We start from the raw sequence: 57,671 nt of genomic DNA, 5'->3' as shown, positions 1-57,671 counted from the left end.
CAATTGGGTAGGACATGTCAACCCTGAACAACGGAACCATCTGTTTCTTGTAGACAGGGAGAAAAATATTCTTTGTACAGTAGAGAACCGGGAAGGAATACAAACCATGTCATCTGTATTCAGCCTCGATGAAAACGGGAAATCGTACCATTAAAATACATAAAAAAATAGGCAGTCATCACTTACTGATAACCGCCTGTTTTTTTATGTGATCGGGCTGGGATTCGAACCCAGGACCCACAGCTTAGAAGGCTGTTGCTCTATCCAGCTGAGCTACCTGACCATCCTTATTTGCGGTGCAAAGGTAGCATTAATATTTATATTTGCAAACAGGAAAGTCTTTTTTTTCATCAGAAAGGATATCCTACTGCAAAATGCCAGGCAAAATTATTCTTTAAATTAGGATTCAGAATAGCCCACCGGTCTTTTCCACGTACCTGTGGATTATAGGCTTTCATACCTGTATCAAAACGAATCAGGAAGAAATCGAAATCCAGACGCAATCCCAAACCGTAAGACACAGCTATCTCCTTATAGAAACGGGAAAAATCGAAGTTTCCATTTTTATGATCCTTATCCGGCTTCATCATCCAGACATTTCCTGCATCGACGTAAGCCGCCAGTTCAAATTTCCAGAACATCTTGGTCCGGTATTCCAGATTCAAGTCCAAACGGATATCCCCAACCTGGTCGGCAAACGATGTAACGGAGTCTGCCAACATTCCTCCTGGCCCCAATGACCGGACAGACCATCCGCGGACGCTGTTCGCCCCACCGGAGAAATAACGCCGTTCAAAAGGCAGCATCCTCGCATTTCCATAAGGATAACCGACACCTACTCCCACATGAAATGCGATCTTATTACGACTATCCAATACATAACTTTTGCTGAAATCAACATCCCCCTTTACAAACTGTGAATAGTTAATTCCAAACAGATTATACAATCCGTCCTTATCTTTCTTTGCATTCGTTATCTTGGAAAACGCATACAACAAGTTACCGGCCATCTCGAAAGACACACGCAAAGAGTGTGTATTCCTCAAACGGTTCTGAGGATTATAATTCGTAAATGAATAGGTATAACCGGAACCAACGACAAACTGGTCCGTAAAATTATATATCCGGGTAGAGTTAGGCAGACTCTCTTCAAAATCATGATCGATCTTCGGCAAATGCACATAATCGATATCCAGCAATTTAAATACATGCCGTGCTTGTGTATTCGAGCGTTCCTGCCAGATATAACTCCATCCGCCGGAAAGGATCGCACGTCTGTACTCCGGACGTGTCTGAATACCGTAGCTGACTTTCAACTCCGTAGAAGCACGCACTCTTCGTTTAAAACTTTCATTGACAAAGGGAAACAGAAAACGAGGAAACAGAACAGACGCCTCCGCTCCTAACTCCCAATAGCTGCCGCCCGCCGAACTCTTAGATAAGGCCTCATAGGCTCCACGCACTTTCGTTGATAAAATTTCCGAACCTCTGAACAGATTCCTGTGCTGATAATTCACACTGGAGGCAAAACCGAAATCTCCGGCCGAGTTCGTTCCTTCCAGATCAACACCAAAACCTTGTAGCTTTGCCGGAGAAGTCAGGATGGTACAATTCAACATCATCGTGTCGCGTTCTTCCACTTCCGTAAAACGTATATTTACATTCCTCAATGCGCGGAGAGCAGCAAACGAAGAGTAAGTTTGTTCAACAGCCCGTTCATTGAATAACCTGCCGGGAGTTATATAAGTACTTCTACGTAAAACATTTGGGCGGATAGTTCTACCATTCTCTCCGTAGAGAATCTGTAAATCTCCTGCTTTCACCGTATCGGCAGAAGCAAACGATAAATCACTCTGCGTCTGATTCAGCGGATCATAATCTGTCACAATCGTTACATCTTTGATATAATATTGACGATGCAGGGTATCGACAACAGAACCGTCCGGCTTTAATTTACGGTAAGGTTTAAGAACCATATCCAAATCCACAATATTTCTATTGTAGGAACTATCAGCCAGATAAGCCAGGTAATCACGATTAAATGCATAATATCCTCTTCTACGGAGCAATGTCGTGATGCGTTGCCGCTCCTTATCCAGTATATCCCTGTCAAACAGGGAACTGTCTTTCACCAAAGAGGTATAGTCTTCCGGATATACCCGAAAAGCCGAAGAGGCAGCCGAGCGCTTGGGTGCTTTCAGATGGGCAATACTGTCAATCTTCGAATCATCCAGTTCCATCGTATAATTATGTATCCGGTAAGGCTCATTCGAATCAATCTTATAAATGACAACCGCCTTCTTCTGCCGCGAAGTATCTATCTCGGCCGAGACCTCCGCATTCACGTATCCTTTATTGATAAAGAACCGCCTCAACTCATCCGTCGATTGCTCCACCAATGTAGTATCCAGAATAACAGGCGGCTCCCCAATCCGACGGAGCTGCTTGCTAAGCCAACGTTTTTCATTCCGGCCCGACCAGTCATAAACAAAAAGCTGCCATTTCATCAACCCGAACACTTTAAAGTTCGGTTGCTGTCTGAGATATGGCTTCAACTCATTTGTTCTATAAGATTTATTATCGGAGACAATCTCTACTTTATCCAGCAGATATTCACCGTCACCGACATATTTCGTCGTACTACAGGCGGCCAGTATCCAAACAAGGCATATGAAATATAGTATATGGAGGATTCCCTTCATTATTCGAGCTTTTACGCAGGCAAATGTAGCTGAAATTATTCAGAAAGCCAACTAGTCAATACAAGATACAATAAAGGGGATGCCTTTTTCAATAAAAAAATGGCGGCCATTAATAATATGACCGCCATTCAGTTACAAATATCTATGAAGATTTATATTGTATCCACAATTACTTAACCTCCATTTTCTCCGAACATACCTGTGTTACACTTTCGGCTTTGACGATATAAATGCCGGGAACCAAGTCTTTGACATAGACCGTCTGCATATTCAGATTATCCAAATAACGCAAACGCTGTCCGGAGACGCTATAGACGGAGATCCGGGTAAGCGGATCAACCGATGAAACCACAATCTGACCGTTTCCATTGGCATAACATACAATCTCGTTGCGAGCAATCACCTCGTTCGACGTAGCGATCGAGCCATTCAGGAAGTAGCGTCCGGAAGTATTGCCGGAGACAGTCAGGGTCAAACCGTCAGTCACCGGATAGACCTTGCCACTCTGCTTGTCTACGAATGTAACATTCTGCATATCTCCCGACAGCTTGAAACTCAGCTCTACCGGAGAAGCATCTTTACCATAGATGCCGACCGGAATATCTTTGAGTTCCGGTGTCACGTTGATAGCTGTCATCTGATTACCGGCAAGTGTATAAACTTGCGGAGCGGCGACTTCCTCATTGATCAGCAAGGCTGCATCTTCACCTTCTATATAGCTGTCTGATGCTGTAACAAGACCTGCCACAAGCGCTGTGTTATGTACACCACCACGGCTGGCAGTGATACGCAATTGAGGCAATGTCTTTTCTGATGCCGCAGCAGTAGCAGAACGCAAGCCGACTTTCTTTCCTGAAGTGGGGGCTTTGGCTATCATATCAGTAGTAAATACAGCATTTTTCAAATCATTTTTAATAAATGATTGAAGAGGAGCTACATAGTTTGGATCGTCACTTTCTGTGGATAATTTATACTCGTCACCTGCAATATTGGTTATCGTAGTATTGCCACTCATAATATAATATGTATTATTTGTTGAATGGTTAGCATCGAAGAACTTTTTCATATCCAAATGCGACATAAACGGATTACCCAACATACCAGTTGTTGTAACATTCAAACTTGTTGTATCGGGACTAAAATAAAAACGTCCATTACCCTGTCGATTTTTACTAGTTATATTCTTTTCATCTTCGCTTGTCTTATTGTCGTTTTCATAATAATGATATAATACATCAGCTTTAGGCAAACGGAATAATACACTCTCCTTTTCAAGCTTCGATGACGCCTTTGTTCCGATAGAAAATCCGGAACCCGAAACAAACGGAACATCTACATCATTATACAAATTCGACCAATTGGCTAATTCTCCATAATTAACTTCATCTTTCGGATAAATAACTTTTACAGAAGTACTATTCCACCCACGCATATAAACAGCAGGTTCCCAACGAGTATAATCTGTTGTATTATATTTGATATCTTCAAATGCAGGAGTCTCTTGCCGTGCATATTTACCGATACCATTATTACCTGTCGGCAAATACATATCTCCCGAAACAACACCTTTCAAAGGTGAAGCAAGCATATACCAACGGTTCGGATCCGTTTCGTAGTCTACATGAGCTTTGTTGTAGGTCAGGTATTCCGTATGCAGGATTTCCGATTCGGGTTTGATATAAATTTCATCGCAGGTGTTACCGTAGAAACGGACACAAGAGTAGGAATGGCCTTGTTTTTTATCCGGATTCTCAAAATTAATACCTTCTCCGAACAACTCCTGTTCATAATCTGGATCGGCCAACAAGTCATATTCGATATTCTTGGTGGCAGAACCGATAGTTGCATCCATGTTTGTCGGAGCCATATCCAACAAGACAGTCGGATCTGTTCCCCGTTTACTCAATTTGTACAAATGGGGATAGGCAGCATAAGCATTGCCATCAATAGCATAATTGCCATCCTTGTCTTTTGCTTTACCATAAATTGTCACTTTCGTGAAACGCATTGGGGTGTAGGCTTCTGGATGTGTGCCATTGGCCTCGGCTCCTTCCTTATCGCCCGACATATAAAGTTCTGCATTTTTAGAACGTCTCCAATGTTTCAAATCGTCGTTGTTCCAGTTGTGCATGCCGTTTTCGCTTCCCACCCAAGTCACGTATTCGGGAACGATTTTAAGGGTGAGTTTCATAGAACCTCTATGAACTACAACTCCGTTTCCGTTTCCATCTTTTACAGCGTATGGTATTTCAACCATATACCAGAAACCTTCACGGAAACCTTCTTTCGGTTTAACAGCCAAGTCTTCAAATTTGATTTTGAAATAGTTTTTATCCCATTTCGGTTTAGCATCCGTAGCTACATATTCATCTCCAAAACCGTCCAATGTAGCAACTTCCTTATTAACTAAACCATCTCTCCTTTCTTGATCCGAAGTTTCGCAAACCATTATTTTACTATTCTCCGTATCTACAACAAACCTTTCATCTACTGCTGATTTACGGATATGAACAGGGATACGCAATGTTCCCTGATTTGCCTGCATATCCTGTATTTGGATTAAGCCAAGACGTACAGAACGGACAGGAGAACCGTCTTCCGGATCTTTATCAGGCTGAGGATCTTTAGGTTCTTCAGGTGTATCGGGATCATCCGGATCGTCAGGATCGGGTACATCGGGATCACCCGGATCGATAGTCGGAGGTGTACCACCTAAATCAAATTGAACTGGTTTTGAACAATACAATGTTTCTTTTATAGGTTGCCCATTAGCCATTTGATTTTCTTGTGCCCGAATAACAACAGATTGATATCCCAAATTCATTGTATATTCAAAACTAGACTCACCTAATATAAGCCTCCATTCTTTCTCCTTATTGTTATCATCCTTTATTCCATACTTTTCATCCAACAAACGCTTAATAGCTTCTTTATCTGCAACACTGTTTTCTTTCGTAAGTTCACTCAATGCATCTTGAATTGAATAAGAACCTCCATTAGGCAAAACTATCATACCCTTTGCTGTAAACTCATCAAGTGTCCCCAAGAACCAATTGAATTTAGCATCTTTCAACTCCAAAAAATCATTTGCTTCTATACTCTCTTTATACCAAAATTTTCCGGTTATAGTATAAGTTTCATTAACTACAGCATCCTCTGGTTTAATAACCTCCGTTTGTCCATGCGTTATCTCATAATTACTATTTGAAATAGTCAATTGGAAAGGATTACCAATCAGGGCACACTGATTATCTGTAATATCTAAATCACTTTCTGTCAAAGGATTTGTAGACAGTCGAGCAATATAATCTACTCCAGGTTCTAATTCTCTATCTTCTATATCAAGATAAACCGGAGCTGATGCTATCTTTGGATTAGGAAGATCCTTGTTTAACTCATAATCAAATGTTTGAGTCCACACCATATCTTCCAATTTAGTAGAAACATAGGAAGTACGATAGTTCTGTTTACCACTAGCTCTTAAATTAGTATAGTTTATTTGTATTGGTTTACTTTTATCACTTTCCTTATAAACCGAATAATAAATACTTGTAAAATAATCAATAGCATCATCAGGCTTATCTTTAAGATAATCTTGTAATAACTGTGGTAAATCCTCCTTTTTCACACGCTGATTTAACGGAACTTTTTCTCCTTTTTTTAATCCCAACACGTCTAATGCACGATTATAATCTGTCACAAATCGCAGCGTATTAATATCGGTTTCACACAGATCTCCTGCCTTAACAAGATCTACCTGCGGCTTCGTTTTGAAGATACGAATGTCATCGATAGCGTAGTCAGCACCGTCGGTGTGAGGTTCGTTGTTTTGGATTTCAAGGTGGAAATTTGTATATCCATCCAAACTTTTGTCAATAACAAAAGAATAACAAAGTTGTTGCCATTGCATAAGGTATGTATTAAAATCTCCACTTTTGCCATAATCCGTTAGTGCATCTCCAGAAGTAAACCTATGAAGAATAACCTCCTTTCCATCTCCATCTTTAGCTTTAAAAATCAAATTTAAATTTGGAGCTAAAGGCAACACATTTCCTGTAACATTATTTGATGAATATCCTGGACGTGTCATATCTGCTAACCAAGCCGTTACAGTAATTTCCGTATCTGAACAAATGTCACTTATAGGAACATCAACCAATGTTCCAGGATCATCTGACGCATCTATATAATAAAAATAACCATATTCGTTTTTACCAGATTCTTTTGCTATAGCATGAGTTCTATCATAAAACTCAAACTCCTTCTTTTGATAATAAGGATTCAATGCCGGAACCCAAACATAACATTTATTAAAATCCAATTTATCTGTATTCGCAAAAACAATAGGAGATTGCGTAAAGCCTGTTGAATAATTAGGGACATTGGCACTCCTATATAACCCATATACATTTTGAAGGGATAATTGAGAGAATTTGCCTTGTGTATAGGTACCCGCAGGTCGTTCCAAAGAAGATATATTTTTATTCATAAACCCATAGGAAGTCTGCGCTAAATCATAGGTTCCAAAAGGGTTTACAGACATATTATTTTCCCTTGTTAATTCTGTCTTGACATCATCTTGATCAAAATCAACATTTCCAATCTCTACATATTTAGATTTATTATATCTAGGCCATCGATCTATATTTGCTTCTTTATCTGCTATCTCTGTCTCTAACTTAAAACCTACATTTTTCTTTGGAGAAAAATTAAACTCAGCTACTTCCTTAGAATGAGTTCCTGTTTCATCTACAACTATTACACTTACATTAATTACTCCTCCATCATAATACCCTGTTTCTTTACCACCTTCTTCATAAGGAATTCTTTGAACTTGTTGGGAAGATATAGTAGCATTTCTTGTTACGAGTTTAAAATCATGATAATCTGTATCTTTTCCTTTTACTTGATATTGAAATTTTTTCCCTTGATATTGTTCACTTCCTTCCATCCAAAAATAATTTTCAGGAGCAGATGGCATCAAAAAGTTTATAGACTTACTCTCCGCTGGATAATCTATATCAAAAACATCCTTTTCTTTATTTATACAATCCTTTGCTGATTTTATTTCATAAATAAAACGTTTCAACAATGTTGGTTCATTATATGTACCTTTGATATCATTATCGCTTCCTGATAAATCCAAACTTCCATTATTATAAACACTAACATCACAATATACCCTATCTCCACCTTTATAATCAGCAGGTAAAATATATTCTATTGTGGACACATCCATGCCACATCCTCCCAAGTTTAAATCTTTTCTTAATCTATTAGACCAAATCAATCCCTTCTCATCTTTAACTTTACAAAAAACATTACTAGATGAATACGTTGCATTTGGATCTGAATTAATAAGTCCCCCTCCACGAGCAGCAGCTTCTTTGTTTGAAAAGATCCTTTGTTTATAAGAAATATCACCTTCCCCTTCAATATACCAATGGACAAACCAATTATATCGTGGATCATTATCAGATCCTTGATTAATTGTCAATTCTGGAATACTTAGTTCTCGCTTATCTGATACATAAATAGTTTTAATAGAAGAAAAAACCTCATCATGATTATCCGAATGAATCAATTCGATCGTCGGTCTGTCAACATCCGTCTGCCCCCAAGCCATCCAGCCCCCGCCGGTTAGCAGGGCTAACGACAAGAGTAGCATCCGGAGCCACCTGTCATATTTTATTTTATTTCGTTTCATTGTATTCTAATTTTGTTGTTATATCTGTTGTTTTTATATTTTGAACGGCTTAATAAGTAAGCCGAAATCTACTTACTAAGTAGACCCTACCTCTACTTAGTAAGCAGATGAGCGTCTACTTATCGAGTAGATGGACATCTATGGGTCGAGTAGACGAGCGTCTACGGGTCGAGTAAATTTTGCAGGCCTCGATAACCTGCAAAATCTCGCTTAAGGTTGCGATTGGGCCTGCTCGAATATCTCCGCAAAATTCAACGTAACGGGGAAAACGGATATCGTCCGAACGCCGCTGGTCGCTTTCAACTTAAAGGTAAGTGGGCCTGTTGCATTTATGGCATAACCGGCCATACGTCCTGTTATAGTTGTACCGGCTAATTGCAAGTCCTCTATCAACCATTCTGGATTTTCAATACTTCTATCAATAGACCATTGAATATTTTCCGGTACTGGTGTCCCTTCATTCAACGATTTCAATTCTATAATTTCTATCGTAAACGGACCGCCACCATACAGCGTACCATTCAAACCCTCCAGCTTGGATGTTAATACGGGATAACCACCGATCGGCGGATTTTCTCCTTTCAACGTCAAAGTCAAGCTGTAGCCACAAACCCACAAGTTCAGGTTCCAGATATGATTGCGTTTGACTTCCGTGTTTTCAGTAAACCTTATTCCGCTATGCATACCAGAACCATGATAAACATTGTCCTGGCTTGTTGTTTTAAAATCAAGTTTAAAGCCATTTTGCATACTGGATTCAAATACATACATCCAACCGGAGGTATATTCATCCAGCTTATCCCCCATCGGTTGCAGCGTTTTTGTCTCCGCAGGTAAAAAATCCACATCACCTTTTCCAGACCAATCCTTGATAGATCCTCCCAACAAAAGTGTTTTATTATTGAAAGAACCCAACGTAAGACCATCCAACTTCAACCCGTGGTTTGTCGCATTAGTGACCTTCACCTGCAAACGACTCACTAAACGGGTAAGTTCGATTCTTTTCTTTACCGAAGAAGAAACCTCCCACGTCTCAGCGTAACTCATCGGAAGATAAACTTTTTTTTGCTTCGGGTCAAAACCACCTTCAGGCCAGGAGACCTCTTCCGGCAGCTTCGGTATCTCATCACCTTCTTCTGCTGCGATAACAGCATTTAGCATCTCATTCTTCAGCGACTCCCAATTGGCAAAGGCATAAATCCGTTTCGTACCTTGGGGCAACCGGAACTCTTCGGAAGTCCAACTTGTCAGTTCACCCTCTTTAGCCTTCTCATCATTCGTTAAATCGGGCAAAAACTTCTTCTCAATCTTTTGGGTAGAATTATTGACAATCAGCACGGCCAGTGAATGAATCTGTTCACCCGACAAAGCATTATCGTCTTTCTTTTCTACCTCCTCACCTTCGTCAGCTTTCGTTTGCAGCGGGGACATAACATCCGCTATGCCCACTTGCAAATCCACCTCCACCATTTCGGGAAGGTCCAGGTCGCCGGAGCCACCCTTCTCGCCACTCACACAACCGAAGGCGAGAAAAGCAAGCAGGCAGACAACCGCTGACAGGTTCCTATATGGATTCAATCGACCTTTCATAATGTCATCTCCTCATTTCCAAGTGTCAAGTCTTCCAAACGAACAATCCAGTCGTCAACGATCACCTCAAGACAATGTGCCCGTCCGCCGACAATGTCGACGTATGCTGTGATGACATACTCGTCTTGCCGATCCAGATACTCCTGCCCCGGTAGTTTATGAGAAGCGATCTGTGTCAATTTCAGGAGTTCCGTGAGACTGACGTTGATAAACGGCGTCTCCTCGCTCGCATAACGGATACGAAGCGTGCCGGTGTTGTTGTCGATCAAACGAAGCGTATTCAATTCCGTGCAGACAGCCTCATACTTAACCGTTTCGCTGCCGGAGGCTTTCACTTCCTCTACTTGTTGCAGATAAGGCAACCAGGTGATCCGCGTAGGAGAAACCGGTTCATTGTGCGCATCAAGATCGCCGTTTGTAGTAGTAACAGCAAAGTCGAATGCATCCGACGTCAGTTTCGTTCCCCGGTTGGCATCGATCAGTATGAAACGGATCTTATTGGTATTCTTTACCAATGGGAACTCGGTATCGGTAGTACCTCCGATAGGTATCGTATATTCCAGTTCCCCTTGAAAAAGACCGGACAATTCGCGGTCGACACGATTTTCCACCATTTGTACCGACATACGGAAGTCATCGATAGAAGAACCGGGGGCCGGTTCCGTCCACGTATAATCCTGAGCGTTCAAACCGGCCCAAGCCAACAGGCGGTAATCGCCCGGGTCAAGTTCGCTCAGATCCACTTCGTTCTTTTTTAACTCTTCCCCCTCGATCAGGCGAGATGAAAGAAACTTGCCTTCAGCACTATAAATATACAAACGAACATTTTTTGCTGCCTCCTGATTCTCCATTTCATAGGCAAATGCATCGGCATGTTTGATATTATGCCGGTAAACAAAACGGAGTGTATGCCGGCAAAGAGGCAATTCATCATGGATATAATCGCATGAGGCCAACCCGGCCAGGCACAACAATACCAGTACCGGGAAAAAGATATATTTTGTTGTTATTGATTTCATCGTTCTCTTATTTTAACGGTTAGAAATAAAACGTTTCAGGGTCGATTATCAACCAAGGCTTCACAACCACCTCGATCTGGATAAGCGGATCGGTATCGGGATCATCTGGGTCATCAGGTCCAGGAGGTGTTGGATCGTCAGGATCGTCCGGGTCGTCAGGACCAGGAGGCGTCGGGTCGTCAGGATCGTCAGGATCATCCGGGCCAGGAGGAGTCGGATCGACAGGTTCCGGATCAAACGGTGGTTCGTAAGGAATATCCTTTCCCAAACCGTAAATATCACTGATGCGCAGCTTATAAACATTGTTGCGCACAATAGCATACTCCATAATCCCCTTTGAAGGGTCGTTGTTGTTAGAATGACGAATCCAATGAGTATAATAGCAAACTCCGTCAGCATACGTATGTAGTCCGTAACGCGCCAACAATCGGCGAGTGTCCTTACCATTCAGATTTATAGTCGGTATGCTGTTCGTACCCAGCGAGTACCCAAAAGTGACATACATATAATTATTCCAGGACAACAGGGAGGCTTCAGCTTCGGTCAAACGATCGGTTGCCGTTTTACCTTTTGCCTTCCGGGTAAGAAAACGACAGTAACCCACCGGATCGTTTTCCTTTAACACCTTTGTCAACTTCTCGACATCGCCCCAAGTCTTACCGGCAAAATCATAGCCGACCACATTTGTACCGTTGCCTGCAAAGGCAGCCATTGCAGCTTCCGCTGAACCATATATCACGCCATTGAATGCAAAGAAAGTAAAAGGCGCACCATCCAAGCCCGTCCGTTCGACCGCTTTACCGGAAACCGGATCATAAACAATGCATTTCTTAGGTCCATAGGAAGCTTTAAATACGACTCCCGTATTGATATAAGGCGATTGTTCCGCCTTGGCCACCGCATTTTCTTTCGTGTACCCCACCCGGTACCAGTCACCCACACGTTCACCCAAACCAGGAGCAAACTTCCAGTTGGATACTGATGTACCGTAGCTCGTTAAATAATTTTCGTAAAGCGAAGCAAGCGGTTGTCCGGAACCGGAAGGCTGTTCCGGATTAAAAACACGACGATCCACATTTGCCAGCGTCTTCTTGCGACTCCACGGATCCAGCACGTAGTTGGTCTGGTGATCGCCCCATTCAGGCAATTCCAAGCCGAGGTATTCAAGCGTACTTTCCGCACCGTACGAGCCATCCGATGCCGCACCTATCACTCGTTTGAGCATATAGGAACCGGCATCCAGCTTGTTTACAATCAAGGCTCCGGTAATGGAAACCTGGGCCTCGCCAGCTGTCTTGTCCGTCACATCATAATATTTGTGTACCAATTGATAATCGATACGTGCCGCATGACGTTCCACCTCGACTGTGGCCGAAGCCGGATTATCGATCGTATTCTCACCACAGATATACACTTGTGTGTCCAAGTGACCATCCGAAGCCATCACAAAACGAGAATATTTTCCTCCATTCTCCGTCCAGGCGCGCTTTTGCAAATAGTCACGCACACCGCCAAGCGTCATTCCCTGAAGCTGCGAACGTATGTTGTCGGTGTTAGTTATAACCAGCAGGTCATACCAACCACCCGGAAGCCCCACTAGTACCGGTTCGGTGCGATTGTCACCCTCCATGGCATTACGGTCCAGATACATAATTTTATCTATCGGGGTCGATGCAGGAGAATTCACCCCGTCTGTTCCTTGATAAAAGAGCAGCATCAAATCGTCGATGCGCGTCTCGTAGTCTTGTCCCGGCTCATAGCCGTCACCATTCTCGCCACCGGTGGGGTTTGAACGGGTAAGAAGTTTGGCTTCCGGACTGCTGATAGTCAGACGAAGGTAGTTTTCCACCACCACATCCTCCTCTCCGTCGTCACGGTTCAAATGAACTTCGTCAGTACAGCCAACCTGCATAAAACAGGTTGCCATACAGGCGTATAAAAGATATTTATAGGCTATGTTCATAATCAATCATTTTTTGAAGTTCTTTATTCTTCACGTTTTGCTTTGATCTGTTCGAGGTTTGCCTGGGCCGATTTACCTGTCACCGGGCTATTCTGCAACGTATTCAAGATCTTTTCCGCACCGTCCAAATCACCGCGAAGCATCAGAATAGATGCACGTGCCAACTGTTTCTCATCTCCTTCGGCTGCTTTCTGAAGGTAACGTTCGGCTTGTTCCAACTGGCCTCTTTGAATAGCTGTGTTAGCGGCATTCAGATTCGACACAGGATCATCAGGAAACATGCGGACAGCAATTTCGAACACTTCGTTATATTTCTCGCTTCCAGCCTCATAGCTTTGAGCCACCATAAACATTTCATTCAGACTCAACTGCTTCGGATCAGTATAAATAAGCGACCGGGCTTCTTCGGCTGTGAAATTGCGGATGTTATACTTCACCACATAGTCCGAATGGCGTAACGCCGGATAAACATCCCTGAGTAGAATTCTATAAGAGTTACCGCCGTTCAAGACTTTCAACTTCAGCTCCTTCTTATCGAGGTCGCGTGGTTCCGGATCACGAATAATAGCCAGCAACTCAGCTTTGTCCGGTAAATTCATTTCTTCCAGACGTTTTTCCAATCCTTCCCAGTCTTCCGGTTCGAAATCTACACTGAATGTGGCATGCTCGAAACGATAGAGGCTTTTCACGTAGTCGCGCAAGGCCTTGGCACGATTTTCCGCTAAATATGTATTATTGGCGTATGAGCCTTCGGGAGACGCAAAACCTTTGATCCATACTTCCGTGATGGTGGCATACGGATCGTCTTTTACAGACTCGATCGTCGCACGAATAGCAGCCAGCTCACGCGGATTGTTACGGTAGTCGGGATAAATCGTTATTTTGTTAACCGGGAAATCCAAAAACGCTTTTCCCTCGATCGAACGCGCCTTGACCGCCTCAGCTTCAGGTGTACGATAGGCGAGCAACGGTCTCAAAACAACCGGATCTGACAAATTGATCGGAAAGAGTGGAGAACGGTCGTTCTGCAACGCTTCCCAACCACAACCGCAGAGGTCGGTTACGAGAGCCACTTCCGACTTCTTCATCCAAGGCGCCATTGGTGTGCGAGTGGTGTATTCAAAGAATTGCTCCTCACCATTATTACGACGCAGTTCATATTCCCCGTGTGTTGAATAAGTACGTCCTGTGCGATCGTACAAAATATGGCGATCGCGACCATTGAGAATAACCGGTGTCAAAGGGCGGATACTATCACCCGAAACAACCACCGGTGTACATACCAGACTACGATCAGAAGGAACTTTCACTTCACCAAAATCGAACGTCATACCAATAATCAACGCACTGTCCGATTTCTCTACAATCTTATCCTTTACTTTAATCTCCTGTGCCTGCAAAGCAGTTGCCGCCAGCAGACTTGTTACTATAAGTATATGTTTGTTCATTTTCATAAGGCGGCGAAAATTAAAATTGATAAATCAGATTAATTGCTGCTTGTGTTGGACCGAAATAATGTTTCTTGACGTATTCCTGACGACGACCGCAGTTTGTACAGGGGTATTTCTCCGATTCGAGATAGAGATATCCCACACCGACCGTCGCTTCCAGATTCCAATGCTTGGAAAGCAACCATGAATAACCGTAGCTAACTCCTACTCCTGCTCCCCAACCTTGATGGCGCTCATTCTCGGTACCCAGTATTTTGATGTCCGATACATTATATAATATGTAAGGGACATGCAGACCAATGAAATGTTTGTAGGAAGTTTCACAAAACCAATAACGCAACTCCGGATGAAGTCGCCAATGCTTAAGAGATTTACCATAGCTACCATCTTCTTTCTTTCCGTCGAACGGGTTCAGACCGGTCTCTATATCCAATGACCAATGACGTGCCAGACGAAATTCAACTCCGGCATTGAAAGTCGCCATCGCTCCCCAATACGGGATATTCGTTTTCAGGCCGACGACTGATCCTTTCTGACCACTCAATCTATCCTGTGCATAAAACGACAATGGAATCACAAACAGGAAGATCATGATAATAAGTTTTCTCATCATACTTTTTGTTTTTTAGTTATTTTGTTTTATTCGTTTATTATCTTCTTCACATCGCTATCAATCTATTCATTTCATTCATATCCAAACCACAAGCATTAGGGTTACATGTAAATTAAGTAAATAAAATATATATAATTTTTTGCTGTGCATACAGCAAAAAACCCTCATGAGGGTTACTGGATTTATCCATCTATACTAGTTTTTCGAAAACTTCGCCTTAAAATTATAAATTATAAAAAGAGATTATTCCAAATGCCGCTCAAATCAAGACATATGGTATAATAATGGAGAAATTTGACCCTTCATACTCCACAAAAATAATAGGTACAATCCTCATAAAAGGAGAATTGTAATGTATTTACCTTATATCCACTTTTCAATGAAATGTAACTGAAATTAAATAAATTCCTGTACTTTTGCTTTGTAAAAAGAGTAAAGATGCTGAGTAAGTCTAAAGTAAAACAGATCCGTTCACTGGAATTAAAGAAGTTTCGTAACGAGTTAAATGCATTTGTTGCCGAAGGAAATAAGTTGGTGGCAGACATGTTACATGCATTCGAATGCGACCTGCTGATAGCCAAACCGTCATGGATGGCAACACAAGGCGACATTCCCGCTAAGGAATTATTGGAAGCTGACGACGATGATATACGGAAAGCCAGTTTCTTGAAAAACCCGCAGGACGTACTGGCCGTCTTCAAACGTCCGGCCTGGTCATTGGAAGATGCCGACCCGAAAACCCAGTTAATCCTTGCCCTCGACGGGATACAAGATCCCGGTAATCTCGGTACGATCATACGGCTGGCAGACTGGTTCGGCATCGAACATATTGTTTGTAGCCAGGACACCGCCGACGTATTCAGTCCCAAAACAGTACAAGCCACTATGGGAGCTCTCGTCCATGTAAAAGTACATTATACGGATTTGCATGGCTACCTGAAAAAACAGGCAGAACAACAAATCCCGTTATACGGAACGTTTCTTGACGGAGAGAACATGTACACGAAAGAATTATCGGAAACAGGTATCATCATCATGGGAAATGAAGGAAACGGTATCCGTCCCGAAATAGAAACACTTGTCAATGAAAAGTTGTATATACCTAATTACCCTCAGGACAGGGAAACATCAGAGTCGCTGAACGTAGCAATCGCCACTGCTGTAGTCTGCGCCGAGTTCAGGCGTCGTCGGGGAAATGCGGGGTAAATGGCAGACTTGTACCAGAGAGTCTACGGTTACTGAATCCGTAACAGCCAGCCATTCCGCTAAAGAAGAAACTCCAACCGGAGGAAAAGTAATGTCTGACGGTACCGGCAATAAAGTACCGTCATAAAATTCTGTATTCGCAATCTCCTGTTCCAAAGGATACACACCGGTCAAACGTCCCTCCGCATCCAATTCGAGATAATGCATACGGTACCATTTACGCCAGTATATATAATGCGAAGCAATCCTGCGCATATTTTGATCTAATTCTTTATGGAATCCTTACGTGCTACTTGTATGGAGTCGTTTTCCGGTAACCGACCGTAGTTATACCGCATCAGATTCAAACTATCCACATAAACTTTGAAATAAGAGGTGGAATCATCTTTTCCGTTCAGGCGGATAAAACCATACACGCTCTTTACCTGTTTGGTAGGCAAAGTCCTTAACGTTGTTTCATGATAACCGTCGCGAAGAATTTTGTCGTTTACGGTAATAATCGTATCGCCCTGATTTGCGCTCAGACGGATCTCCGGACGATTCTTCATCGCATCGTTCAATCCCCAGACACGCATTCCCAATACAAACGTACTGCCGGACGGATAGTTGGTTTCCGGTTTAATATCGACCGCTATCCCGTTAAACAGGGCATTCGGTTCTAAGGTAAGATAAGTAAGACGCGGCCAGATATCTACAGAGTCCTGCTTTGATACAGGAGCGGCATTTGCCTGCACATCTCCCAGCGCCTTTTGCCGTTCATTCAGTTCGGCCAGTACCAAGTCGTAAACCTGCATGTACACATCCAGGTTACGCCCATACCAGACCAGCGAACTGTCATAAACAGCCTGTTCTATTTTATGCTTGCGGAATACAGACTGGTAAAGCGCTTCTTTCTCAGCATCGTCGCTATACTTTTTATAATCCGTGCTGATCATAGCTTCAGCCAGTTGCATATCGATCAGGACAGCCTTCATTTCCTTTTCCGACAAAATACCATCAGGCACCTTACTACAGGAAACCAACAAAGCTGCCGTCAACAATGCGACACCATATCTGCGCAATTTATTCCGCATTTATTTATTACTTTCTTTTTCTTTAGAGAGACTGGCCGACAAGGTATGCCGGTAAAATATCAATAATAAGAAAACACCTACGCAGATTGCTGAATCCGCCAGGTTGAAGATAGGACGGAAAAAGACGAACTCCTCCCCACCCCAGATAGGAAGCCAGTCAGGCAATACCATCTGAATCAACGGGAAATAAAACATATCCACTACTTTCCCGTGCAGCCATCCCGCATACCCTCCGCCCGCAGGCATAAAAGATGCGATCTGACCGAAACTATGATCAAATACCACTCCATAAAATACGGAGTCGATAATATTACCGATTGCTCCTGCAAATATCAACGAGACACAAGCAATAAAACCGAAATTATATTTGTCCTTTACAAGCTTATACAGGTAATAACCGATAAAGCCGACCGCCACAATGCGGAATATCGACAAAAACAACTTACCTATTACTTCTATACCGAAAGCCATTCCCGGATTCTCGGTAAAATAGAGATAAAACCACGGGGTAATCTCTATACTCTCATGCAACTGCATGTGTGTCTTGATCCAAATTTTGAGAGCCTGGTCAAGAATAAGGAGCAGCATTATAATCAACACTGCTCCCCAACCTTTAGAAAATTTCATTTATCTCTTACCTCCTTGTTTTGCTTCGATACTCAAAGTAGCATGAGGAACGGCACGCAGTCTTTCCTTCGGGATCAGTTTACCCGTTTCACGACAAATGCCATACGTTTTATTTTCTATACGGATCAAAGCAGCCTGTAAGTTCTGTATGAACTTCATCTGGCGTTGTGCCAAACGTCCGGCCTCTTCCTTCGACAAAGTTGCGGCACCTTCTTCCAACACCTTAAATGTTGGTGATGTATCAGCCACATCGTTACCATCAGAATTGGTTACACCCGATCTCAACAACTCGTAATCCTTCTTGGCTACCTCCAACTTTTCTAAAATAATGGCGCGGAACTCCTCGAGTTCAGCATCCGAATATCTAGTCTTTTCTGCCATGGTTCATTTAATTTTAGGTTCCACAATTCATAATATATATCAGGCGACCAAGTCGCAGTCCAAATATACGATAATATTTATATGCAACAAGGGACGCCTTTCTTTTTTATAGAAAAAATCACTCTTTTTCGATTCGTACCGACAGATTGAAATCTTCGAAATCAAGGACGGTCGCATCGCTTATGGCATGTTCCGTTATTTCAACAGATACAGCCAGCACCTGGTTCGCAATGTACTCATTAAATTCCTTAATTGCGTCATCCATCTCATCGGTCGAAAGAACAGTCACGACAATCTTATCGGTGATATCGTAACCGTTGCTCTTACGCAAGTTCTGGATACGGTTCACCAATTCGCGTGCCAAACCTTCCTTACGCAGGCTTTCAGTGACTGTGATATCAAGAGCTACGGTCAGACGGCCTTCATTGGCAACCAACCAGCCCGGGATATCTTCCGAGATAATTTCAACATCCGTACGTTCGATAGTTGCATCCTGTCCTTCCACATTCAACGTGAATGTTCCGGCAGCTTCGAAAGCAAGGATATCCTCCTGGCTCATGCTTTGGATAGCGGCAGCCAGACTCTTCATGATCTTACCGTAACGCGGGCCTAACTTCTTAAAGTCCGGCTTGATACGTTTTACCAGGATTCCGGCAGCGTTATCGACAAACTTCAGTTCCTTCACATTCACTTCGTTCAGGATCAGATTCTTCACAGCTTCGATACTTTCCTGCTGATGGGCATCCATAACCGGCACCATAATGGTTTGAAGCGGCTGACGAACTTTGATATTCACTTTACGACGCAAAGCCAGCACCATGGACGAAACATCCTGCGCCATCTTCATACGTTCTTCCAGATCTTTATCGATCAATGCTTCATCATATTTCGGGAAATCGGATAAGTGGACAGACTCAACCGTCTCACGTCCGGTTACAGCAATCAGGTCGCAGAACAACTGATCGGCATAGAACGGAGCAATCGGAGCCATCAACTTGGCTATCGTTTCCAGGCAAGTATATAAAGTCTGGTAAGCCGACAACTTATCGGTTGTCATACCACCACCCCAGAAACGGCGACGGTTCAGACGTACATACCAGTTACTCAGGTTATCGTTTACAAATTCGGAGATAGCACGTCCCGCACGGGTCGGTTCGTAGGTATCATAGAAACCGTCCACATCTTTCACCAATGTATTCAGCAAAGAAAGAATCCAGCGGTCGATCTCCGGGCGTTCGTTCAGAGGAACATCCGGTTCCGAATAATCGAAGCCGTCCACATTTGCATACAGTGAGAAGAATGAATAGGTATTATATAATGTACCGAAGAACTTACGGCGCACTTCATCCATTCCGTCGATATCGAACTTGATGTTATCCCACGGAGATGCATTCGTAATCATATACCAACGCAACGGGTCGGAACCATATTGTTCGATTGTAGAGAACGGATCGACAGCATTTCCCAGACGTTTGGACATCTTATTACCATTCTTGTCCAATACCAGACCGTTGGAAACAACCGCTTTATAAGCCACGCTATCGAATACCATTGTTGCCAGCGCATGCAGGGTAAAGAACCAACCACGTGTCTGGTCGACACCTTCCGCGATAAAGTCGGCCGGATAAACCGTACGGTTATCCAGTATTTCCTTATTCTCGAACGGATAATGGATCTGTGCATAAGGCATCGCACCTGAGTCGAACCAAACGTCGATCAGGTCTGTCTCACGTTTCATCGGCTTACCGCTTTCAGAAACCAGGATCACCTCATCCACATACGGACGGTGCAAGTCGATCTTTTCGTAATTATCCTTATTATATTCACCCGGATTGAATCCTTTATCCTTATAAGGATTGCTTTCCATGAATCCGGCTTTAACAGCCTTTTCTATTTCGTTGTATAGTTCTTCCACCGAACCGATACATTTTTCTTCCGTTCCGTCTTCCGTACGCCAGATTGGTAACGGAGTACCCCAATAACGGCTACGGCTCAAGTTCCAGTCCTGCAGGTTTTCCAACCATTTACCGAAACGTCCCGTACCGGTGCTCTGCGGCTTCCAGTTGATCGTATTATTCAGTTCGATCATACGATCACGGCAGGCTGTTGTGCGGATAAACCAGCTATCCAACGGATAATACAACACCGGTTTGTCGGTACGCCAGCAGTGCGGGTAGTTGTGTACATGCTTTTCGATGCGGAACACGCGGTTCTGCACTTTCAGCATCATACATATTTCGATATCCAATGTTTCGTCTTTATCGGTTTTCTCCGGATCGTACGCATTTTTTACGAACTTACCCTGGAACGGATCATAGTCGGCCGCATTCATACAGGTCTGTACGAATTCAGGATCCAGGTCTTCCAGCAGATAGAACTTACCGGTCATATCCACCATCGGACGTCTGTAGCCATCCTTGTCGATCATCATCAACGGCGGCACACCGGCCACCTTAGCCACACGGTCGTCATCCGCACCGAAAGTCGGAGCGATATGTACGATACCCGTACCGTCTTCGGTTGTCACAAAGTCACCATTGATTACGCGGAAAGCACCTTCGCCCGGATTTACCCACGGAATCAGCTGCTCGTAATGCATACCGGCCAGTTCGGAACCTTTCCATTCGCCAACCACCTTAAACGGTATCAGCTTATCGCCTATCTTATAATCAGATAATTCCAGGTCGGCAGCTTTCGGATTGAAATGCGCACCCATCAAATCCTTCGCCAATACCACCGTCATCGGCATACCGGTATACGGGTTATAAGTCTGAACAGCCACATAAGAGATGTTCGGTCCCATACAAAGAGCCGTATTTGAAGGCAATGTCCACGGAGTAGTCGTCCATGCCAGGAAGAATGCATCACCGAACTGTGCCATTTCGGGCTTCGGATCGAGGATATGGAATTGTGCCGTACAAGTCGTATCTTTCACATCTTTATAGCATCCCGGCTGGTTCAACTCATGTGAGCTAAGACCTGTTCCGGCTGCCGGCGAATACGGTTGGATCGTATATCCTTTGTACAGCAAACCTTTTTTATATAATTCTTTCAGCAGATACCACAGCGTTTCGATGTAACGGTTATCGTAGGTGATATACGGATTTTCCATATCCACCCAATAGCCCATCTTGTTAGTGAGGTCTTCCCATTCTTTGGTAAACTTCATCACATCGCGGCGGCAAGCTGCATTATAGTCAGCGACAGAAATCTTCTTGCCGATATCTTCCTTGGTTATACCCATGGATTTCTCCACGCCCAACTCAACCGGCAGGCCGTGCGTATCCCATCCTGCCTTACGGTTGACCAGGAATCCTTTCATGGTCTTGTAACGGCAGAAAATGTCCTTAATCGAACGGGCAATAACGTGGTGAATACCCGGCATACCATTTGCAGAAGGCGGTCCTTCGTAAAATACAAATGAGGGGTATCCTTCGCGGATTTCAAGACTCTTGTGGAAGATGTCGCCATCCTGCCACTTCTTCAGCACCTCTTTATTGACATTCGATAAGTCAAACTTAGAATATTCGGCAAATTTCTTACTCATTTCGCGTTATATTTATCTTTCTTCTAAAAATGCCGCAAAGTTAGTGATTTAATTCTAATTAGGCAATAAAGAAATTCGTAGAACCTGATTGGATTTTACAAAGCTAAGTAATCTCCCTTTCAAAAAATTGTATGTTTAACAAAACATAGTCTTAATTCATTCGTATATTCTTGATCTTTCCTAAACTAAATAGGAGAAAGATCAAGAATAATATTTATCTTTGTATCGGATTTATAAACTATAAACAATTATTACGATGGCCAAACCGATAAAAGAGACTCCAATCATATTTGGAGAAGACGCAAAGCATTTTAATCAATCCATTAAGGATGTGAAACCAGCTTCTGACGATGAAAAAAGACGTATAAAGGAAGCTTACGAGAATATAAAGAAAATAGCAACCTTTATGATGTGAACATGAAATTAGCAAAGTTGGAAGAATTAGAAAAGATAAAACCGTTTGATTGCGGCGACGCGGATTTCTGACAAGTTTCACAAAACTTTCTCCGCATACTCCTTAATCTTCTGCGGATTGTACCGGGTATCCACATAAGCAGTCTTTAATAAAGTAACTATTGCCGTAACTCTTACTCAAAAGTTTTCCAATTTTTTCCTTCATTTATTCATCCGCAAAGCTATAACACTAAGAATAAACGCCTTGCAGATGAACAAAATGAAGAATATCATCCGATCTCCTCTACATGATACAAATTTCCACGCAAAGCGTGGCGAGAAGGATAGTTATTTCGGCGCAGCAAACGGCCAAAGCCATTGATCGTTGTGTTACTGAAACTAAGGCGGCTACGCTTACGGATATGTTGCATGATCTCAGCTACTGATAACCAATCGCCTCCATCTTCCCCAACAGGAACGGCACGAAAATACTGCAACAACAACTGCTCTTCCACCGGCACTTGCTCAAATGCCTCATTCTGCCGAGTAACAGCCAGTTCCTCTTCATGCGTAAACCAATAACGTTCGCCTGCCCGCAACAAATAAATGGCCTGAGCATATAGCTGGTCATGGTCAACCAAATAGCGGCGGTCGATCTCCCCTTTAATTTCAACACAAAGGAAACGACGGCTACCGGTCGGATCGGATAACAGGTCCATATTATTACAAGTCCCGACAAATCCGGCATACCGTTTCAACACCCGAACACTCGATTTATAAGGCTTGCGGGTATTCACCTCCGGCTTCTGAAGCAGATGTTTCAGGAAAGACTGGCGGGAAGCCCCCACCGAATCGAACTCATCGATATTGATCAGGGCAAATCGATGCAGCATCAGTTCGGCGTCACGGCGATTCCCAAAATCAATGCTATCCGTATAAAAGTCGCGCAGAACAGGCGGCAACAGATTACGGCACCAGGTAGACTTTCCACATCCCTGCTCACCCACCAGCAAAGGCAAGACACTGTTGGCATACACGCTACTCATCTGTTTCCATTGGGCAACCAGCCCCAAAAACCAGCGATAAAAATGATTGCGCCACAGTTTCGACGATGTCGGCACGGTATCCGCCAATGCACGGATATGATCTTTCCCATCCCATTCGGGCAAATGATCCAAATAATCATCCAGCGGATTGAACAGCGGTATCTTATTGGAATAGATATAGCGTTTCACATCGCGATCCCATAAATCAAGTCCTTCGGCTTGTGCATGCAAAGAGATCGTATTGAGCACCTCCTCTGTGACCGGGAAAAAATCATAATAATAGGAACGCCGCTCGCGATACTCCACCTCCCCTTTCAACTCATTCCGTCGCAATTCATACCGTCGTTTCATAAACTCTTCCATCCGGAGCACCAGATTCTGGCAAGCCGGCATCACCGGACCAACACCATAATATTTATCCAGCAGATAGGCATTATGCACAGCCGCCCGCAATTCCGTTTCACTACGCCGGAAGTGCATGTTCGCATACGACCATTTCAGCACATCTTCCTCCGGTATGCCTGCCCGCAGGCAATTCTCTGCCAAACGGACCAACAACGTGTCCTCTTCCGCATCCCCCAGTTCCTTTTTCACCTCCTCTATCGCCTTTTTCAGAGCTACCTGATAGAGCAGATAAACAGAACTACTACGTTCGTGCCCCGCCTCCATCCGCTGAAGCGGCAACGGTTCTTGCTGTTTCACGTCGCGAAAAGTCGGTTCGCCAGGCATTTGCAAAGGCTGTTCGAGTGTTGCCGGAACAGCCGCCGGATTATAATAAAGATCGGGATCATAGGAGATACGGCAAGACTGCTCTATAACCGGTTGCCGGAAAGCGATATCCCGCTGCAATTGCATCCGGTAATAATTGAGTGCCAATTGGTAAGCATGTGCATGAAACCACCCCGCCAGTTCACAGTTACGAGGCAAAGAACCGTCCGGCAATGTAAAAGGTACAACAATCTTCACACTTTTACGGCTTGAGCCGATAAAAGCAAGCAGTGTTTGCAGCGAACCGGCTGCCTTCCGTCGCACCTCCGTCGCCTCCGTATACCCGGACAGATTACCGACTTCGAGAAGGACAAGACCATTGTAGGCTGCCATTTTCATCTCTCCGTTCTTCTTCCGGTATTCGGCACCAAAAACAATCCGGGGCAGTTTACTTGCCGCCGGACAAGGACAACCCGGAGGAGTATCCTCCGGGTTGTCCCGGAATTCTTCTACTGCACGACCGGACGCACGGTCCTTCATCGTATCGACTAATTCACTAAGCGAAAAGGTTTTAACGGACTTACTTCCGTCTTTATACTGTGTTATATTCATTTGCTTGTAATTTAAGGTGTATTTTCTGTTTAAAGATAAGAAAAAAAGCTATGGACAACAAGGTTTCTATCGATTATTATTTATATCTTTAGTGCGTTATTCTTTCTTGTTTGTCAATTGTCAAACGCTTATTCAACAGTAGTCTTACAAGCGTTTGTCAGCTTTCAAACAAGCGTATGACAGTTGGCAGATAAATTAAAAGAAAGCACTCCGGCATTACCGGATGCCTGGTTACACCTTAAACAATAACTGATATGTGTGCAAGATATCGAATGGTTCGCACTCCGAACCCTACTGGAGAGAAGAAAAAACAAGCGTTGCATCCGCGTGTAGTACCTCTCGGGACACTCCATACCGACGATTTAATCGAAGAAGTCGAAAACCGTTCGGGAATTTCGGGAGCAGACATCAAAGGGGCTTTACGGGTCCTTGCAGATGTGGTAGCCGACAGATTGGAACAAGGCTACAATGTCGAAGTAGAGAATTTTGGCTTCCTCAGCGTTTCGCTTTCTTCACGCCCGGTCATGGATAAGAAGGAAATCCGTAGCGAATCGATTCATTTCAAGAATGTCAACTTCCGCTGCGGAAAATACCTGAAAAGTAAATTAAAAACAATGGATCTGGAACGCATGCCGGAAGGAAAAGGAGTGTTACCCCCTTTCGGGGAACGGGTCCGCAGGCTGATGGAATATCTGGAAAAACATCACTATATCACTTGCAGCGATTACCGGGAACTGACAGGTTGTTCCAAGTATCGTGCTTTAGAAGACCTGAAAAAGCTGATCGATGAAGGTAAATTGGAGAAAAACGGGTATCGAAGCACTAGGGTTTATTCATTGCCTTCATCTGAAAAACATTGATAATAAACAACAAGCTTTTACAGATGAAGGAATGAAGGATTATTTTCGAAAAACTTTTTTCAGAGAAAGAGAATCTTACGACCGGACGATCCACTCCGCAATATTCCGCGTTTCATTATCGAAACTCACACCGATTTTAAACAGAGTCCGCGGGTCGGATGCGAACGGCAAAGCGTATTGCCTGTCTTCGATCTGTTGCAATGCCTCTTCTGCCGTTCCATTCAACTTGAACTCCATGACATAAAAGTAACGGTCGGTCTGCAACACCAAATCTATACGACCACGTGATGTACGATATTCCACTTGGGCATAAAAACCGACCAGCTTGAAAACTATAAACAAGACATTCTGGTAATGTACCTCCAAATTGCGGATCAACTCGTAAGGCGTATCGGTAAAGAAACTTTGAAGGCGAACTAAGAACGCATCCACATCACCCTTACGGATATCTCTAACAAAATGTTGAACTTGGAATGCGGTGTCACCCGCTTTTACGGATGTATAAAAAGGCAACAGATAACGGGTAAAACCTTCGGCGACTTCCTCGTTTGGAAAACCAAGCGTGTACATCTTAAACTCCGGATCATAATCCTTGATCGTCAGATAACCACTTTGGTAAATGACCGGTATGGGATTGTATGAAACGGCATCAATGCTGTTCAACACGTCCACATCCGTTTCCGTATGCGCCATGCGATACAAGTCATAATCCGTGCGCTTCAACAATTCTACCAAATAAGTGGGGGTTCCCGTCTCAAACCAATAACTACCCAACTGCTTATATTTAAAGGCATTCAAAAGACTGAACGGATTATAAACGCCCGGACTGCCTGCCGTGAAATGATAACCGTCATACTGCTTCTTCAGCAAAGAACAAGTCCCTTCAAACGTGAGGTTCAACGAAGCTCCCAATGCATGGATATCGTCATCAAAATAGGCATGCAACTCTTCTTCCGATATGCCGCAAAGGGTTACATACGGATCACGCATGGACAAATCGTCCAAGTTATTCAAATCGCTGAACACGCTTACTTTGCCAAACTTCGTGACACCGGTCAGCAAGGCAAAGCGGATCGCACCGTCCATCGTCTTCAATACCCCATAGAAGGGTTTCAGCATATTACGGAACTCTTCCTGGAGTGCTTCATTGCCAATCGCCTGCAACAATGGCTTATCATATTCATCCACCAGGATGACCACACGCCGCCCCGTCTTCTCATATGCACGGCGAACAATTCCCTTAAAACGAAGTTCAGGTGTCTTCTCCGTTTCCGAACGCCCATACAGGAGTTCCCAATTATGTAACGTATCATCCAAGACATACATCAATTGTTCCACCGAGTCATACTTGCCGGTATTCAAATCCAAATGCAGAATCGGATACTCTATCCAATCCTTCTCCAACTGCTCCATCGCCAAACCTTTGAATAACTCTTTCTTTCCCTGGAAATAGGCTTCCAAAGTAGATATCAACAGGCTTTTACCGAAACGGCGGGGGCGGCTCAGGAAATAATAACGTCCCGTCTGAACCAATTGATAAATCAATGCGGTCTTATCAACATAAAGAAAACCGTCTTTACGAAGACTTTCAAAGTTCTGTATACCTATCGGATAAAGTGTTGCCATAATCTGCTTTTGTTTTCGTACCAAGACAAAAGTAATTAAAAAATAGAGATAATGGATTATTAAAAAACTTTTGTTTGAAAAAAGATACCTCTACCATCATCAGGGCAACCGCACCAAAATAGTTCTCGCCCGAAAGAAAACGGATGGGGAACTGTTCTTTTTCCGAATAAGTGCCGTTTTTGCCGACACAAAACACCGTTTTACATAATCGAAATGGTAGTTTAAGGTCATGAGAAAGTCCGCGACGGAAACAATTTTCGTAAGCATTCGAAGAAATGCACCTTTTAGACTTTGAGGTTTGGTTGTAGCTTTGCGGCAGCGAATACAATCAAATCTCAATTATTATGAACAGACAAGAATTTGAAGAATTAGAATTACAGGTGCAACAAAGCAACCTGCCGTTGAAGTCGTACCTTCAACAGATAGGTGTAAGTTATTCAACCTATCACTACCGGCGTAGAAAATGTTCCGCTGACAGTAACAGTGTCAGACAGGAGTTGGCTCCCATCAGTTTTAAACAGGCAGTTACGGAGTCTTTCCAGGAAGAACAATTGCTTTATGGTGTGGCCCTGCTGTTTCCCAATGGGCTTCGTGCCCACTTTGGAAGCGGTTCAAAAGATATACTGATGGAAGTTTTAAGCCAAAGTCTTCGAGGCGGCCATGTTTAACCTGAACGACACGATGCGCTACTTCCTGTGTCCGGGCAGGACAGATATGCGCAAGGGTATCAGTTCGCTATGCGGAGTGGTACATGAGAAGATGAACAGTGAAGTGAGGAACGGTGATGTCTTCATCTTCATCGGCTCCAGCCGCAGACTCATGAAACTGCTTCATGCCGAAGACGGAGGTATGGTAATGTATGTAAAACGCCTGGAGGCCGGTCGCTTCAAACTGCCGGAGTATGATTCCAAATCAAACAGCTACCCCATGGAGTGGCGCGACCTGGTGATGATGGTTGAAGGCATACAGGAAAACCCGGAACAGAGGCTCCGGCGGTTGAGGGCTGAACGTAAGGAATACCATGTATAACATGCTTCTCAGTGAGAGCAAAAGTACGGATATTGTTGTGTAATTCACTATAATTTAGTATATTTACATCAACAAAAAGGTACAGACAATGGAAGAAAAGGAAATATTACTCAAGACGACAGAAGGGCTGAATGCCTCTATAGTCTCATTGTCTACTACTAATAAGAATCAATCCGAACAGATAAAAAATCTGCAGGAACGTATCAAGGAGTTGACGGCTCAGGTCGCATGGCTGAACCGTCAGCTCTTTGGTCGTAAATCGGAGAAACTCCGCGTATATGATCCTAATATGCCCGATCTCTTTGCCGGCGAGTTTTCCGGACTCCGGCAACAGGTGGAAGAAAAGCGGGACGAGGCTGTGAAAAAGATTGAGAAGGAATCGGTGGAAGACGGAAAACGAAATCGTCAGAACCGCAAAATGACAGAGGACTTACCCGTATTGGAGACCGATACAATAGAACCGAAAGGCGTAGAAATAGCTCCCATGCCGCTGATGCCGGTCGACAAGTGCATCGCTGATACCAGTCTTCTTGCCGAAATATTGCTTCAGAAGTATGAATATCATGTCCCGTTCTACCGTCAGATACAACAATACCGCCATCTTGGAATGAAAGGTCTGACCGAAAGTACACTGACCGGCTGGTTCAAGAAAACAGTAGAACTGCTTAAGCCTCTGTATGAAGAACTCAAACGGGAAGTCTTCTTCTGCGACTATGTACAAGCGGACGAGACTACAGTTCCGGTCATTAACAGGGAAAAGCACAAGGCCGACAAGGAATATCTTTGGATGGTAAGATCAGTCATGGAGAAACTGGTCATCTTCCATTACGACGGAGGATCACGAGCCGGAGCGGTCATCGAATCCCTGGCAAATCAATATAACTTCAAGGGATATCTTCAATGTGACGGTTTTGCAGGCTATGAAACAGCCTTCAAAACCAACCCCAACGTGCGGCTGCTCAACTGTCTGGTTCATATCCGTCGTCATTTTGAGCAAACGTTGGATGAAAACAGGGAGATGGCCCAACATGCACTGACTCAGATACAGCATATCTATAAAATAGAACGTCAGTGTGACGAAGCCGGCCTGTCATATGATGAGCGCAGACAGACGCGTCAGGAACTGTCCAGGCCAATCATGGAGGCAATGAAGGTCTGGATGGAGACAGAAGGCATTAAATACAGTCCAAGTTCTTTGACAGGCAAGGTCATTACATATGCCTATACCAAATGGGATAATATTATGAGATGCCTGGACGATGGCCGCCTGTACTGGGATAATAATCTGGCGGAAAATGTCCAACGACCCATTACTTTGAGCAGAAAAAATCTTCTCTTCTGTGGTAATCACGAAGCAGCGGTTAATATGTCTGTCATATGTTCTTTGCTGGCCACATGTAAGGCACTTGATGTAAACCCAAGGGTATACCTGAACGATGTCATCGCACAAATGCCTTATCACAAAAAGGCAACTCAAGAAGAACTTTTGAATCTACTTCCACACAAATGGAAGTTGAAACATCCGGAATGTGTACTGACAAAACAATAGGAGGTATATGGGAACTGACCACGAATGCAACATACAGGTTTAACAAAACAATAGCGACTGCTACTATAAGGTTCATAGTGACAGCCGCTAAAAAAATGCCGTATTGTCAAAGAACGATTTAGATGCCATAAATTCGGTTTCGAAGATATGGTGATTCTTATTGCTTGTGGGTTACACAACTTTAGAATCAGTCATAAAATGAGCTATATAACAATTTAATCTATATAATGTCTATTGTAATATTGCAATGGCAAATGACAGGACGACTATAACCTTTTTAATGTACTTCAATCTTGTTAACCTTCAACAACTTTTCAAATCCTTACTCGGCGTATTTCCAAATCCTATTAACTTTATATTCTTATTTGGATATACTTCAACTATCGCATAAGCATTATTTTCTGGAAAATCCCCTTCTATCATACCATTCATTGTGAAATAATGAATATGATTTTGAAAAGAATAAGATCCTTCATGATGATGCCCTTGAAAAACAGCTAAGACACGTTGAGATTCAATTAATACTTGATTTACCTGTTCAGCATTCTTTACATACAAACCCTCGTATAAGCCTGAACCCTTATCTAATAGCTGATGTATAAATATAATAACAGGTTCTTTACCTTCATGCAATTCTTGTCGTAACCATTCTAACTCTTTATCTGGAACCAATGCGATCTCCCAATTAAAATTACCAGAATCATAATCACTTTGGTCTTCCCTAAAGTTTGCATCTAAAACTATAAATTTCAATCCACCATGCTTAAATGAATAATAGCTTTTACCATTTACTTCATCAGGATTCTTGATATTAGATAGGAAATCTAATTTCGAAATACTATCCATATCATGATTTCCTAAAACATGATAAACCCTTCCAGAAAAACTTTGCAATAACTTCTCTATATCCCTTAAATAAGAGATTGTCTCTTCTTTTTGAGGATTTAAACCTTGATCTTTTAGATCTCCTAATTCTATAATAAAGTCTAAATTATGCTTTTCAAACACATCTAATGCTTCTTGTGTTTTTGCGAAAGAATCTTTATAACACCTTGTATTATTTGACTCTCTAAATGCATAATGTAAGTCTGTTATTAAACCAAACCTCACATTAACCTCTTTTCCACAAGCATTTAAAAACGGAGCTATAGCGCATCCGCTCACAAAAGTAATAGTTGATTGTAAAAAACGTCTTCTATCCATAAATCCTTTAAAAAGTCAATAGTATTATCAAATTAAACTATTGCAAGTACAAAATCTGTAGAAATATATTTGAAGTCAGATAATTGCTCTAACAACACAATATAGAAAAATTATCTTTCGGAGCTGAATGATTTATCCAAAATCAATAGTAAGGAAATATTATTTCTCTAACCGTTTATCAACCAATATATCCACACAAACTGGATAATGATCCGATATATAATCTGTTTCCCTCCCATTAAACACATAACCATCAACTACAAAAGGAGCTATTTTAGGTGATGCTAATATAAAGTCAATTCTTTCCTTTCTTTTTTTCAAACGATAATCTTGCTTTGATGTCGTCATTAACAAATGACTCGGAAAAGACATCCTCTTTTCTACAGGAACAAAAGGTTGTATAACATCCAACAAAGGAGTACCTAACAATTTTGAAATAGCAAAATAATCAAAATTCCCTGCGGGGAAATTTTCACTGTTAATTCCTCCTCGCATCAATGGTAGTAATACTGAATTATTTTCTAAATAGTCTGCATCCATCGGTGAATGAGCATTCATATCTCCCATCAAAAACAAACTGTCTAGCTTATTGGTGTTTATATAATCAACCAATATATCTGCCTCTTTCAATCTCTTTTTCCAAGAACCTGGATGTAAATGTGTTACAATAAAATCTATTCCAAAAGTTTTCACATGTAAAAAACCATGGTGAAAACTCATATTCTTAGATATTACCTCGATTGGTTTTTTTGATGATATTCCTACAGATAATCCTTTTTCTTTTAAAATAATCACATAAGGATGTCCCCATAATTTAGCACAATCCGCAAACTGTTTCTGAGTCATACTCAATTCTTGAAAAGCAGACACCTCCGGATCTTGTTGCTTTAACCAATTCACCAATTGATCTTTTCTCTCCTCTTTATTAAATGCTGATAATATATTATAAGAAGTTACTCTTATTTTTTCCCATTGGGGTTCCCAATGTTCCTCTAATGCATGAAATTGCTCTTGAGATACTACTTTAAAGACTGAAAATAAAAATACAAATATAAACAACTTTCTTTTCATAATTTTCCAATGTAATAACATGGTTTGGATGAAAATCCAAACCATGTTATGTTATTATTATTCATTCTCCCAACCTGGACTCTGAGTAAGATTAGGATTTAAAGTCAATTCTTGTTTATTTATAGGTTCATAATATAGCTTCAAATCATTATCACTATATACAGGTTGTAACTCACCATTATATGGTAAAACATAACCTTTTGTCGCTCCTGGTATCACATTCCCTTCACGATCGCCCAAGATTGCTTTAAATTTAGGTGTTCCATCCTCATTATAGGCAGCTTGTGGCCTTTTTTCCAGATCCACATAACAACCCACAAAAGGTTTTGAGAAATAACTGGCTTTTTTCCAACGTAAAATATCAGAAAAACGAGAACCGTCAAATATCAATTCTACTTGTCTTTCTCTTCGAATCTCCCATAACAAAGGTGAAATTTCAGGCGCAAATTTACCTTTCTTTGGATCATTTATTTTATTAGCAAATTCAACCGTTAAATCAGACATACCAACTCTTCGCCTCAATAAATTTATGGATTTATCCAAAACATCATTTGTACATAAACCCAACTCTTCCATTGCCTCAGCATAATTTAGCAAGATTATACTTAATGTATAAATCGGAGCATCTGTTATACCGGTAGTTGCATCTGTATTGGGTGAGTCTGGATTCCAATATTTATAAATATGATAACCAGAAGGAGAATGAATATAACCCTCACCTGTAAAAGCCGGCATAAATGGAGGTAAATCTCCTGAATAATTATGATCCATGGCCGGAAGTTGAGTTGGATTAGAATCATTATACGGTAAAACAAACGACATCAACAAGCGTGGATCTCTATCCTTAAACTCTTCTTCTAAAAATTCAGGTTCTCCTGCTATCGCTTTTGGATGTAACGGACTTACACCATAAGGTAGTCCATCTTTACATAAGTAAGCTTCAACCGCATCCTTTGTTCCCCCAAATGTACCGGTAGAAGATTCTCCAGAAGATATAGCAGTTGTCATTTGATTTGATATAACACCAGCTTCATACTGCTTATAAAGAATAATTTCCGGATTACCTGCCAAATCCAAAGATGAATATAAGGATCTATAATCCTCACACAAGGTATAACCTCTTTCCATTAATGTTTCTGAAGCCTTTATACACTCTTTCAACCATTTTTCCCAATCTTGTAAATTCAACTCCTTATGATACTTACGATAAGTACCCTCAAACAAACAAATTTCAGATTTTAAGGCTAAAGCGACATCTCTATTCACTTGATTTTCCTCATCATCTATACGGATATGTTCAACAGCAAAGTTTATATCCGCCAAAACAGAGTCCATGACTAATGCTCTTGGATCTTTAGGGTTAAATAACTCTTCACTAGAAGTTGTTAACTCCTTTCCAATCCAAGGTACATCATTAAATGCTTTTACCTTTGAAAAATATTCTTTAGCTCGGAAAAAACGTGCAACTCCCTCCCAATGCAATTTAACATCTTCATCCAAATTACAATTTCTTGCGGCAGTTACCATTATATTTATATCCCTTAACTTTTTCCAGCTCCATGAACCACCTGTCTCCGGAATTACTCTTCGATCAAATATTCGGCTATTTTGGTTCATAGCTCCCCGACAAATTTCATCTGAATTATTTTGAATTACATTCTGATCATTCCCAACTCCAAATCCATGAAAGTCGTATAAGTTCAATGCATATCCTCTAAAATCAGCCTCTGATTGCCATAAAGTTTCTTCTGTCATCTTATCTCCCGGATATTTTTCCAGAAAACTATCATTACATGCAGAAAAAGCCGTACTCAAAAGTATTGTAACTAATAATGTTTTCTTCTTCATAACTTACAATTTTAAAATTTAATATCTACACCGAAAGAAATCTCTTTAGCAAATGGATAAGTATGACTACCTCCTATTTCTGGATCTATACCTTTAGGTAATGGTGTAAACGTTAATAAGTTTTCAGCACTTACAAACAAGCGTAATTTTGATAAATATAATTTAGACAATAACGATTTAGGTAATGAATAGCCTATTGTTAAATTCTTCAATCTAACATAAGCTGCATTTTGTAAATATTTTGTTTGAACTTGTCTGTTCCATGCCCAATCAGCAATAGGTCTAGGATAATAAGCATCTGTATTTTCAGGAGTCCAAAAATCCATAGTATGCTTAAACAAAGACTCATAACTCTCAGAGAAGGCAAATATTAAACTATTACTAATCCAAAGATCCCTTTTTCCAACACCTTGGAAGAACAGGGACATATCGAACCCTTTATACTGAGCTCCCATATTAACTCCAAATTGGTAACGAGGTGATGAGTTTCCTATTATACGCTTATCACCAGGATTTTCTAATGTATTATTACCATAATCTATTTTACCATCATTATTCAAATCCTTATACTTTACATCTCCGGGCATTGGCACTCTGTTACCTGTTATTATGTCTTGATTTGGAATTCCGTCTTTATATTTTCTATTACCTTCAGAATCTACGATAAAATCATCTTCTGTAAAAAAGCGATCAGTTTCGTATCCCCAAATCTCTCCTAAATATTCTCCTTCATAATTACTAGTATATAATCCAGTAGGATTAGCAAACTTCACAATCTTAGTTCTATAATCATAAAGATTAAAACCTACATTATAAGAAAAATCACCTATTTGATCATTCCAATTTACAGACAACTCCCAGCCATTAACACGTAAGTCAGCCGCATTTTCTTTTGGAACACTTGTTCCCAAAACACCAGGTAAAACTTCACCCGGCATCAACATTCCTTCCGTTTTTCTAGAATACCATTCAAATGTTGATGTCAATCGATTGGAAAATAATCCTAAATCAACACCTAAATTCAAATTTTTCACCTCTTCCCATGTGAAATTATCATTTACAATTCCTCTAGGTGTTATTGTTACAGCCTTTTTTCCTGCCACTATCCAATTAGATAATCCGGTTCCGTAGGTTGGTATAAATGCATAAGGAGAAATAGACTGATTTCCCTGTATCCCATAAGATGCTCTTAATTTTAAATTATCTAAAAAAGTATCTGACCAATCCATAAAACTTTCCTCCGATACTCGCCAACCTAAAGAGGCAGAAGGCAAATAAACAAATCGACTGTCTTTTCTAAATTTAGAAGAACCATCATATCGATTTACCACTTCCAATAAATACTTTTCCTTATAGTTATAATTAAATCGGAAGAATCCTGATCTGGTAGACCATTCACTCAAATCATCACCGACATAAGTATTACCCATTGACAAATCCAGTGAAGGAACATTATCAGAAACCAATTTCTCTCCTTTTGCAAAGAAACTGCGAGATGTATATAATTCTTGATTATATCCTAACATTAATCTGAATTTATGATTTCCAAAGGATTTTTCATATTGCCCCCACAAATCAAATACCTGATAATTGCTTGATTTATCATCTCGTTGTAAATAATTCACCTCATTTTTATAATATTCAACACCACCACTCATAGGATGTACAGTCTGATAACTGTTTTGATGAAAGAAATCTTCTCCATCATTTCTCCTATAAGTATATCTTACATTCAATTCTAAACCTTTTATAGGTTTAATTGTCGTCATAAATTGTAGATTATAATTATTGTTTAAATTATAATTCTGTGCACCATAATCTATAATCTGAGGTGAATAACCATAGGGTAAATTATGTATGTCGTTTATCCCTGTAAGCCAAAACGTAGGACGAAGATAAGATACACTATATAAATACCAATCACCTTGAGGAATATACGGAAATTCAGTTTTGTTCCTAATATAACTTGAAGATAATTGTAATGACAACCAATCGGTAACATTAGAATTTAGTTTAATACTTATATTTTTTCTACTATATTTATCCCTATCCCTGGTCAACACACCATTTTGATTCATCAATCCTGCACTAATATGATAAGCAACTTTCTTACTACCTCCATTGACAGAAACATTATGTCTTTGAAGGAAACCAGTTTCAGTCATTACCTTAATCATATCAGTATTACCTAATGGATAAAATACTCCATCAACAATTTTATACGTATTCCTTTCTGTCGTATTTTCATATAAATCCAACCAGGTACTTACACTATGCCCCCAATAACTATCATAAGATCCTGATTTATTACCCCATGCATATCCACCATATTTTATCTGAGTTTCAGGATCAACTTTTTCAGGTAAATCTGTCGGTTTACTCCAAGATATGTTATTGGAATAATTGACTTCAATTTTTTTATCAAAAGTACCTGATTTTGTAGTAATAAGAACAACACCAAATGCTGCACGTGCTCCATAAATAGCAGAAGAAGCGGCATCTTTTAATACCGAAATAGACTCAATATCTTCAGGTGGAATCGTATTGGCATTCATTTCAACACCATCAACGAGAACCAATGGTCCTCCACCATTTAATGAAGTTGTACCACGGACATTAAATGAATAACCTGATCCCGGCTTACCATTTGATTTGGAAACTTGTAAACCTGCAACTTTACCTTGTAAAGACTGTCCAAGTTGTGTTATAGGCCTGTCCTCAATAAAGTCTTCTGATTTTATTTCTGTAACAGCTCCCGTCAAATTCACTTTCTTCTGCGTTCCATATCCCACAACAACTAATTCATCCAAAACTTCTGTATCTTCGCGAAGAGAAACATTCATCACTTCGCTTTTTCCTACTTTTATCTCTTGTGTATTATACCCTATATAAGAAAAAGAAAGAGTACTTTCGGGAGAAACTGTCAACTCATATTTTCCATCAGCATCAGTGACTATCCCGTTTGTTGTTCCTTTCTCTATCACATTTACCCCTATAATAGGTTCACCACGTTCATCCTTAACAACTCCTTTTATTCTTTTTCCCTCTTTTTGCTGAAGTTCCTGTTTTTCCGTCGACAAAATAATCTTCTTATCCACCACCGAATAACGCACATCCGTACCAGCAAACACAGTTTCCAGCACTTTAAATATATCGCTTTTCTTAGCTACGACAGAGACTCTCCGATGCAGATCGACATGTTTGATATTAAAGAAGAAAGAGAAATCTGATTGTTCCTCGATCTCATCCAACACTTCCTTTACCGTTTGGTTCCGCATCTCCAGATTCACTGTAGCCTTCTGTGCATAGCTATCTGTTGCTTGCGCCAAACCTATGGAACATAATAGTAAGAAGACTGATAACTTCATAACTCTCGGTATTTTATTTAAGATAAACCGCAGAAACTCTGCTACCCAAAACTGTTGGGTATTAAAATGTTTTTGCATAACTTTGTACTGATCTAATTAATAAAAAATGATTTACTATGCTTGTCGCCAAACAAGCGTTTTAAATGATTTCTTTTCATCCGGTGAAATACGCCAATATTTCTCCGGATGTTTTTCTTTAGGGTGGTTTGCTTTTCATGATCTTTTCAATTAGATTAATAAATTTCTATTCTCGCTCTCTCATTTGTCGTATTCTGGGTATCCAGATAACGCCATTTTATATTCGATGATATTTTAAATATTTCCAATATACGTTCCAGACGCTGGTTTGTGAAAGTACCGTTGAAGGCTTCACTGCGAAGGCGGTCATTGGATAATACGAAGTTTACATTAAAACGTTTCTCCAACATCCGCAATGCTTCCGGTAACGGAGTTGCCAGGAAAACAATCTTTCCGTCTTTCCAGGCAGTCTCTGTTTCACCGCTTGTCCGGAACAGCTTAACCAGAGAAGAGGTTGTATCATACAGCAGTTTTTGTCCGGGTTTCATCTCTACCGTAGCAAGTTTCTGATTCTTCTGATAAGCAAAGCGGACTTTCCCTTCCACCAACGTTGTGGAGATAAACGAATCTCTCTCGAATGCTTCCACATTAAAAGACGTTCCCAGGACTTCAATCTGCGTTTGACAAGGACCGGATACGATAAAACGATGCTCAGGATCTTTCTGTACTTCAAAGAAGGCCTCTCCTTTTAGTTGAACATTTCTCTTTTCTCCACTGAAAGAAGAAGGATAGGTCAAAGAAGATTCCGAATTAAGATAGACTTTGGAACCGTCAGGAAGGTCGACAGTCGTCGTCATTCCCGGATTTGTTTTTATCTCGATCATCCGGGCAATCTCAGTCCGGGGAGTAAAGTGCTCGATGCCCCAGATAATAAGAAGGGGAACAAAGAGAATAGCTGCCACCCGCTGTACCCAGGTAAACCAGTTTACGAGCGAATGTTCCTTACTCATTTTACGGTTGACGGAAGCCAAAGCCCTCTCTGTATTCACCTGCAATTCCATCCGCACCGTTCCCATTGCCTGATCGATGGCATACATTTGTTTGACAATCCGGTAATTATCTTCCGACTGCCCAATCCATTCCTCTACCATCCGGCATTCTTCTATCGTTGCCTCACCGGAACAATACCGGGGAAGAATCTCTTCTATCTTATCTATATTGAATGTTTCCATCTACACTTTTATCCCTGTTTATATATTAGACAAGAGAACTCCGACAGATTACTAAACGGAAATCCACTTTTTTTTGATATTTTTTTTCTACGACAAAAAACCTACCTTTGCAACCAGGGAGAAAGTGATATGAAAAATACCTCACAAGCGATAGATGATTCATTTCTGTTATCAGCCATGCAACATGGGGATAAAAAGGCTTATGGTACCTTATTCAGAAGATACTATCCGATGTTATGTACGTATGCAAATCGATTTGTCAGTCTGGAAGATGCCGAAGAGATCGTGCAGGATGTCATGTTATGGTTATGGGAAAATCGGGAAATACAAACCTTCAACACCTCCTTCAGCCAATACCTGTACAAGGCAGTCTACCACAAATGCATCAATCAACTTACTCGCCAACAGTCACAATTGCGGGCTGAAACGCGTTTCTACGAATATATGCTGGAAATGCTACAGGACACCGATTTCTATCAAACGGAAGAGCTGAAAAAGCATATCTTTGAGGCAATACATGCTTTACCGCCCAGTTACCGGGAGGCATTTGTAATGCATCGCTTTGAAAATAAAAGTTATAAAGAGATTGCCGAAATCCTGCAAGTTTCCACCCAGACGGTAAATTACCGTATTCAGCAAGCCTTAAAACAGTTACGGGTCAGTTTAAAAGATTATCTACCGATCATCTTCTTATTACTCCCCAAAAACCTGCTTTCTTAAAGGCTTACTGAATTGTAAGGTTAGATTTCAGAATCATTCACCGGCTTCCCGTAACTGTTCCGCCAGTTTATCCATATCTTCCGGGCTGGCTGCTTTCTTGAATTGCAACTCTCCCTTCTTATTGATGATAGCGCAATGAGGTATGTATAAGGCACCGTTATTTCCGAATGTATTGTAAATATCCATCTTGAAAAACTCATTAATAATAACGTGGTCGCCCTTCAGATTATAATACCCGGCCATCTTCTTCCACAAAGCGGCATCAGTCGGACGGTCGATAGAAACATACAACAATACGATGTCATTCTCTTTCGCATATTGTTGCAAAGGTTTCACATGGGCAAAAGACTCACGGCAAGGACCACACCAGGTAGCCCAGATATCAATAAAAATGACTTTGCCGGCATATCGGTCGGTTATCTCTTTAAAGGAACGCACACTATCCGTGTTCAGTATATGAATGTCTTCGGGAAGCTCCTGGTTGTTGAATGCGATATTTTTCTGTACCGCTTTTTCCAATGCCGGAGTCAGCGTGCTACCCGGATGCAATTCTTTAAACTGTTCATATAAAGCCGGTATCCCCGTTGAATAACTCTCGTTCGAAGCATCTTCAAGGATGACGTTGGCCATGGCGACTTCCTGTACACGCCCTTTCAGGTTGTTTTTATACCAGTCGAAAAGTTTCTGTTTGCCTTCATTCCGGTCTTTGGGCTGCTGTTTTGTTTTCATGTAAAGTTCTATACCGGCAGCATTGGATATCACATCAGCAAATGCGTCGGAAAAGACATTCTCCGGCCGGCTGATATCAGCATATGCCAGCATTTCCGGATAAACGGCCTCCCACTCTTTCTTGGTTTCTTCCGTTCCCTGATAGTCAATACCGAAATATTGGTTCATAAAGGCCAGCAACATCTGCATACGAACGTCTTGCACCGCCCTCTTTTTGAATACATTATCCACCCCATTAATTTTTTGTTCTATTCCCGACGCATAGTCCGTCAGTTTCTGATAGACAGAAGAGGCTACCGTATCCTTTGCCACCTGGAAAGCATCCCCTCTTCGTGCTCTCAAATTAAAGACTTCTCCCTGTAACCGGGAAAGTTCTTTTACTATTTCATTTTCATTTGCCAACGTATTTTCAATACTCAGGCTATTTTCGAGGGATGCGTCGATATCGAGTACATTCTTTCCCGGTTCAGCATAAACCGTTCCCAGATATTTTTGCCCGTAAATGTAAAAGGATATCTTCTCATTTCCTTTAGACGGAAAAGTTATACGATACGTACTGTCGGCTTGCAGAAACAAGGTATCCTTTTGTGTTGCATTGTATATACCATCCATTGTCGGCCGATAAACGATCGTATTACCGGAAAGATTCGAAACTTTACCTTCAAGGGTTATCGATTCCGGCGAACAACCCGTTAATCCAAAGATAGCTATACCAGCCAATACACATCCCAGTCTTTGATTTTTCATCTTATTAGTTTTAGATATTTGCTACATAATTGATATACGCAAAAGTAGAGAATTATTTAGCAAATATCTACCGTTAGGTATTAATTTGTTTCAGTCATGATCAGATATGATCTATCTAATTATCGACCGGTTGTAACTGCCTCCCCTCTGGAGAGGGGGAAGGGGAGCCAGTTACAACCAGTCACTAAACCGATAGCTCAAATCTTTCTAAATTGGCATATTGCCACATTGGCTTATTTTCTATCTTTTCACCGGTGTAAATCCTTCTGTTGGCTTGTTACGCGATCATTTTTCTTGTGAGGAAGCATCCAGAGCCATTAAAAGAGCGACCACTTCCGAATAATTCTGACGGCCGGAAGGAATGTTGTTTCCTTTCAGGAACCAATTATAGACCGTGTCCTGTATATCGCCGATTGTCGGGCTATACAACGTTTGCCAGTAAGCCACTTTACGGTTGTAGGCATCCTTCACATCCGGAGAGATTGTTTCTTTCCAACGGTTGAAATCCTCTTCCGGCAACAACTGGTACGCATTGCCCAGCACATAAGGTAACAAACCGAAATAAGCGGAGAAACGTATTTCCGGCACTTCGGAACGTGAACATGCCAGAAAACCGTACAGATTTGCCTCCGCCTCATTGGAAATACCCAGTACATGCGCCATTTCATGAGCATAGGTGAAAGGATACTGGATCGGAAGCAGATCCGGATTCAGATTGTATTCGGTAAAGAACGGCCCCATATATCCCAGTACGCCGACACCGCTCATCAGGGCCGGAACCAGCATCGGTTTCGGATGCAGGTAAGCCGCCGGCCGGACCAGGCCGAAACGTCCCGCTATTTCCCGGTAGCTTTTCTCCACCTCCTTCGCCACGACCGCCTTATCGATCTTCCCGACAGGAACAAAGGAAGCATTCAATGCCTCCGTGTAATCAGCCAGAAACGAACGGAAGTTATCCTCCGAATAGGCTGCATAAGGCACTTCCGCCCGGGCATAGAAGTTCATCCTGAAATAATTCATCCCCCAGGCCATATAGAACCAGACATATACCCAAAGCAAAAATTCCGCCATCCGCCCGATGGTTCTCAGCCACGGACGCCGTTTCACAATCGCATAAACCAGATAGACTATCAACCCGGCAATACTGCCATAAATAAAGCAATCGCCGATCGAGAAAGGGAAAAGAGAAGAAAAACGAGATAACACCGCCGAAAATACCGGATAAACCGTACGGGCATACCACTCTCCCATCACAGGAGAAGACATAGTCGTCCAGATAAACACCAGCAAGACCGCCAGTACAACCCAGCGCAAACGAATATTTTTAATCACATCCACATTCAGGATATATTCTTATTCAACAATTTCTTTGCCTCCGCCTCCGACAGGTTGCGGCGACCGGCATATTCTTTCATTTGTTCTTCATCGATCGAGCCGATCATGAAATACTGCGAATCGGGGTGGGCGATGTAGATACCGCTGACTGTTGCGGTGGGATACATGGCACCGTTTTCCGTCAGTTTCACATGGATCTGCGACATATCGAGCAGGTTGTCCAACGTATAATTCAACAACTGGTCGGGCAATGAAGGATAACCGATTGCCGGACGGATACCCTGATATTTCACTTTGTACAGGTCAGGGATCGACAAAGCTTCGTCCGGAGCATACCCCCAGTATTCTTTGCGGACTTTTTCATGGAGATATTCCGCCAGGGCTTCCGCCAGACGGTCCGTCAATGTCTGAAGCAACATGGAATTGTAGGTGTCCCCTTCTTCTTCCAGCTTATTCTTCAAGTCTTCGGCACCGACACCGGCCGTTACGACAAACGCACCCGCATAATCGGTACGGCCTTCCGACACCGGCATGATATAATCGGCCAGCGATTTATAAACGCCCTCCTCCTTTTTCGACTGCTGACGCAATACCGGGATCGCGATCTCTCCTATCCGGATCGTATCGCCATCGCTGTTAGCCGGGAAGAAACCGTAGATGGCCTTACAATATTCAGCCTTCATCTCTACCAGCCGGTCCAGCAGTTTGACTGCGTCTTTATACAGTTGCATGGCTTCAGCCGCCTTGGCACGGTCCTCTTCCGGAAAATCGGCCAGCCAGGAAGCACGACAAGCGTCGCAACCATGTATCTGAGTGATACCGGCAAAGCGGCCGTTCAGTTTCCAGGCGGTAAAGAAGAATGTCCAATGTATATAAGGAATGATTTCCTCCAACGGGATATAAGGCAATACATGGATACCCATCTGATTCGGAACTACCGGCGTATATCCCTTCCAGTCTATCTGTTGAGGATTGGCACGGGCTTCGCTCAGTGAAACCAGCACTTCCTTTTTCTTTTCCATGGAAGCACGCAAGGCTTCATATTCATTATTCAGATTTTCGATATACGCATCACGGGTATCCGGATTCAGCAGCTTGGCTGCGATCAACGGGTTCTGCGATGCATCGAGCACATGGATCACCGGATAGTCGTAATGAGGAGCGATCTTGATAGCCGTATGCAATTTGGAGGTTGTCGCACCGCCCACCATAATAGGTATGGTCAGACCTGCTTTCTGCATTTCATCCGTCACATGTACCATCTCTTCCAGCGAAGGGGTGATCAGGCCGGACAGGCAAACCAGGTCGGGCTGCTCCTTCATGGCAGTCTGCACGATCACTTCGGCAGGAACCATCACACCCAGGTCGATCACTTCGTAGTTGTTGCAGGCCAGGACGATCGAAACGATATTCTTTCCGATATCATGCACATCGCCTTTTACGGTAGCAAAAACTACCTTTCCCGCTTTTGCCGAACCGGCTGCCGATTTCTGCGCCTCGATGGCCGGTTGCAGGATAGCCACTGCCTTTTTCATCGTACGGGCGGTCTTCACCACCTGCGGCAGGAACATTTTTCCGGCCCCGAACAATTCGCCGACCTTATTCATGCCGCTCATCAACGGACCGTCGATAATATCCACGGCACGCGGATATTCCTTCAACGCCTCCTGCAAGTCTTCTTCCAGATGGTCACCGATACCTTTTATCAGGGCATATTCAAGACGTTCCTTCAATGGCTGTTCACGCCAGGCTTCATGCTTTTCTTCCGTTCCGCCCTGTTTCTCAACGACCAGATTCTGGGCATAGGAGATCAGTTCCTCTGCCGCTTCGGGACGGCGGTACAAGATCACATCTTCCAGCAAATTGCGGAATTCAGGTTCTATATCTTCATACAGTACGGCAGACGACGGGTTGACAATACCCATATCCAGTCCCTTGCTGATAGCATGGTAAAGGAATACGGAGTGCATCGCCTCACGTACATAATTATTTCCACGGAATGAGAACGACAGGTTACTGATACCGCCGCTCACCTTCGCACCCGGCAAGTTCTGTTTGATCCATTCGACAGCACGGATAAAATCGAGTCCGTAGCCATTATGTTCTTCCATACCGGTAGCAATAGCCAGTACATTCGGGTCGAATATAATTCCATTCGGATCGAAATCTATTTTCTCCCGGAGGAGACGGTAAGCGCGTCCGCAGACTTCGGCTTTCCGTTCGAAAGTATCCGCCTGCCCTTTTTCATCGAAAGCCATCACCACGGCGGCAGCTCCCAACTGTTTGATGCGGGCAGCATGGGCCAGGAAGACTTCCTCCCCTTCTTTCAGCGAGATCGAATTGACAATACTCTTACCCTGCACACACATCAGTCCCTCTTCGATCACTTCCCATTTGGAAGAGTCGATCATGACGGGGACACGGGCGATATCGGGCTCGGAAGCGACCAGGTTCAGGAAAGTAGTCATCTCCTTCACCGCATCGAGCATACCATCATCCATATTGATATCGATCACCTGGGCACCATCTTCCACTTGTTTGCGGGCAATGGTCAGCGCCTCTTCATAGTTTCCCTCTTTGATCAGGCGCAGGAACTTGCGCGAGCCGGCCACGTTACAACGTTCGCCGATATTGATGAAGTTATTTTCTTTCTTTACTTCCAGCAGTTCGAGGCCCGACAGCCACAGGCAGTCCGGTTTCGGAGCCGGCACATGCGGCTTCGCTCCTTTTACCAATGCCGGATACTGGGCGATATGGGCCGGAGTCGTACCGCAACAGCCACCGATAATATTTACCAGTCCTTCTTCGATAAATGGTTTGACATGGACAGCCATCTTTTCGGGTGTCTCATCGTATGTACCGAAACTGTTAGGCAACCCGGCATTCGGATAGGCACTGATAAAGTAAGGGGCATGTTTGGCCAGTTCCGCCAGATAAGGCTTCATATCGGCCGCACCGAACGAGCAGTTCAGGCCGATGCTGACCAGGTTGATATGCTGAACCGATGCCAGGAAAGCACCCAGCGTCTGCCCGGACAACGTGCGTCCGCCCTGAGCCGACAACGTCAGGGACAACATGATGGGCAGGTTTTTGCCTTTTTCCTTCAATGCTGTTTCGGCTGCCTCGAGTCCGGCTTTCACGTTCAGCGTATCGAAGGTAGTCTCGAAAAGGATAAGATCGACACCACCGTCAATCAAGGCCTCCACCTGTTCCTTATATGCTTTATATACATCTTTATAGGTAACGGCACGGTAAGCAGGGTTGCTTACATCGGGGCTCATGGAGGCGGTCTTGTTAGTCGGACCGATCGAGCCGGCAACAAAAACAGTCCTGTCGGGATGTTCCGCCATGAACTCGTCGGCCACTTCGCGTCCCAACTTACCGGCGGCCAGGTTTATTTCGCGCACATATTCCTGCATAGCGTAATCTTCCATCGAGATCGCGTTGGCATTGAATGTGTTGGTAGCAAAAATATCGGCCCCGGCATCCAGGTATTGCCGGTGAATGGATTTGATCACGTCCGGACGGGTGATACACAACAGGTCGTTGTTTCCTTTCAGCTGTCCGGGGAAATCGGCAAAACGGTCGCCGCGATAATCCTGTTCATTGAGTTTGAATCCCTGGATCATGGTACCCATACCACCATCCAGTATCAGGATACGCTCCTGGAGAGATCGTATAAATAGTTCTTTAGTCATAGATATGTTGTTTCTTTATGAAAAGAGAAACGGCAAGAATATCTCTTACCGTTTGAAAGCCCTGTCCATCTCCCGCTTATCGTCACGGGCTTTGATGGAATCGCGCTTATCGTATTCCTTCTTACCTTTGGCAATAGCGACAACCACTTTCGCCAGCCCTTTTTCATTGATGAACATACGGGTCGGGATAATGGTAAAACCGCTGTTGCGGGCGGCACTGTCTATCTTGCGCAGTTCCTTTTTGGTAAGCAGTAGTTTGCGGTCGCGGCGTGCGACGTGATTATTATAGGTACCATAGAAATACTCGGCGATATACATGTTCTTTACCCACAACTCACCTTTCTCTATGATACAGAACGTATCCACCAGGCTGGCTTTTCCCAGGCGGATGGATTTAATCTCCGTCCCTGTCAGCACAATCCCGGCAGTAAAAGTATCGAGCAATTCGTAATCGAAGGTTGCCCGCTTATTCTTTATCTGTATATTATTACTAATCTTTTCTTTCATCTTTTTCTAACTGTCAATAACGTAACCCCGGCATCAGCATGAATAAAACAAACTCGATCACCGCCGGCGTCAACAAAATGATAACGGTTGTTATACCGGCAAACTTCAGGCGCTCTTTCTCTTCCACCTGCATGTAAGGACCGGCCCCTTCCCATACAATATAAAATGTATAAAGTATAAAGATGCGCAGGAAGAAAAACTCCGGCAACAGCATAAGTACGACGTTCAACGCAAACATCAGGGAGGATGAATAACCAACAAAACGCTGGCAAAGTTTCATATCTTTCTCTCTTTTGAACAATCCCTGCCAGGCTTCATTCAGCAAATATGCCCCGAGATAGAAACCTCCGAACGAAGCAACCAGCGTTTTGATCGACGACTTCAACGCCAGTTCGACATCAAATTCCTTCCGTGTAAACAATACGCCCAGAAAAGCTGCCACAGTTACCAGCCCGATTAACGGATATATAAAGCGCGACAAGAACTCGTCGTCCTTCTCTTCTTTCCTCGACAGCATATCCCAGGCCTTCCCCGGTTGGGATATGATGGCTATAACCCATTTAATTATCTCCTTGTACATCTATCTGTTTTTCTATTTGAATATATTCTCCCTATCCCCTCTACTATCTGTTTTTCCTTATTCAGTCCTGCTGTTAATTTTATATTCTATCGGTTCCGTCCTGTCCCAGATACAAGCAGTCGTATCCTTATTAAAAGCAGAAGCATAATTGATCGCTATAGAAAATGTGTTGCTGCCTTTTTCTTCCTCCAAAGCACTCACCATATTATAGAACTCTTCCACACTAAAGGCATTCACCAGGTTCAGTTGCTGGCCTTTAGGCAACTCCTCCCCTTCCCCGACTTCAATTCTCGCTATCGCTCTCAGATATAAATTGTAAATACGTTTGCCGTCTTCCTGGGTATACAGATTTTCAGGATTATAGCTTATCATGAAACTATCCTTCTGATTCTCCACAACCGTATGGGTACTCCATAAAAACAACCGGCCTCTGATATAAAAGTCCCTTCCAGTGATAGCCTTCGTCAGCATCTCGTCTTTCAATACGACCGTTGTATCCGTCCAGTTTTTATCTACAGGCCACAAATCCACAGGTATAGGATTTTCTATCAGCTCGATAGACAAACTATCCGAATTCTGTAACTCAGGAGCAGCAGAATCAAATGAATATTGTATCAGAAAACAATCGCCATTATTCCCGCTTACGCCTAAATTGGTACCATAAAGGAAACGCCCGCCCTCAACAAAGAAGCCCTGGGTCGGACGGGTCTGATATACAGCTTCCTGCTCCCCTACGGTGATCCGTGTATTCGTATCCCCCAGACAAGAGGACATCATCAACAAGCAAACTATGAATATGCTATATAACTCTTTATTTTTCATCACATTCTATCTTTACAAACATTCAAGTTTAACCACACCCCACATGACGGGATCGTACAAAGGTAGTAAAAAAGGAAACACAACAAACAAGAAAACCGGGAACCTTTGCAAAAACAAAGAAACCCGGCTTTCTCTATATAATTAATTAACAATTAAATCGTATCGGAATAGTAGGCTTTCGGAAGCTGGCGACAGTTGTACTGGGAAGCCATCACCTCGCCGTAAGCACCGGCCGAACGCAAGGCGATCAGGTCTCCGCGATGTGCTTTATTCAATTCTACATCTTTACCGAACACGTCGGATGATTCGCAGATAGGGCCAACTACATCATACAATTCAACATCTTCATCACTGGAGATATTCTCGATCCGGTGATAAGCGTCATACATGGCCGGACGGATCAGTTCGGTGAAACCGGCATCCAGGATAGCGAATTTCTTTGTCTCGCCTTCCTTTACATACAGCACCTTTGAGATCAGCGTACCGCACTGGGCTACTACCGAGCGGCCCGGCTCGAAATGTACCTGCTGGCCGGGACGTATTTTCAGCAATTTATTGAATACGGCAAAGTAATTATCGAAAGCCGGGATCGGCAAATGATTCGGGTGATAATAATCGATACCGAGGCCACCTCCGAAATTCACATTTTCGATCCGGATACCACGTGCTTCCAGGTCTTCCTGTATTTCGTTTACACGAATCACCAGGTTACGGAAAGCCGACATGTCCGTAATCTGCGAACCGATATGGAAATGAATACCGATCAGTTTCACATTTTTCAGATTCGCCAGGTTATCCAGCACCTGTCCTAACTGGCTCAGGTTGATACCGAACTTATTCTCCTTCATACCGGTCGTGATCTTGGCATGTGTATGGGCATCCACTTCCGGGTTGATACGGAGAGCGACCGAGGCTACTTTATTCTTAGCGGCAGCCAGTTCGTCAATTATCTCCAACTCTACCGCCGATTCCACATTGAAACAAAAAATATCGTTATCCAGTCCCAGATTGATCTCCCAGTCGGCTTTGCCCACACCGGCAAAAACGATCTTATCAGCCGGAAAACCTGCATCCAATGCCGCTTTAACCTCACCGCCGCTTACACAATCGGCACCCAGTCCATTTTCAGCTATGATAGAAAGGATTCGCGGATTGGCATTTGCCTTTACGGCATAATGTGCATGATAGCCGTATTTGCCGGCTTCGTTCTTCACCATATCCAGTGTATCCTGTAATAACTTTACATCATAATAATAGAAGGGCGTAGGAAGTGCCTTCAATTTATCTATCGGGAATGTTCCTTTGAGCATATTACTTTATTATATATAAATTAAAAAAAAGGGCAGTCCGGAAAAGGCTGCCCTCATATATTTAGTTGTTAAATAAATGATCGCTTAACGCCTGCAGCGCTTTCACTTTATCAGTGGCTTTCACCAGAAGTGAGACGTTGTAGTTGCTACCGCCATATGATATCATACGTACCGGAACATCTTTCATCGCCTGAACGATGCGGGCTTCAAAACCGACGTTATCCCATTCCAGGTCACCAACTACGCAAACAATTACCATATCTTCATCTACGGTAACGGTTCCGTATTTCTTCAGATCGTCTACAATTTCTTCCAGATGTTTGCGGTTGTCGATCGTTACCGATACGCCTACCTCAGAAGTAGTAACCATGTCGATCGGAGTCTGGTAGTTTTCGAAGATTTCGAATACCTTACGCAGGAAACCGGTAGCCAGCAACATACGGCCGCTCTTTATCTTAATGGAAGTGATATTGTCTTTCGCAGCAACGGCTTTGATCTTTCCTTTTTCTGTGTTGTTAGAGATCAATGTACCCGGAGCATCCGGCTGCATAGTGTTCAGCAGGCGAACCGGTATATTGTTCAACTTCGCCGGCAGGATACAAGTCGGATGCAAAATCTTGGCACCGAAATAAGCCAGTTCAGCCGCTTCCTCGAAATGCAGGTTACGGACAGGAGATGTTTTATCAACGATACGCGGATCGTTATTGTGCATTCCGTCGATATCTGTCCAGATCTGAATTTCATCAGCATTGAGGGCTGCACCGATCAAAGAAGCGCTATAGTCGCTACCGCCACGCTGCAAGTTATCAATTTCACCGTAAGCATTACGGCAAATGTAACCCTGAGTGATATACAACTCAGCATCCTTATGTTCATTCAGCAGTTTAACCAGACGCTCTTTAATATATACAGGGTCCGGTTCTGCATTCTTGTCCGTCCGCATATATTCCAATGCCGGAAGCAGGACAGATTTCACACCTGTTTCATTCAGATACAGGTTCATCATGCCAGTAGAAATCAACTCGCCTTGTGCCAACACAACCTTTTCTTCGAACAAGGTGAACAGGTCTTTTGTAAAAGTGCGGATATAATCGAAATGAGATTTTACAAGTTCTTTGGCTTTCTGCTTATATTCGTCGGTACTGTACAGTTCTTCGATATGTCCGTAATATTTCTGTGCAAGCTTATTGATGATTTCATTTGCACCATCCGGATTTTTCTTGTACAGGTAGTCGGATATTTCAACCAACGAGTTGGTTGTACCTGACATGGCAGACAATACGACAATGTTACGGTCGCCCGAGCAAATCAATTTTGCTACATCTTTCATTCTCTGTGCAGATCCCACAGAAGTACCGCCAAACTTTAAAATTTTCATTTTCTTTTCCTATAATTAAATTGTTTGTTCCTTGCTTCTTTTGCGTGTGCAAAGTTACATAAAAAATTATTCACCGACATCACCCAGGCGTGCATTCTCACATTTAACTATACGGGCCGGATAATTATGCACCAGCGTGTAGTTATGTGTAGTCATTATCACCGCCGTACCCTTCTCACAGATGTCGTGCAGAAGCTGTACGATCTGGCCGCTTGTTTCAGGGTCCAGATTACCGGTCGGCTCATCGGCTAATATCAGTTTAGGATCATTCAGGAGTGCTCTTGCTATGACGATACGTTGCTGCTCGCCGCCCGATAGTTCGTGCGGCATCTTGTACCCTTTGTTATGCATACCCACCTGGTGAAGCACATTGTCGATGCGCTCCTTTATCTCGCTCTTCTTCTTCCAGCCTGTCGCCCGCAATACGAACTCCAGGTTTTTGATCACCGAACGGTCGGTAAGCAGCTGAAAATCCTGAAACACAATCCCGAGCTTACGGCGAAGATACGGGATATCTTTCCGTTTCATCTTACAGAGATTGTAATCCAACAGCCAGGCATCGCCTTGGCTGATGGGGATTTCGCAATACAAGGATTTCAACAGACTGCTCTTTCCGGAGCCTACTTTTCCAATGACGTACACAAACTCCCCGTTACACAAGGTAAAAGAGGCATCGTGCAATATGACATTTTCATCGCGGCAGATTTCGATGCCATCCAGTCTGAGCAGTGTTGTATCTTCCATAGTAATTTATCCTTTATGTCTTTTCTTTAATTCGCGTGCCAGGTCTTCCAGACGAAGTCCTTTGCTGGTCAGTAATACGATCAGATGATAGATCAGGTCGGATGCCTCGTAGATAAAGCCGTCTTCCGTTCCGTTGGTCGCTTCGATCACAGTTTCAACCGCTTCCTCTCCCACTTTCTGGGCCATACGGTTCACACCTTTCAAAAACAGGGAGGTCGTATAAGAGCCTTCCGGCATTTCCTGGCGGCGCTGTTCGATAAAGTCCTGCAAATATTTCAGGAACATGATATCTTCCACATTCTTTTCGCCGAAGCAGGTATCAGCACCTGTATGGCAAACCGGACCGGCGGGATTGGCTTTGATCAGGATCGTATCATTGTCACAATCCACCATCATGCTAACCACCTGCAAGGTGTTGCCGCTGGTTTCGCCTTTCATCCATAAACGGTTCTTTGTACGGCTAAAGAAGGTCACCTTACCGGTTTCCTTTGTTTCTTCATAGGCTTCTTCATTCATAAAACCCAGCATCAATACTTTGTTGGTATTGTTATCCTGAACGATTGCCGGGATAAGTCCGCCCATTTTTTCAAAATCTAATTTCATCTTATTCTTGTAATTATATTCTTACATTGATTCCTTCCCTGTTCAGATACTGCTTCAGGTCGGCTATGCCGATTTCACCGAAATGAAATACGCTGGCAGCCAATGCCGCATCGGCCTTACCTGCCGCGAATGTATCACGGAAATGTTCCATCTTTCCGGCACCGCCCGATGCGATGACCGGGATATGCAGGTTGTCCGCCAGAGTCGATAACGCCTCGTTTGCATAACCGTCTTTCACACCATCGTGTGTCATACTGGTAAACAGGATCTCTCCGGCTCCCAGGTTTTCGGCTTCGGCCGCCCACTGGAAAAGATGTTTCTCAGTCGGGATACGTCCGCCGTTCAGATAACAGATCCAGTCGCCATTCTCATAATTTGCATCGATGGCTACGACACAGACCTGGCTTCCGAAGTTCTTCGCGATCTCCTCGATCAACGAAGGGTTGCGCAGTGCCGCCGAGTTGATGGATACCTTATCGGCACCGGCACTCAACAGACGGTCTACGTCTTTCAATTCGTTAATACCGCCGCCCACAGTAAAAGGGATGCTGATATTTGCAGCTACTTTTTTGACCAGTTCGGTAAAGGTCTTGCGTCCTTCATGCGAAGCGGTTATATCCAGGTAGACAAGCTCGTCGGCTCCCTCCCGGCTGTATTGTGCTCCCAGCTCCACAGGATCCCCTGCATCGCGGAAGTTTACAAAATTAATACCTTTTACTGTTTTTCCATCTTTGATATCCAGACAGGGCACTATTCTCTTGGCTAGCATACGTTGATTTCTCCTTTGTTTCACGTAAAACGAAGCAGATCTTTCAAATCGATCTTTCCTTCGTAGATGGCTTTGCCGAAAATTACCGCCGGTATTCCCGCCTCAGCCAGTTTTTCTATATCTTCAATCGAACTGACACCGCCGCTGGCTATGATATATATAAAAGGCAATGCTTCCCGTATTTCCTTATATAATCCGACAGCCGGTCCCTGCAACATTCCATCCCGGCTGATATCCGTACAGATCACTTTTGTGATTCCTTTGTCGTAATACCCCTCGATGAAAGGGATCAGTTCCTTATCAGTAGTTTCCTCCCACCCGCTGATAGCAATCTTTTTATCTTTCGCATCAGCGCCTAATATAATTTTTTCGCTTCCGAACTTGGTAATCCAGGAAGTAAAAACTTCCGGGTTCTTCACTGCGATACTTCCGCCGGTCACCATCTGCGCACCGCTTTCAAAAGCAATCTCCAGATCATCTTCCTGCTTCAGTCCGCCGCCGAAGTCTATCACCAAAGCGGTCCGTGTCGCCAGTCTTTCCAGCACACGGTAATTGATGATCCGCCCCTGACGGGCACCGTCCAGATCCACTACATGCAAACGACGGATGCCATGCGCTTCGAACATCTTCGCCACTTCCAGCGGATCTTCGTTGTACACCTTCTTGGTATCGTAATCGCCTTGCGTCAGGCGGACACATTTGCCATCTATCAAATCTATTGCAGGGATAAGCTCGATCATATTCTCTTACAGTTTTAGAAAGTTCCTCAGAATTACTTCACCGACCGAACCACTTTTCTCCGGATGGAACTGCGTTGCATAGAAGTTATCCTTATGCAGCGAAGCACTGAACGGTAATATATAATTAGTGGTAGCAGCCGTATATTCATTTACGGGTACATAATAACTATGTACGAAGTAAACAAATTTGTTCTCCAATTGTGCGGTAAATAAACCATCTTTAACCTGAGTTATAGTATTCCATCCCATATGGGGCACCTTATCCTCATGACGGTGGGGAATGAACCGCTTTACTTCCGTGTCAAAAATCCCCAGGCACTCTGCATCTCCTTCCTCAGAATGACGACACATTAATTGCATACCCAGACAAATACCCAATACGGGTTGTTTCAGATCCCTGATAACAGCATCCAGTTTATGTTCTTGCAGATGAGCCATTGTCGTTTGTGCCTCCCCTACACCCGGGAAGATCACTTTATCTGCTTTACTTAATAGCTCCGGGTCCGCTGTTATCACAGGACTTACGCCCAATCGTTTCAGTGCATAATTCACTGAGTAGATATTTCCGGCATTATACTTAATAATGGCGACGTCCATTTTTCTTTCTCCGTTTTCTTTTTTATATTGAGTTGCAAAAGTAACAAATTATCATAACATATCACCGTATGGTTTATGAAAAGTTGCCAAACAGTGTAGATTTGTAACAAACCTGTTTTCTAAAGATGTAATTGGAAAATAAAAAAAGCCATAACACATGAAACACCAATATATAAAAAAAGTCTGCTAATCTAACGACTAACAGACTTTACTGGCGGTCCGGACGGGACTCGAACCCGCGACCCCATGCGTGACAGGCATGTATTCTAACCAGCTGAACTACCGAACCAAATAATAAAAAAAAATAAACAAAACATTATTCAAAAGAGGCGGTCCGGACGGGACTCGAACCCGCGACCCCATGCGTGACAGGCATGTATTCTAACCAACTGAACTACCGAACCTCTTCTTGGATAATCAATCTCTCTCGATTGCGGTGCAAAGGTAGATATTATTTTTAATTCTGCAATACTTTAAGCAAAAAAAATACACCAATATTTCAACCATACCTGATAGACAGCAAATTAGAAAGCACATATTTTTAAGAAAATATCCACTAAACACATGCTTGTCACGCTTAGATACTTACTCGCGTATCTCTCCTTTATGCACAATCATTTTTACCAATGTCTGCATCGATTTATGTGTATCCGAAACCCACAACACCGAATCGTTCTGCGCATAAATACGAACAGGCAGTAAAAAAGAGTATCCTTTGATGGCCTTTATTTTTTTCACCCATTCACCTTGTTGGCTATCATATATATTGATAGCATCGTTATCGCCGGTTGCATACCAACGTTCGTTACACAAAGCAAGCGTCTTAGGTTTAAAATCGAGAGAAAGAGACAGTTCGTCCATATCAATGGAAGTTCCGTTTACCAAATCATCATTTACCAATGTCGGATCGAGTACACGTATTTTCTTTCCCTCATAATCTGTAAGCAGAATATTCCCTTCTGCATTGAACTGCATATAGTGGGGAGCAAAACCATTGTTACCCGGACTGTTATTTCCGGAAACTTGCCAATGACGGTTTATCTTCTGATAATTTTCTTGAGTAACATCCGACTCTTTATAAATACTGACCTTTCCGTTCTTGTCGCGTGCAAAGATAAGGCCATCTTTCACCGCAAGCGCTTGTGCCTGAAATACCGGACCACTCCATTTTCCATTCCCAATACAAGTGACATAAGTCAGATCCGGTAGTTCGAACACATGAATGCGCGACTGCCGCTCAGCAACATATAATCGATTTCCTGCCGGAACAATAGCTTCGATCGAACTCCCGAAATTCTTTTCCTCATTGTCGAATTGCCATGATTTCACCACATCTAGCAATCGCCCCTCCTTTGTATTGAATACCAACAAACTGTTTCCTTCCTTTCCTATGTTAGCAATAAAAAGAGTATCTCCCAAATGTGCTACAGTATAAGGAGAGAAGTCCTCCAAGGCTTCCATTCCTAAAGTTTCCGCATTAACTAACTGTGCAGCCTCATAAGAATAATACCAATAACTATCATATTCGGGCGAACCCTCCTCCGGGTTCCCTATATCATCACTGCTGCACCGAATGGTCAGCATACCCAACAATACCAACCAGATATAAACATACATTTTCATATTCACTTTCATTATTTATGGGATCAACTTAGTTTAATTCATTCATAGGGATTGCATAGATACACGCTCCGCTCTTTGTACGGTCTATAATAAACAAGGTATTACGGCGAATACAGAATTTTTCCGGGACCTGCAAGGTGACATCTCCAACAACCGTGTAATCTTTCAAGATTTCGCCTGTCACCGGATCGACTTCGCTAAACTTCTCCTTGCCGTTTGAACTAACAAACAACCGACCTTCATAAAAATCCAAGGCATAAGGAATATTTGCATACGTCAGCTGATCGACACGTTTAAATGTTACTCCTTCACGAATAGCATCAGGAGTAAAGATATCTATGCGTTTGGACGGATGAGTGGAATACAACAGTCCGCTCTGTTCATCTACTGCCATTCCATAAGTACCGGCGGTTTCACCCAAATGTTCGGAACGGATATAGATACGCGGAGCCTTTTTCCCCGGTTCCAAAATTCGTTCTTCCACAATATCGATATAACGTTTATCATGAATCATAATCAGTCCCTTATAATATAGCACATCAAAAGCATGAACAGTCTGCGAAGGCCCTGTTCCCCAACTACCAGTACCGATACAAGTAATAAACTGATGGTCTGCCGCATCAAAAATCTCCGTTCGGCTACCCTCATGAGTAACGTAAATCTTTCCGTTAGCACGTGTAACCCCATTCGGTCGACCTGTAAATTTTTCCTGGGCATCCTCCCAGGTCCATTCCTTGATACTTTCCAAATGCTTCTTACCACCGTTTGCTATACTGAATACTTCCAGGCTATAGTTATTATCGGCATCATTCACGACATACAACGTATCACCATATGCAAACACATCTTTCGGACGGAAAGTAGCTGCTGTTGCTCCCGGTACATCTGAATAATCCAGTTTGAAAGTAACAGGCTCTCCATCGTTTCCCTCAGAAGTATTCTCTTCGCGTAGCGGTGACAATCCACCATCGAGAGCATCCAGTTCCGGATCTTCAATAATATATTTAGAAGCTACATAGATATCGTCAAAATACCTGTTTTTACTCCGGCGGGTATGTAAGAAACGGCGAGAATAAACCGGCAGTTCTTTCTCCAGCGACAAATCTACATATACATTATTACACAAAGTAGGCCAGCCTGGTCCGGTTTGTTCGTATGTCATGTTTCCGGCATGGCCATATCCGACACAGTGTGCAAATTCGTGAAAGATAGTCTCCGTAATACTTTTATCGTCGGCATAATGCTCCAAATAACACACCTCATGCATACCGAAGGTAGTTCCTCCCCCCAGCCCCATGACTCCTGTCGTATATCCGAAAACCAGTCCTGCATGATTAAGCACTTTCGTCAACAAGGCGCTTTTGTCGATCTCCATCCTGTCATTGTTACTATGCAACGGTCCAAACTCATACAATGCTTTCTCGAACTTTTGCGAAGAGAACATATAACTCATGTTCAGCGCAATAGCTACAGCTTCACGTGTATGCGAAGCCTTCATTTTATATTTCCAACTAGCCTGAGTGTCGCTATATCTGCCAAAAGCGATACGCCATTTGCAACGAATAGATTGCAACCTGTCCCAATAAGGATCGTCAGACTCTACCGTGAAAGAAATGTTTTCTCCCGTCAGATACGGGTTTGCCATGATACGGATCTTTTTTCCGCTACGGGTATAAGCCGTCAAGTCTTGAGTGGCAAACGGAATACATACCCGAAGTTGCTGAAACGGCAGCACCTTTTCGAGCGACATAAACATGAACTCTTCATCATATCCATCAATAGTCGCCCAGATGGTTACGTTTTTCAACGCTCTGGGGCTATAAAAGCGGAGTTGGAAATTGTGATCGTCGTCCAATTGAATCTGCAACGGCTGAGTGACATAGAAACTGCGCTGGCTCGAATCGAAATAAATATCCGGCGATTCTTCATCGTTCAGCAAATAATACGTATTATCCTCATTATAGGCAGCTTCCGTCATCCTGACGGGCAATTCTTCAATTACAAGACCACCTTCATCGGGTAGGGATACTTCATCATCTTTACAGCCAACCAGCTGCAAAAGCATACCAGCCAACACAAACAGGCTAGCGGGAAATAATCTTTTCATCGTCTGTCTTTGTTTAGAATTAAATATAATACTCTTCCGAAAAAGGGTGCAAAATTAATTATTTTCGATGTGTTTTACCAGTATTCTTATTGCAAGGCAGGGCGACCGCACCAAAATTCCTCTAAAAAGTTTATCATTGCAAAATGAATACCTCTAATTATTTTTCAGAAGTGACAGATCCTCGTGTAACAGGTCGCTGTCTACATTTGTTGTCAGATAT

General features: G+C 42.8%; 42 protein-coding genes and 3 tRNA genes (1 of these 45 running past the window's edge). 8 read left to right on the top strand and 37 right to left on the bottom strand.

Annotated features, from left to right (window positions below; translation table 11 throughout):
- Positions 1-154, top strand: the final stretch of a protein-coding gene (locus NBH15_RS13215; RefSeq protein ID WP_244050859.1) for an aryl-sulfate sulfotransferase. The gene continues 728 nt to the left of window position 1, outside the view; the window shows 154 of its 882 coding nt (coding positions 729-882); its start codon lies off the left edge, out of view; the stop codon is at positions 152-154.
- Between the two features lie 55 nt (positions 155-209).
- Here the strand turns inward: NBH15_RS13215 and NBH15_RS13210 are convergent.
- From NBH15_RS13210 to NBH15_RS13175, 8 genes are all read right to left on the bottom strand, one after another.
- A tRNA-Arg gene (locus tag NBH15_RS13210) sits at positions 210-283 on the bottom strand.
- A 67-nt stretch (positions 284-350) separates the two neighbouring features.
- Entirely contained in the window at positions 351-2,702 is a 2,352-nt protein-coding gene (tamL, locus tag NBH15_RS13205; RefSeq protein ID WP_128134321.1) for a translocation and assembly module lipoprotein TamL, read from the bottom strand.
- A gap of 169 nt (positions 2,703-2,871) precedes the next feature.
- Positions 2,872-8,409 (bottom strand): T9SS type A sorting domain-containing protein, encoded by a 5,538-nt coding sequence (locus tag NBH15_RS13200; protein WP_250822812.1) that lies wholly within the window; start codon positions 8,407-8,409, stop codon positions 2,872-2,874.
- Between the two features lie 210 nt (positions 8,410-8,619).
- Complete coding sequence (locus NBH15_RS13195; protein ID WP_244050858.1) at positions 8,620-9,999, bottom strand: hypothetical protein; 1,380 nt, start codon at positions 9,997-9,999, stop codon at positions 8,620-8,622.
- Positions 9,996-11,018: a FimB/Mfa2 family fimbrial subunit gene (locus NBH15_RS13190; RefSeq protein ID WP_128134323.1), complete on the bottom strand. Its 1,023-nt coding sequence runs from the start codon at positions 11,016-11,018 to the stop codon at positions 9,996-9,998. Before NBH15_RS13190 ends, NBH15_RS13195 begins: the two co-directional genes overlap by 4 nt.
- Before the next feature lie 19 nt (positions 11,019-11,037).
- Positions 11,038-12,981, bottom strand: coding sequence for an Mfa1 family fimbria major subunit (locus NBH15_RS13185; RefSeq protein ID WP_250822811.1), 1,944 nt, complete (start codon positions 12,979-12,981; stop codon positions 11,038-11,040).
- Positions 12,982-13,004: 23 nt separating this feature from the next.
- A complete protein-coding gene (locus NBH15_RS13180; RefSeq protein WP_244050856.1) occupies positions 13,005-14,435 on the bottom strand; it encodes a DUF3868 domain-containing protein in 1,431 nt (476 codons plus the stop codon).
- Positions 14,436-14,448: 13 nt separating this feature from the next.
- Positions 14,449-15,042 (bottom strand): DUF3575 domain-containing protein, encoded by a 594-nt coding sequence (locus NBH15_RS13175; protein WP_044214758.1) that lies wholly within the window; start codon positions 15,040-15,042, stop codon positions 14,449-14,451.
- Positions 15,043-15,483: 441 nt separating this feature from the next.
- On the opposite strand from NBH15_RS13175, the gene NBH15_RS13170 reads away from it, so the two are divergent.
- Complete coding sequence (locus NBH15_RS13170) at positions 15,484-16,251, top strand: TrmH family RNA methyltransferase (protein ID WP_122327208.1); 768 nt, start codon at positions 15,484-15,486, stop codon at positions 16,249-16,251.
- Here the strand turns inward: NBH15_RS13170 and NBH15_RS13165 are convergent.
- The 5 genes from NBH15_RS13165 to ileS form a co-directional block, all read right to left on the bottom strand.
- Entirely contained in the window at positions 16,174-16,506 is a 333-nt protein-coding gene (locus tag NBH15_RS13165) for a hypothetical protein (protein WP_128134345.1), read from the bottom strand. The two genes, NBH15_RS13170 and NBH15_RS13165, sit on opposite strands and share 78 nt — an antisense overlap.
- A gap of 8 nt (positions 16,507-16,514) precedes the next feature.
- Positions 16,515-17,324: a DUF4296 domain-containing protein gene (locus NBH15_RS13160; RefSeq protein WP_250822810.1), complete on the bottom strand. Its 810-nt coding sequence runs from the start codon at positions 17,322-17,324 to the stop codon at positions 16,515-16,517.
- Positions 17,325-17,951, bottom strand: coding sequence for a lipoprotein signal peptidase (locus NBH15_RS13155; protein ID WP_250822809.1), 627 nt, complete (start codon positions 17,949-17,951; stop codon positions 17,325-17,327).
- Positions 17,952-18,332 (bottom strand): TraR/DksA family transcriptional regulator, encoded by a 381-nt coding sequence (locus NBH15_RS13150; protein ID WP_007657507.1) that lies wholly within the window; start codon positions 18,330-18,332, stop codon positions 17,952-17,954. It abuts the gene before it with no gap.
- A gap of 118 nt (positions 18,333-18,450) precedes the next feature.
- On the bottom strand, positions 18,451-21,879 hold the full coding sequence (gene ileS / locus NBH15_RS13145) for an isoleucine--tRNA ligase (protein WP_250822808.1): 3,429 nt from the start codon (positions 21,877-21,879) through the stop codon (positions 18,451-18,453).
- A gap of 256 nt (positions 21,880-22,135) precedes the next feature.
- Here ileS and NBH15_RS13140 point away from each other — a divergent pair, with 256 nt between their 5' ends.
- Positions 22,136-22,294 carry a hypothetical protein gene (locus NBH15_RS13140; protein ID WP_199676316.1) on the top strand — a complete coding sequence of 53 codons (159 nt, stop codon included), beginning with the start codon at positions 22,136-22,138 and terminating at the stop codon, positions 22,292-22,294.
- Between the two features lie 268 nt (positions 22,295-22,562).
- On the opposite strand, the gene NBH15_RS13135 is transcribed toward NBH15_RS13140, so the two are convergent.
- Positions 22,563-24,638 carry a BT4734/BF3469 family protein gene (locus NBH15_RS13135; RefSeq protein ID WP_046145138.1) on the bottom strand — a complete coding sequence of 692 codons (2,076 nt, stop codon included), beginning with the start codon at positions 24,636-24,638 and terminating at the stop codon, positions 22,563-22,565.
- A gap of 254 nt (positions 24,639-24,892) precedes the next feature.
- Here NBH15_RS13135 and NBH15_RS13130 point away from each other — a divergent pair, with 254 nt between their 5' ends.
- Positions 24,893-25,498 (top strand): HU family DNA-binding protein, encoded by a 606-nt coding sequence (locus tag NBH15_RS13130; protein WP_046145139.1) that lies wholly within the window; start codon positions 24,893-24,895, stop codon positions 25,496-25,498.
- Between the two features lie 75 nt (positions 25,499-25,573).
- On the opposite strand, the gene NBH15_RS13125 is transcribed toward NBH15_RS13130, so the two are convergent.
- Complete coding sequence (locus NBH15_RS13125) at positions 25,574-27,127, bottom strand: PD-(D/E)XK nuclease domain-containing ATP-binding protein (protein ID WP_187386425.1); 1,554 nt, start codon at positions 27,125-27,127, stop codon at positions 25,574-25,576.
- A 341-nt stretch (positions 27,128-27,468) separates the two neighbouring features.
- On the opposite strand from NBH15_RS13125, the gene tnpA reads away from it, so the two are divergent.
- From tnpA to tnpC, 3 genes are all read left to right on the top strand, one after another.
- Positions 27,469-27,792 carry an IS66 family insertion sequence element accessory protein TnpA gene (tnpA, locus tag NBH15_RS13120; protein WP_046145141.1) on the top strand — a complete coding sequence of 108 codons (324 nt, stop codon included), beginning with the start codon at positions 27,469-27,471 and terminating at the stop codon, positions 27,790-27,792.
- Positions 27,785-28,153: an IS66 family insertion sequence element accessory protein TnpB gene (tnpB, locus tag NBH15_RS13115; protein ID WP_046145142.1), complete on the top strand. Its 369-nt coding sequence runs from the start codon at positions 27,785-27,787 to the stop codon at positions 28,151-28,153. The genes tnpA and tnpB overlap by 8 nt, the downstream gene beginning before the upstream one ends.
- Positions 28,154-28,241: 88 nt before the next feature.
- The gene (gene tnpC / locus NBH15_RS13110) at positions 28,242-29,702 is read left to right on the top strand and encodes an IS66 family transposase (RefSeq protein WP_046145143.1); all 1,461 of its coding nucleotides are present in this window, start codon (positions 28,242-28,244) and stop codon (positions 29,700-29,702) included.
- A 303-nt stretch (positions 29,703-30,005) separates the two neighbouring features.
- Here tnpC and NBH15_RS13105 read toward each other — a convergent pair whose 3' ends face one another.
- From NBH15_RS13105 to NBH15_RS13085, 5 genes are all read right to left on the bottom strand, one after another.
- Entirely contained in the window at positions 30,006-30,905 is a 900-nt protein-coding gene (locus NBH15_RS13105) for a metallophosphoesterase (RefSeq protein ID WP_046145144.1), read from the bottom strand.
- 159 nt (positions 30,906-31,064) lie between these two features.
- On the bottom strand, positions 31,065-31,976 hold the full coding sequence (locus tag NBH15_RS13100; RefSeq protein ID WP_046146364.1) for an endonuclease/exonuclease/phosphatase family protein: 912 nt from the start codon (positions 31,974-31,976) through the stop codon (positions 31,065-31,067).
- A 57-nt stretch (positions 31,977-32,033) separates the two neighbouring features.
- Complete coding sequence (locus NBH15_RS13095; protein ID WP_046145145.1) at positions 32,034-33,824, bottom strand: RagB/SusD family nutrient uptake outer membrane protein; 1,791 nt, start codon at positions 33,822-33,824, stop codon at positions 32,034-32,036.
- Positions 33,825-33,835: 11 nt separating this feature from the next.
- On the bottom strand, positions 33,836-37,192 hold the full coding sequence (locus NBH15_RS13090; RefSeq protein WP_167769553.1) for a TonB-dependent receptor: 3,357 nt from the start codon (positions 37,190-37,192) through the stop codon (positions 33,836-33,838).
- A gap of 233 nt (positions 37,193-37,425) precedes the next feature.
- The gene (locus NBH15_RS13085; RefSeq protein ID WP_250822807.1) at positions 37,426-38,442 is read right to left on the bottom strand and encodes a FecR family protein; all 1,017 of its coding nucleotides are present in this window, start codon (positions 38,440-38,442) and stop codon (positions 37,426-37,428) included.
- Between the two features lie 129 nt (positions 38,443-38,571).
- Here NBH15_RS13085 and NBH15_RS13080 point away from each other — a divergent pair, with 129 nt between their 5' ends.
- The gene (locus NBH15_RS13080) at positions 38,572-39,162 is read left to right on the top strand and encodes an RNA polymerase sigma-70 factor (RefSeq protein ID WP_122327199.1); all 591 of its coding nucleotides are present in this window, start codon (positions 38,572-38,574) and stop codon (positions 39,160-39,162) included.
- 33 nt (positions 39,163-39,195) lie between these two features.
- Here the strand turns inward: NBH15_RS13080 and NBH15_RS13075 are convergent, their stop codons facing one another.
- From NBH15_RS13075 to NBH15_RS12995, 17 genes are all read right to left on the bottom strand, one after another.
- Positions 39,196-40,638, bottom strand: a complete 1,443-nt coding sequence (locus NBH15_RS13075) for a TlpA family protein disulfide reductase (RefSeq protein ID WP_250822806.1) — start codon at positions 40,636-40,638, stop codon at positions 39,196-39,198.
- A 285-nt stretch (positions 40,639-40,923) separates the two neighbouring features.
- The gene (locus tag NBH15_RS13070; protein ID WP_284706472.1) at positions 40,924-41,904 is read right to left on the bottom strand and encodes a DUF3810 domain-containing protein; all 981 of its coding nucleotides are present in this window, start codon (positions 41,902-41,904) and stop codon (positions 40,924-40,926) included.
- 74 nt (positions 41,905-41,978) lie between these two features.
- Positions 41,979-45,671, bottom strand: a complete 3,693-nt coding sequence (gene metH / locus NBH15_RS13065) for a methionine synthase (protein WP_250822805.1) — start codon at positions 45,669-45,671, stop codon at positions 41,979-41,981.
- Between the two features lie 45 nt (positions 45,672-45,716).
- A complete protein-coding gene (smpB, locus tag NBH15_RS13060; RefSeq protein WP_128134331.1) occupies positions 45,717-46,178 on the bottom strand; it encodes an SsrA-binding protein in 462 nt (153 codons plus the stop codon).
- A 13-nt stretch (positions 46,179-46,191) separates the two neighbouring features.
- Entirely contained in the window at positions 46,192-46,758 is a 567-nt protein-coding gene (locus tag NBH15_RS13055) for a YIP1 family protein (RefSeq protein ID WP_250822804.1), read from the bottom strand.
- 57 nt (positions 46,759-46,815) lie between these two features.
- A complete protein-coding gene (locus tag NBH15_RS13050) occupies positions 46,816-47,580 on the bottom strand; it encodes a hypothetical protein (protein ID WP_128134330.1) in 765 nt (254 codons plus the stop codon).
- Positions 47,581-47,732: 152 nt separating this feature from the next.
- Positions 47,733-48,890, bottom strand: coding sequence for a diaminopimelate decarboxylase (gene lysA, locus NBH15_RS13045; protein WP_128134329.1), 1,158 nt, complete (start codon positions 48,888-48,890; stop codon positions 47,733-47,735).
- A gap of 61 nt (positions 48,891-48,951) precedes the next feature.
- Positions 48,952-50,268, bottom strand: a complete 1,317-nt coding sequence (locus NBH15_RS13040) for an aspartate kinase (RefSeq protein WP_128134328.1) — start codon at positions 50,266-50,268, stop codon at positions 48,952-48,954.
- A gap of 66 nt (positions 50,269-50,334) precedes the next feature.
- Positions 50,335-51,012, bottom strand: coding sequence for a cell division ATP-binding protein FtsE (locus tag NBH15_RS13035; RefSeq protein WP_250822803.1), 678 nt, complete (start codon positions 51,010-51,012; stop codon positions 50,335-50,337).
- A 6-nt stretch (positions 51,013-51,018) separates the two neighbouring features.
- Positions 51,019-51,615: a bifunctional phosphoribosyl-AMP cyclohydrolase/phosphoribosyl-ATP diphosphatase HisIE gene (gene hisIE / locus NBH15_RS13030; RefSeq protein WP_007657448.1), complete on the bottom strand. Its 597-nt coding sequence runs from the start codon at positions 51,613-51,615 to the stop codon at positions 51,019-51,021.
- 13 nt (positions 51,616-51,628) lie between these two features.
- Positions 51,629-52,384 carry an imidazole glycerol phosphate synthase subunit HisF gene (gene hisF, locus NBH15_RS13025; RefSeq protein ID WP_128134327.1) on the bottom strand — a complete coding sequence of 252 codons (756 nt, stop codon included), beginning with the start codon at positions 52,382-52,384 and terminating at the stop codon, positions 51,629-51,631.
- 20 nt (positions 52,385-52,404) lie between these two features.
- On the bottom strand, positions 52,405-53,124 hold the full coding sequence (gene hisA / locus NBH15_RS13020; protein WP_128134326.1) for a 1-(5-phosphoribosyl)-5-[(5-phosphoribosylamino)methylideneamino]imidazole-4-carboxamide isomerase: 720 nt from the start codon (positions 53,122-53,124) through the stop codon (positions 52,405-52,407).
- A 6-nt stretch (positions 53,125-53,130) separates the two neighbouring features.
- Positions 53,131-53,721: an imidazole glycerol phosphate synthase subunit HisH gene (gene hisH, locus NBH15_RS13015; RefSeq protein ID WP_128134325.1), complete on the bottom strand. Its 591-nt coding sequence runs from the start codon at positions 53,719-53,721 to the stop codon at positions 53,131-53,133.
- Positions 53,722-53,933: 212 nt separating this feature from the next.
- Positions 53,934-54,010 (bottom strand) — tRNA-Asp (locus NBH15_RS13010).
- 41 nt (positions 54,011-54,051) lie between these two features.
- Positions 54,052-54,125 (bottom strand) — tRNA-Asp (locus tag NBH15_RS13005).
- 181 nt (positions 54,126-54,306) lie between these two features.
- Positions 54,307-55,344, bottom strand: coding sequence for an NHL repeat-containing protein (locus NBH15_RS13000; protein ID WP_250822802.1), 1,038 nt, complete (start codon positions 55,342-55,344; stop codon positions 54,307-54,309).
- 28 nt (positions 55,345-55,372) lie between these two features.
- The gene (locus tag NBH15_RS12995; protein ID WP_250822801.1) at positions 55,373-57,451 is read right to left on the bottom strand and encodes an NHL repeat-containing protein; all 2,079 of its coding nucleotides are present in this window, start codon (positions 57,449-57,451) and stop codon (positions 55,373-55,375) included.
- Positions 57,452-57,671: the final 220 nt, after the last annotated feature.

Source organism: Parabacteroides caeci, assembly GCF_023656795.1.
Taxonomy (GTDB): Bacteria; Bacteroidota; Bacteroidia; order Bacteroidales; family Tannerellaceae; genus Parabacteroides; species Parabacteroides segnis.
This window is presented reverse-complemented; position numbering and strand designations above follow the sequence as displayed.

Excerpts from the sequence above, each read along its gene's own strand:
- tamL (WP_128134321.1), bottom strand. The coding sequence starts at position 2,702 with ATGAAGGGAATCCTCCATATACTATATTTCATATGCCTTGTTTGGATA.
- NBH15_RS13200 (WP_250822812.1), bottom strand. The coding sequence starts at position 8,409 with ATGAAACGAAATAAAATAAAATATGACAGGTGGCTCCGGATGCTACTC.
- NBH15_RS13195 (WP_244050858.1), bottom strand. The coding sequence starts at position 9,999 with ATGAAAGGTCGATTGAATCCATATAGGAACCTGTCAGCGGTTGTCTGC.
- NBH15_RS13190 (WP_128134323.1), bottom strand. The coding sequence starts at position 11,018 with ATGAAATCAATAACAACAAAATATATCTTTTTCCCGGTACTGGTATTG.
- NBH15_RS13185 (WP_250822811.1), bottom strand. The coding sequence starts at position 12,981 with ATGAACATAGCCTATAAATATCTTTTATACGCCTGTATGGCAACCTGT.
- NBH15_RS13180 (WP_244050856.1), bottom strand. The coding sequence starts at position 14,435 with ATGAAAATGAACAAACATATACTTATAGTAACAAGTCTGCTGGCGGCA.
- NBH15_RS13175 (WP_044214758.1), bottom strand. The coding sequence starts at position 15,042 with ATGAGAAAACTTATTATCATGATCTTCCTGTTTGTGATTCCATTGTCG.
- NBH15_RS13170 (WP_122327208.1), top strand. The coding sequence starts at position 15,484 with ATGCTGAGTAAGTCTAAAGTAAAACAGATCCGTTCACTGGAATTAAAG.
- NBH15_RS13165 (WP_128134345.1), bottom strand. The coding sequence starts at position 16,506 with ATGCGCAGGATTGCTTCGCATTATATATACTGGCGTAAATGGTACCGT.
- NBH15_RS13160 (WP_250822810.1), bottom strand. The coding sequence starts at position 17,324 with ATGCGGAATAAATTGCGCAGATATGGTGTCGCATTGTTGACGGCAGCT.
- NBH15_RS13155 (WP_250822809.1), bottom strand. The coding sequence starts at position 17,951 with ATGAAATTTTCTAAAGGTTGGGGAGCAGTGTTGATTATAATGCTGCTC.
- NBH15_RS13150 (WP_007657507.1), bottom strand. The coding sequence starts at position 18,332 with ATGGCAGAAAAGACTAGATATTCGGATGCTGAACTCGAGGAGTTCCGC.
- ileS (WP_250822808.1), bottom strand. The coding sequence starts at position 21,879 with ATGAGTAAGAAATTTGCCGAATATTCTAAGTTTGACTTATCGAATGTC.
- NBH15_RS13140 (WP_199676316.1), top strand. The coding sequence starts at position 22,136 with ATGGCCAAACCGATAAAAGAGACTCCAATCATATTTGGAGAAGACGCA.
- NBH15_RS13135 (WP_046145138.1), bottom strand. The coding sequence starts at position 24,638 with ATGAATATAACACAGTATAAAGACGGAAGTAAGTCCGTTAAAACCTTT.
- NBH15_RS13130 (WP_046145139.1), top strand. The coding sequence starts at position 24,893 with ATGTGTGCAAGATATCGAATGGTTCGCACTCCGAACCCTACTGGAGAG.
- tnpA (WP_046145141.1), top strand. The coding sequence starts at position 27,469 with ATGAACAGACAAGAATTTGAAGAATTAGAATTACAGGTGCAACAAAGC.
- tnpB (WP_046145142.1), top strand. The coding sequence starts at position 27,785 with ATGTTTAACCTGAACGACACGATGCGCTACTTCCTGTGTCCGGGCAGG.
- tnpC (WP_046145143.1), top strand. The coding sequence starts at position 28,242 with ATGGAAGAAAAGGAAATATTACTCAAGACGACAGAAGGGCTGAATGCC.
- NBH15_RS13105 (WP_046145144.1), bottom strand. The coding sequence starts at position 30,905 with ATGGATAGAAGACGTTTTTTACAATCAACTATTACTTTTGTGAGCGGA.
- NBH15_RS13100 (WP_046146364.1), bottom strand. The coding sequence starts at position 31,976 with ATGAAAAGAAAGTTGTTTATATTTGTATTTTTATTTTCAGTCTTTAAA.
- NBH15_RS13095 (WP_046145145.1), bottom strand. The coding sequence starts at position 33,824 with ATGAAGAAGAAAACATTATTAGTTACAATACTTTTGAGTACGGCTTTT.
- NBH15_RS13090 (WP_167769553.1), bottom strand. The coding sequence starts at position 37,192 with ATGAAGTTATCAGTCTTCTTACTATTATGTTCCATAGGTTTGGCGCAA.
- NBH15_RS13085 (WP_250822807.1), bottom strand. The coding sequence starts at position 38,442 with ATGGAAACATTCAATATAGATAAGATAGAAGAGATTCTTCCCCGGTAT.
- NBH15_RS13080 (WP_122327199.1), top strand. The coding sequence starts at position 38,572 with ATGAAAAATACCTCACAAGCGATAGATGATTCATTTCTGTTATCAGCC.
- NBH15_RS13075 (WP_250822806.1), bottom strand. The coding sequence starts at position 40,638 with ATGAAAAATCAAAGACTGGGATGTGTATTGGCTGGTATAGCTATCTTT.
- NBH15_RS13070 (WP_284706472.1), bottom strand. The coding sequence starts at position 41,904 with ATGTCTTCTCCTGTGATGGGAGAGTGGTATGCCCGTACGGTTTATCCG.
- metH (WP_250822805.1), bottom strand. The coding sequence starts at position 45,671 with ATGACTAAAGAACTATTTATACGATCTCTCCAGGAGCGTATCCTGATA.
- smpB (WP_128134331.1), bottom strand. The coding sequence starts at position 46,178 with ATGAAAGAAAAGATTAGTAATAATATACAGATAAAGAATAAGCGGGCA.
- NBH15_RS13055 (WP_250822804.1), bottom strand. The coding sequence starts at position 46,758 with ATGTACAAGGAGATAATTAAATGGGTTATAGCCATCATATCCCAACCG.
- NBH15_RS13050 (WP_128134330.1), bottom strand. The coding sequence starts at position 47,580 with ATGAAAAATAAAGAGTTATATAGCATATTCATAGTTTGCTTGTTGATG.
- lysA (WP_128134329.1), bottom strand. The coding sequence starts at position 48,890 with ATGCTCAAAGGAACATTCCCGATAGATAAATTGAAGGCACTTCCTACG.
- NBH15_RS13040 (WP_128134328.1), bottom strand. The coding sequence starts at position 50,268 with ATGAAAATTTTAAAGTTTGGCGGTACTTCTGTGGGATCTGCACAGAGA.
- NBH15_RS13035 (WP_250822803.1), bottom strand. The coding sequence starts at position 51,012 with ATGGAAGATACAACACTGCTCAGACTGGATGGCATCGAAATCTGCCGC.
- hisIE (WP_007657448.1), bottom strand. The coding sequence starts at position 51,615 with ATGAAATTAGATTTTGAAAAAATGGGCGGACTTATCCCGGCAATCGTT.
- hisF (WP_128134327.1), bottom strand. The coding sequence starts at position 52,384 with ATGCTAGCCAAGAGAATAGTGCCCTGTCTGGATATCAAAGATGGAAAA.
- hisA (WP_128134326.1), bottom strand. The coding sequence starts at position 53,124 with ATGATCGAGCTTATCCCTGCAATAGATTTGATAGATGGCAAATGTGTC.
- hisH (WP_128134325.1), bottom strand. The coding sequence starts at position 53,721 with ATGGACGTCGCCATTATTAAGTATAATGCCGGAAATATCTACTCAGTG.
- NBH15_RS13000 (WP_250822802.1), bottom strand. The coding sequence starts at position 55,344 with ATGAAAATGTATGTTTATATCTGGTTGGTATTGTTGGGTATGCTGACC.
- NBH15_RS12995 (WP_250822801.1), bottom strand. The coding sequence starts at position 57,451 with ATGAAAAGATTATTTCCCGCTAGCCTGTTTGTGTTGGCTGGTATGCTT.